The organism is Pseudomonas sp. UYIF39 (assembly GCF_029963765.1).
Lineage (GTDB): Bacteria > Pseudomonadota > Gammaproteobacteria > Pseudomonadales > Pseudomonadaceae > Aquipseudomonas.
In genome coordinates this window covers 1-56414 of record NZ_JALBYU010000019.1, presented here as the reverse complement: position 1 = coordinate 56414, position 56414 = coordinate 1, and the positions used below count along the sequence as shown (strand labels likewise).

56 protein-coding genes and 2 pseudogenes (1 of these 58 running past the window's edge) are annotated in these 56414 nt (G+C 58.0%); 20 read left to right on the top strand and 38 right to left on the bottom strand.

Features of this window, described 5'->3' with window-relative positions; translation table 11 throughout:
* From lpxD to rpsB, 11 genes are all read right to left on the bottom strand, one after another.
* On the bottom strand, window positions 1-178 hold the beginning of the coding sequence (lpxD, locus tag MO767_RS22400) for a UDP-3-O-(3-hydroxymyristoyl)glucosamine N-acyltransferase (RefSeq protein ID WP_282482279.1). Its footprint begins 878 nt before the window's first position; 178 of the gene's 1056 nt are visible here — the first part of the coding sequence; the start codon lies at window positions 176-178; its stop codon lies beyond the left edge, outside the window.
* A gap of 2 nt (window positions 179-180) precedes the next feature.
* Entirely contained in the window at window positions 181-684 is a 504-nt protein-coding gene (locus MO767_RS22395; protein WP_007949341.1) for an OmpH family outer membrane protein, read from the bottom strand.
* 45 nt (window positions 685-729) lie between these two features.
* Window positions 730-3108 (bottom strand): outer membrane protein assembly factor BamA, encoded by a 2379-nt coding sequence (gene bamA, locus MO767_RS22390; protein ID WP_282482278.1) that lies wholly within the window; start codon window positions 3106-3108, stop codon window positions 730-732.
* A 74-nt stretch (window positions 3109-3182) separates the two neighbouring features.
* Window positions 3183-4535 carry a sigma E protease regulator RseP gene (gene rseP / locus MO767_RS22385; RefSeq protein ID WP_282482277.1) on the bottom strand — a complete coding sequence of 451 codons (1353 nt, stop codon included), beginning with the start codon at window positions 4533-4535 and terminating at the stop codon, window positions 3183-3185.
* Between the two features lie 53 nt (window positions 4536-4588).
* Window positions 4589-5779, bottom strand: a complete 1191-nt coding sequence (gene ispC, locus MO767_RS22380) for a 1-deoxy-D-xylulose-5-phosphate reductoisomerase (RefSeq protein ID WP_282482276.1) — start codon at window positions 5777-5779, stop codon at window positions 4589-4591.
* Window positions 5776-6582 carry a phosphatidate cytidylyltransferase gene (locus tag MO767_RS22375; protein WP_282482275.1) on the bottom strand — a complete coding sequence of 269 codons (807 nt, stop codon included), beginning with the start codon at window positions 6580-6582 and terminating at the stop codon, window positions 5776-5778. Before MO767_RS22375 ends, ispC begins: the two co-directional genes overlap by 4 nt.
* A complete protein-coding gene (gene uppS / locus MO767_RS22370) occupies window positions 6582-7337 on the bottom strand; it encodes a polyprenyl diphosphate synthase (protein ID WP_149629931.1) in 756 nt (251 codons plus the stop codon). Before uppS ends, MO767_RS22375 begins: the two co-directional genes overlap by 1 nt.
* A 13-nt stretch (window positions 7338-7350) precedes the next feature.
* Window positions 7351-7908, bottom strand: a complete 558-nt coding sequence (gene frr / locus MO767_RS22365) for a ribosome recycling factor (RefSeq protein ID WP_033056300.1) — start codon at window positions 7906-7908, stop codon at window positions 7351-7353.
* Window positions 7905-8648: a UMP kinase gene (gene pyrH, locus MO767_RS22360; protein ID WP_003172271.1), complete on the bottom strand. Its 744-nt coding sequence runs from the start codon at window positions 8646-8648 to the stop codon at window positions 7905-7907. The genes frr and pyrH overlap by 4 nt, the downstream gene beginning before the upstream one ends.
* 209 nt (window positions 8649-8857) lie before the next feature.
* On the bottom strand, window positions 8858-9721 hold the full coding sequence (gene tsf, locus MO767_RS22355; protein WP_033056302.1) for a translation elongation factor Ts: 864 nt from the start codon (window positions 9719-9721) through the stop codon (window positions 8858-8860).
* Between the two features lie 192 nt (window positions 9722-9913).
* Window positions 9914-10651 carry a 30S ribosomal protein S2 gene (rpsB, locus tag MO767_RS22350; protein WP_003219330.1) on the bottom strand — a complete coding sequence of 246 codons (738 nt, stop codon included), beginning with the start codon at window positions 10649-10651 and terminating at the stop codon, window positions 9914-9916.
* Window positions 10652-11024: 373 nt separating this feature from the next.
* On the opposite strand from rpsB, the gene map reads away from it, so the two are divergent.
* From map to MO767_RS22330, 4 genes are all read left to right on the top strand, one after another.
* Window positions 11025-11807 carry a type I methionyl aminopeptidase gene (map, locus tag MO767_RS22345; RefSeq protein WP_282482274.1) on the top strand — a complete coding sequence of 261 codons (783 nt, stop codon included), beginning with the start codon at window positions 11025-11027 and terminating at the stop codon, window positions 11805-11807.
* Window positions 11808-11852: 45 nt separating this feature from the next.
* Window positions 11853-14555: a [protein-PII] uridylyltransferase gene (locus tag MO767_RS22340; protein ID WP_282482273.1), complete on the top strand. Its 2703-nt coding sequence runs from the start codon at window positions 11853-11855 to the stop codon at window positions 14553-14555.
* 43 nt (window positions 14556-14598) lie between these two features.
* On the top strand, window positions 14599-15798 hold the full coding sequence (gene dapC / locus MO767_RS22335; protein WP_282482272.1) for a succinyldiaminopimelate transaminase: 1200 nt from the start codon (window positions 14599-14601) through the stop codon (window positions 15796-15798).
* Between the two features lie 165 nt (window positions 15799-15963).
* Window positions 15964-16695 (top strand): M12 family metallopeptidase, encoded by a 732-nt coding sequence (locus tag MO767_RS22330; protein ID WP_282482271.1) that lies wholly within the window; start codon window positions 15964-15966, stop codon window positions 16693-16695.
* 39 nt (window positions 16696-16734) lie between these two features.
* Here the strand turns inward: MO767_RS22330 and MO767_RS22325 are convergent.
* Window positions 16735-16989, bottom strand: a pseudogene (locus MO767_RS22325) (Na+/H+ antiporter); the annotation flags it as partial.
* A 194-nt stretch (window positions 16990-17183) separates the two neighbouring features.
* On the opposite strand from MO767_RS22325, the gene MO767_RS22320 reads away from it, so the two are divergent.
* The 4 genes from MO767_RS22320 (at window position 17184) to MO767_RS22305 (ending at window position 20297) form a co-directional block, all read left to right on the top strand.
* Window positions 17184-17546 carry an ArsC family reductase gene (locus tag MO767_RS22320; RefSeq protein WP_207203057.1) on the top strand — a complete coding sequence of 121 codons (363 nt, stop codon included), beginning with the start codon at window positions 17184-17186 and terminating at the stop codon, window positions 17544-17546.
* Between the two features lie 33 nt (window positions 17547-17579).
* Window positions 17580-18614, top strand: a complete 1035-nt coding sequence (gene dapD / locus MO767_RS22315; protein WP_149629937.1) for a 2,3,4,5-tetrahydropyridine-2,6-dicarboxylate N-succinyltransferase — start codon at window positions 17580-17582, stop codon at window positions 18612-18614.
* Between the two features lie 76 nt (window positions 18615-18690).
* The gene (locus MO767_RS22310; protein ID WP_282482270.1) at window positions 18691-19896 is read left to right on the top strand and encodes a cysteine desulfurase; all 1206 of its coding nucleotides are present in this window, start codon (window positions 18691-18693) and stop codon (window positions 19894-19896) included.
* Entirely contained in the window at window positions 19893-20297 is a 405-nt protein-coding gene (locus tag MO767_RS22305; RefSeq protein ID WP_282482269.1) for a SufE family protein, read from the top strand. The genes MO767_RS22310 and MO767_RS22305 overlap by 4 nt, the downstream gene beginning before the upstream one ends.
* Window positions 20298-20336: 39 nt before the next feature.
* Here MO767_RS22305 and MO767_RS22300 read toward each other — a convergent pair whose 3' ends face one another.
* The 6 genes from MO767_RS22300 to MO767_RS22275 form a co-directional block, all read right to left on the bottom strand.
* The gene (locus tag MO767_RS22300) at window positions 20337-21863 is read right to left on the bottom strand and encodes a SulP family inorganic anion transporter (protein ID WP_282482268.1); all 1527 of its coding nucleotides are present in this window, start codon (window positions 21861-21863) and stop codon (window positions 20337-20339) included.
* 91 nt (window positions 21864-21954) lie between these two features.
* Complete coding sequence (locus MO767_RS22295) at window positions 21955-22686, bottom strand: carbonic anhydrase (protein WP_056738405.1); 732 nt, start codon at window positions 22684-22686, stop codon at window positions 21955-21957.
* 243 nt (window positions 22687-22929) lie between these two features.
* Window positions 22930-23988: a PA0069 family radical SAM protein gene (locus tag MO767_RS22290; protein ID WP_282482267.1), complete on the bottom strand. Its 1059-nt coding sequence runs from the start codon at window positions 23986-23988 to the stop codon at window positions 22930-22932.
* A gap of 70 nt (window positions 23989-24058) precedes the next feature.
* Window positions 24059-25363, bottom strand: a complete 1305-nt coding sequence (locus tag MO767_RS22285) for a cytochrome c (protein ID WP_282482266.1) — start codon at window positions 25361-25363, stop codon at window positions 24059-24061.
* A 12-nt stretch (window positions 25364-25375) separates the two neighbouring features.
* Window positions 25376-27160 (bottom strand): GMC family oxidoreductase, encoded by a 1785-nt coding sequence (locus MO767_RS22280; protein WP_282482265.1) that lies wholly within the window; start codon window positions 27158-27160, stop codon window positions 25376-25378.
* A 2-nt stretch (window positions 27161-27162) separates the two neighbouring features.
* Window positions 27163-27903 carry a gluconate 2-dehydrogenase subunit 3 family protein gene (locus tag MO767_RS22275; RefSeq protein WP_282482264.1) on the bottom strand — a complete coding sequence of 247 codons (741 nt, stop codon included), beginning with the start codon at window positions 27901-27903 and terminating at the stop codon, window positions 27163-27165.
* A gap of 298 nt (window positions 27904-28201) precedes the next feature.
* On the opposite strand from MO767_RS22275, the gene MO767_RS22270 reads away from it, so the two are divergent.
* A complete protein-coding gene (locus MO767_RS22270; RefSeq protein ID WP_282482263.1) occupies window positions 28202-28846 on the top strand; it encodes a tyrosine-protein phosphatase in 645 nt (214 codons plus the stop codon).
* Between the two features lie 9 nt (window positions 28847-28855).
* Here the strand turns inward: MO767_RS22270 and MO767_RS22265 are convergent, their stop codons facing one another.
* The 3 genes from MO767_RS22265 to prlC all read right to left on the bottom strand — a co-directional run bounded on the left by MO767_RS22265 (window position 28856) and on the right by prlC (window position 33372).
* A complete protein-coding gene (locus tag MO767_RS22265; protein ID WP_282482262.1) occupies window positions 28856-30898 on the bottom strand; it encodes a M3 family metallopeptidase in 2043 nt (680 codons plus the stop codon).
* Window positions 30899-31009: 111 nt separating this feature from the next.
* Complete coding sequence (locus MO767_RS22260; protein ID WP_282482261.1) at window positions 31010-31297, bottom strand: YheV family putative zinc ribbon protein; 288 nt, start codon at window positions 31295-31297, stop codon at window positions 31010-31012.
* Window positions 31294-33372 carry an oligopeptidase A gene (gene prlC, locus MO767_RS22255; protein ID WP_282482260.1) on the bottom strand — a complete coding sequence of 693 codons (2079 nt, stop codon included), beginning with the start codon at window positions 33370-33372 and terminating at the stop codon, window positions 31294-31296. The genes MO767_RS22260 and prlC overlap by 4 nt, the downstream gene beginning before the upstream one ends.
* 62 nt (window positions 33373-33434) lie before the next feature.
* Here prlC and MO767_RS22250 point away from each other — a divergent pair, with 62 nt between their 5' ends.
* Window positions 33435-33980, top strand: coding sequence for a gamma carbonic anhydrase family protein (locus MO767_RS22250; RefSeq protein WP_282482259.1), 546 nt, complete (start codon window positions 33435-33437; stop codon window positions 33978-33980).
* A 26-nt stretch (window positions 33981-34006) separates the two neighbouring features.
* Window positions 34007-34657, top strand: coding sequence for an HAD family hydrolase (locus MO767_RS22245; protein WP_282482258.1), 651 nt, complete (start codon window positions 34007-34009; stop codon window positions 34655-34657).
* Window positions 34658-34777: 120 nt separating this feature from the next.
* Here the strand turns inward: MO767_RS22245 and MO767_RS22240 are convergent, their stop codons facing one another.
* Window positions 34778-35854, bottom strand: a complete 1077-nt coding sequence (locus tag MO767_RS22240; RefSeq protein ID WP_282482257.1) for an aminopeptidase — start codon at window positions 35852-35854, stop codon at window positions 34778-34780.
* A 59-nt stretch (window positions 35855-35913) separates the two neighbouring features.
* Here MO767_RS22240 and MO767_RS22235 point away from each other — a divergent pair, with 59 nt between their 5' ends.
* Together MO767_RS22235 and MO767_RS22230 are read left to right on the top strand one after the other, a co-directional pair.
* The gene (locus tag MO767_RS22235; RefSeq protein ID WP_282482256.1) at window positions 35914-36336 is read left to right on the top strand and encodes a hypothetical protein; all 423 of its coding nucleotides are present in this window, start codon (window positions 35914-35916) and stop codon (window positions 36334-36336) included.
* A gap of 40 nt (window positions 36337-36376) precedes the next feature.
* Window positions 36377-36799, top strand: coding sequence for a hypothetical protein (locus MO767_RS22230; RefSeq protein WP_123367388.1), 423 nt, complete (start codon window positions 36377-36379; stop codon window positions 36797-36799).
* 6 nt (window positions 36800-36805) lie between these two features.
* Here MO767_RS22230 and MO767_RS22225 read toward each other — a convergent pair whose 3' ends face one another.
* Both MO767_RS22225 and MO767_RS22220 read right to left on the bottom strand, forming a co-directional pair.
* Window positions 36806-37039: a DUF1161 domain-containing protein gene (locus tag MO767_RS22225; protein WP_282482255.1), complete on the bottom strand. Its 234-nt coding sequence runs from the start codon at window positions 37037-37039 to the stop codon at window positions 36806-36808.
* A gap of 155 nt (window positions 37040-37194) precedes the next feature.
* Window positions 37195-37626: an OsmC family protein gene (locus MO767_RS22220; protein ID WP_008152515.1), complete on the bottom strand. Its 432-nt coding sequence runs from the start codon at window positions 37624-37626 to the stop codon at window positions 37195-37197.
* A gap of 240 nt (window positions 37627-37866) precedes the next feature.
* Between MO767_RS22220 and MO767_RS22215 the strand changes: the two genes are divergently transcribed.
* The gene (locus tag MO767_RS22215; protein ID WP_282482254.1) at window positions 37867-38868 is read left to right on the top strand and encodes an LLM class flavin-dependent oxidoreductase; all 1002 of its coding nucleotides are present in this window, start codon (window positions 37867-37869) and stop codon (window positions 38866-38868) included.
* 64 nt (window positions 38869-38932) lie between these two features.
* On the opposite strand, the gene MO767_RS22210 is transcribed toward MO767_RS22215, so the two are convergent.
* Window positions 38933-39157, bottom strand: coding sequence for a DUF1161 domain-containing protein (locus tag MO767_RS22210; RefSeq protein ID WP_056738381.1), 225 nt, complete (start codon window positions 39155-39157; stop codon window positions 38933-38935).
* A 122-nt stretch (window positions 39158-39279) separates the two neighbouring features.
* Window positions 39280-39495: a dodecin gene (locus MO767_RS22205; RefSeq protein ID WP_123367386.1), complete on the bottom strand. Its 216-nt coding sequence runs from the start codon at window positions 39493-39495 to the stop codon at window positions 39280-39282.
* Window positions 39496-39650: 155 nt separating this feature from the next.
* On the opposite strand from MO767_RS22205, the gene MO767_RS22200 reads away from it, so the two are divergent.
* Window positions 39651-39977, top strand: coding sequence for a DUF883 family protein (locus MO767_RS22200; RefSeq protein WP_054047930.1), 327 nt, complete (start codon window positions 39651-39653; stop codon window positions 39975-39977).
* Here the strand turns inward: MO767_RS22200 and MO767_RS22195 are convergent.
* Window positions 39974-40867 (bottom strand): LysR family transcriptional regulator, encoded by an 894-nt coding sequence (locus MO767_RS22195; RefSeq protein ID WP_282482253.1) that lies wholly within the window; start codon window positions 40865-40867, stop codon window positions 39974-39976. The two genes, MO767_RS22200 and MO767_RS22195, sit on opposite strands and share 4 nt — an antisense overlap.
* 126 nt (window positions 40868-40993) lie before the next feature.
* Between MO767_RS22195 and trpB the strand changes: the two genes are divergently transcribed.
* The 3 genes from trpB (at window position 40994) to MO767_RS22180 (ending at window position 43522) form a co-directional block, all read left to right on the top strand.
* Window positions 40994-42214, top strand: coding sequence for a tryptophan synthase subunit beta (gene trpB, locus MO767_RS22190; protein WP_282482252.1), 1221 nt, complete (start codon window positions 40994-40996; stop codon window positions 42212-42214).
* Entirely contained in the window at window positions 42214-43026 is an 813-nt protein-coding gene (gene trpA, locus MO767_RS22185; protein ID WP_282482251.1) for a tryptophan synthase subunit alpha, read from the top strand. Before trpB ends, trpA begins: the two co-directional genes overlap by 1 nt.
* 121 nt (window positions 43027-43147) lie before the next feature.
* The gene (locus MO767_RS22180; RefSeq protein WP_282482250.1) at window positions 43148-43522 is read left to right on the top strand and encodes an anti-virulence regulator CigR family protein; all 375 of its coding nucleotides are present in this window, start codon (window positions 43148-43150) and stop codon (window positions 43520-43522) included.
* 51 nt (window positions 43523-43573) lie between these two features.
* On the opposite strand, the gene MO767_RS22175 is transcribed toward MO767_RS22180, so the two are convergent.
* From MO767_RS22175 to MO767_RS22125, 11 genes and pseudogenes are all read right to left on the bottom strand, one after another.
* Entirely contained in the window at window positions 43574-45535 is a 1962-nt protein-coding gene (locus MO767_RS22175; protein ID WP_282482249.1) for a DUF4105 domain-containing protein, read from the bottom strand.
* Window positions 45532-45852, bottom strand: a complete 321-nt coding sequence (locus MO767_RS22170; protein ID WP_282482248.1) for a DUF2388 domain-containing protein — start codon at window positions 45850-45852, stop codon at window positions 45532-45534. The genes MO767_RS22175 and MO767_RS22170 overlap by 4 nt, the downstream gene beginning before the upstream one ends.
* Window positions 45853-45879: 27 nt before the next feature.
* Window positions 45880-46197, bottom strand: a complete 318-nt coding sequence (locus MO767_RS22165) for a DUF2388 domain-containing protein (RefSeq protein ID WP_282482247.1) — start codon at window positions 46195-46197, stop codon at window positions 45880-45882.
* A gap of 107 nt (window positions 46198-46304) precedes the next feature.
* The gene (locus MO767_RS22160; protein ID WP_282482246.1) at window positions 46305-46622 is read right to left on the bottom strand and encodes a DUF2388 domain-containing protein; all 318 of its coding nucleotides are present in this window, start codon (window positions 46620-46622) and stop codon (window positions 46305-46307) included.
* A gap of 145 nt (window positions 46623-46767) precedes the next feature.
* A pseudogene (locus MO767_RS22155) lies at window positions 46768-46977 on the bottom strand (DUF1127 domain-containing protein).
* A gap of 258 nt (window positions 46978-47235) precedes the next feature.
* Window positions 47236-47451: a DUF1127 domain-containing protein gene (locus MO767_RS22150; RefSeq protein ID WP_008154465.1), complete on the bottom strand. Its 216-nt coding sequence runs from the start codon at window positions 47449-47451 to the stop codon at window positions 47236-47238.
* A 319-nt stretch (window positions 47452-47770) separates the two neighbouring features.
* Window positions 47771-49264, bottom strand: a complete 1494-nt coding sequence (locus tag MO767_RS22145; RefSeq protein ID WP_282482245.1) for an acetyl-CoA hydrolase/transferase family protein — start codon at window positions 49262-49264, stop codon at window positions 47771-47773.
* 180 nt (window positions 49265-49444) lie between these two features.
* Complete coding sequence (locus MO767_RS22140; RefSeq protein WP_282482244.1) at window positions 49445-50896, bottom strand: NAD(P)(+) transhydrogenase (Re/Si-specific) subunit beta; 1452 nt, start codon at window positions 50894-50896, stop codon at window positions 49445-49447.
* Complete coding sequence (locus tag MO767_RS22135; RefSeq protein ID WP_017335806.1) at window positions 50896-51219, bottom strand: NAD(P) transhydrogenase subunit alpha; 324 nt, start codon at window positions 51217-51219, stop codon at window positions 50896-50898. Before MO767_RS22135 ends, MO767_RS22140 begins: the two co-directional genes overlap by 1 nt.
* 15 nt (window positions 51220-51234) lie before the next feature.
* Window positions 51235-52356 carry a Re/Si-specific NAD(P)(+) transhydrogenase subunit alpha gene (locus tag MO767_RS22130; protein WP_282482243.1) on the bottom strand — a complete coding sequence of 374 codons (1122 nt, stop codon included), beginning with the start codon at window positions 52354-52356 and terminating at the stop codon, window positions 51235-51237.
* A gap of 435 nt (window positions 52357-52791) precedes the next feature.
* A complete protein-coding gene (locus MO767_RS22125) occupies window positions 52792-53691 on the bottom strand; it encodes a LysR family transcriptional regulator (RefSeq protein WP_282482242.1) in 900 nt (299 codons plus the stop codon).
* Window positions 53692-53848: 157 nt separating this feature from the next.
* Here MO767_RS22125 and MO767_RS22120 point away from each other — a divergent pair, with 157 nt between their 5' ends.
* Together MO767_RS22120 and MO767_RS22115 are read left to right on the top strand one after the other, a co-directional pair.
* Window positions 53849-55030: an acyl-CoA dehydrogenase gene (locus MO767_RS22120; protein ID WP_201184410.1), complete on the top strand. Its 1182-nt coding sequence runs from the start codon at window positions 53849-53851 to the stop codon at window positions 55028-55030.
* Window positions 55031-55043: 13 nt separating this feature from the next.
* Window positions 55044-56264, top strand: coding sequence for a CaiB/BaiF CoA-transferase family protein (locus tag MO767_RS22115; protein WP_282482241.1), 1221 nt, complete (start codon window positions 55044-55046; stop codon window positions 56262-56264).
* Window positions 56265-56414: the final 150 nt, after the last annotated feature.

The following is a 56414-nucleotide window of genomic DNA, read 5'->3' as shown; positions in this document are numbered from 1 at the left end:
GGGCTGCGGCCCGGCTGTCAGCCAGGTATTTACGGTATTGAGGATTTGCGAGAAAGCTCAACTGAGCTGGGCCAGCCTCTTGCAAAGTGGCTAGCCCAGTAATTTCTTTCTCCGGGTCGCCACGCAGTGTGGCGCCGAGGAACTCGGCCAATTGGCCGAGCTTTATAGTCGCTGTCATGGTTACTTCAGCTGATTCATGCGCTCGATAACCTGGCGAGTGATGTCGTACTGAGGTTTGACATCAATCACTGCACCACGCTCGAAGACCAGGTCAAAAGCACCTTTCTTGATGACTTCTTCCACAGCGCTGTCCAGTTTCGGCTTGAGCTGTTTCAGCATTTCACGGTCGGCAACGGCTTTGGCTTCGTTCAGCTCCTTGGACTGGAACTGGAAGTCACGGGCCTTTTGCTTGAACTCGAGTTCCAGGCGTTCACGCTCACCTTGCTGCATCTTGTCGCCGCCGGCCATCAGACGGTCCTGGATACCTTTGGCACTGCTTTCCAGAGTCTTGAGCTTGGTCAGCTGCGGGCCGAACTTCTTCTCGGCATCAACGGCATACTTCTTGGCCGCGTCGGATTCCAGCAGAGCCATCTGATAGTTCAGAACGGCGATTTTCATGTCGGCAAAAGCCGGACCTGCTACCAGTAAGGTCGCCAGGAGAACCAATTGAGTCAACTTACGCACGATGCACTCCTACAAAATCCATTGTCGTTATCTTGGGTCAGACGCTTAGAACGTCTGGCCGAGGGAGAATTGGAACACTTGGGTCTCGGCATTGCTGTCCGGTTTTTTGACCGGCATCGCCAAGGCGAAACTCAACGGGCCAAGGGCGGTAACCCATGTCACACCGACACCTACCGAACTGGCCATATTGCTCAGGCTGACATCGTTACACTGAGTGTTGGACTTCGAACCATCGGCGTTAGTGCTCTGCTTGCAAGTCGAATCGAACACATTACCCACGTCCCAGAATACTGAAGTGCGCAAGGAACGCTGATCTTTCACGAACGGCAGAGGGAACAGAACTTCTACACCACCCTGAATCAGGACGTTACCACCAAACGGTAGTGGATCCTGATCCGGGTCAGCTGTGGTCCCAGGGTTCACGCCACGGCTCGGAGTACTACGAGGCCCCAGGGTGCTGTCCTTGAAGCCACGTACCGAGTTGAAACCACCAGCATAGTAGTTTTCATAGAACGGCAAGCCATCGGTCGAACCATAACCATCGCCATAACCCAGCTCGGTGTGGAGGCGCATGGTGTAATTTTCAGACAGCGGCTGGAACAATTGACCGCGGTAATCGAGCTTGAAGAACGACAAGTCGCTACCAGGCGTCGTGGCTTCCGCGGTAAGGCTCTGGGAGTGACCACGGGTTGCCAGTACACCTTTGTTCAAGGTGGATTCAGACCAACCGGCCGATGCCTTGAAGTTCAGGTACTGATCACCTTCCTGGTTAACAAAGTCGAAGATTTCGTCGACGGTGTACTGCCCCGTCTTGATCTTGTCTTGTTGCGCAGACAAACCAAACGTCAGACGCGAAGTCTCGCTGATCGGGTAACCGACGCTGACACCCGCACCCAGGCTGTCTACGGCGTAGCTGGCTACGTTGACATCGAGGTCTTTGTAGTCAGTGGTGCGGTAAAACGCGTTGTAACCCAGGCTCACGCCATCAGCAGTCCAGTACGGGTCGACATAACCGAAGTTATAGCGACTCTGGTATTGACTGCGGGTCAAGCCGATGCTGACTTTGTTACCTGTACCCAGGAAGTTGTTCTGGGTGATCGAACCACCGAGGATCAGACCGGCGCTCTGGGCAAAACCGACGCTGGCGGTAATCGAACCGGAGGCTTGCTCTTCAACGCTGTAGTTCACATCCACCTGGTCGTCGACACCCGGCACGGCCGGCGTTTCGACGTTGACTTCCTTGAAGAAGCCCAGACGTTCAAGACGAGTCTTGGATTGGTCGATCAGGTAGGTCGAAGCCCAGCCGCCTTCCATCTGACGCATTTCACGGCGCAGCACTTCGTCTTCGGACTTGGTGTTGCCACGGAAGTTGATGCGGTTCACGTAAGCACGCTTGCCCGGATCGACGGCGAACGTGATGTCGACGGTGTGGTCTTCATCGTGAGGCTGAGGCACGCCATTGACGTTGGCGAAGGTGTAACCCTCGTTACCCAGACGGCGGGTGATCAGTTCGGACGTGGTGGTCATCAGCTTGCGCGAGAACACCTGGCCTTTCTGGACCAGCAGCAGAGACTTGACCTGGTCTTCAGGGACTTTCAGGTCGCCGCTCAGTTTGACATCACGGACGGTGTACTTCTCGCCTTCATTGACGTTGACGGTGATATAGACGTGCTTCTTGTCCGGAGTGATGGACACCTGGGTCGAAGCGATATCCATGTTGATATAGCCACGGTCCAGGTAGTAGGAACGCAGACGCTCCAGGTCACCGGAAAGTTTTTCACGAGCATACTTGTCATCGTTCTTGAAGAACGACAGCCAGTTGGTGGTCTTGAGTTCAAACAGGTCGATCAGGTCTTCATCAGGGAAGACGGTGTTACCTACCACGTTGATGTGCTGGATAGCAGCAACGGTGCCTTCGTTGATATTGACCTTCAACGCAACGCGGTTACGCGGCTGCGGCACCACTTCAGTGTCGACGGTAGCCGAGTAGCGACCCTGAGCGACGTATTGGCGCTGCAGCTCGTTACGCACACCTTCGAGGGTGGCGCGCTGGAAGATCTCGCCTTCGGCCAGACCGGATTGTTTGAGGCCTTTCATCAGGTCTTCAGTGGAGATCGCCTTGTTACCCTCGATCTCGATACTGGCGACCGACGGACGCTCGACTACAGTGATGACAAGGACGTTACCATCTCTGCCCAGCTGGATATCTTGAAAGAAACCGGTTTTGAACAACGCACGAGTGGATTCCACCAGGCGACGATCATCCGCCTGTTCACCGACGTTCAACGGCAAAGCACCAAAGACGCTACCCGCGGAGACCCGCTGGAGGCCATTGACGCGAATATCAGAGATAGTGAAGGACTCGGCGTGAACTTCGGCGATCATCAATACGGTGAGAACCGCAGTTAGCAGCAGACGTTTCATGAAGTCCTTTCTTATTCCAACTGGCAATAAACAAACTGCCGCAAAATGCGGCAGATTCGCAATTCAGCGAAGCGTTACAGTCGACCCAGATCATTGACAAGAGCAAGCAACATCACCCCGATCACCAAACTGATACCGATCTGTATCCCCCAACCCTGCACCCGATCCGACAAGGGGCGACCACGCGCCCACTCGATCAGATAAAACAACAAATGCCCCCCATCCAGTACAGGAATGGGCAACAAATTCAGAACCCCCAAGCTAATACTCAGATAAGCAAGGAAATTCAGGAAATCAGCAACACCCGACTGGGCAGAAGCGCCCGCCACTTTAGCAATGGTTATCGGTCCACTCAAGTTTTTTACCGAGAGCTCACCGAACAACATTTTCTTGAGCGAATCGAGGGTCAGTACGCTCATGGTCCAGGTGCGTCGAGCACCCTCCCCAATCGCTGCCACAGGACCATAACTAACTTCGCGAATCATCTCTGGCGGCCAATCAACTGCCTTCACCCCAGCCCCCAGATAACCACTGGGTGCCTTCTTCTCGCCGCGAGCGGCCAGCGTCACAGGGACGTCGATTTGAGCACCATCACGCTCGACGCGCAGCATGATTTTGGTATCAGGGTGCATACGGACCGTGTCCACCACCTGCTGCCAGTCATCAAGCGACTTGCCGTCCAGAGCCAACAGTCGGTCACCGGTCTTCAGGCCAGCAGCCTGTGCCGGGCCTTTCGGGTCAAGTTCAGCCAGAACCGGTGGCAGCGCAGGACGCCAAGGGCGTAAACCCAGCGAACGAATCGGGTCCGGCTCATCGGCACCCTTGAGCCATTTATCCAGCATCAGCTCACGGGGCGAATCCACTGTGGAACCCTGATCACGGACCAGCAACTGCAGGGAACCGCTCTCCCCAAGACGACGGACCAACTGCAGGTTCACCGCGGCCCAGCCGGAAGTTGGCTCGCCATCGATGGCAATGATTTCCTGGCCCGCGCTCAAACCAGCCTTGGCGGCGATACTGCCGGACTCGACTGCACCAATGACCGGGCGCACTTGCTCGCTGCCGAGTATGGCGAGCACCCAGAAAAAAATCATCGCCAGTAAAAAGTTGGCAATCGGACCCGCCGATACGATAGCGATACGCTGGCGGACGGATTTGCGATTGAAGGATTGGTCGAGCTGATCGGCCGGCACTTCGCCTTCGCGCTCGTCGAGCATTTTCACGTAACCGCCCAGCGGGATCGCGGCGACGACGAACTCAGTGCCTTTCTTGTCGTGCCAGCGCAGCAACGGCATACCGAAGCCCACGGAGAAACGCAGCACTTTGACCCCACAGCGACGTGCGACCCAAAAATGGCCAAATTCGTGGAAGGTGACCAGCACACCCAAAGCCACCAGGGTGCCGACAATCATATAGAGCGCGCTCATCTACTTTCTCCGCAATCCTGTCCAGTGCCGCATGGGTCAACGTATTGCAGCACTTACCGCCCGTGACGACTCAACCATTGTTCGGCCAGTACTCGCGCTTTTGCGTCGGCCGTGAACACTGCCTCGAGATCATCAACCGCAACCACGGGCTCGAGATTCAATACTTCTTCGATGATACTCGCGATTTCCGGGTAGCGAACCCGCCCGTCGAGAAAGGCCGCGACCGCCACTTCATTCGCCGCATTCAGCATGGCCGGCGCGCTATTGCCGGATTCAGCCGCCTGACGCGCAAGGCGCAGACACGGGAATCGCTCTTCATCAGGCGCCTGGAAGTCCAGTCGCGCTATTGCAAACAGGTCCAGCGGCGCAACACCCGAGTCGATTCGCTCCGGCCAGGCCAGCGCGTTGGCGATCGGCGTGCGCATATCAGGGTTACCTAACTGGGCCAATACCGAACCGTCGATGTAATCGACCAGCGAATGAATCACGCTTTGAGGATGAATCACCACTTCGACCTGGGACGGCTTGGCATCAAACAGCCAGCAGGCTTCGATCAACTCCAGCCCCTTGTTCATCATGCTGGCCGAATCCACCGAAATCTTGCGCCCCATGGACCAGTTCGGGTGGGCACACGCTTGCTCAGGGGAAACATGCACCAGTTCAGCCATAGGTGTCTGTCGGAACGGGCCGCCAGAGGCCGTGAGTAAAATCCGACGCACCCCGACGGCTCCCAGCCCACGCGCGAAATCCCGTGGCATGCACTGGAAAATTGCGTTGTGCTCGCTGTCGATCGGCAGTAACACCGAGCCACTCTTGCGCACCGCCTGCATGAACAGCGCACCGGACATCACCAGTGCTTCTTTGTTGGCCAGGAGGATTTTCTTGCCGGCTTCGACCGCCGCCAGTGTCGGTCGCAAGCCCGCCGCGCCAACAATGGCAGCCATGACCGCATCGACCTCAGGATCGGAAGCAACCTGACACAGGCCCTCCTCGCCGACCAGCACGCGCGTCGGCAGACCGGCAGCGCGCAAGTCGTCCTGCAAGCCTCGGGCAGCACCCGCCTCAGGCACCACGGCGAACCGCGGCGCATGACGAACACACAGCGCCAACAGCTCGCTCAGACGGGTGAAACCGCTCAAGGCGAAAGCCTGATAGCGCTCGGGATGGCGAGCGATGACGTCAAGCGTGCTCAAACCAATCGAGCCGGTTGCCCCCAGGACGGTAATTTGCTGTGGGCGACTCACGGTGCGGCCATCCACAGCAGCACGGCAAACACTGGAATCGCTGCAGTCAGGCTGTCGATACGGTCCAGCACGCCGCCGTGACCTGGCAACAGATTGCTGCTGTCCTTGATCCCGGTCTGACGCTTGAACATGCTTTCGGTGAGGTCACCTACCACCGAGATGAACACGATGATGGCTGCACCAATCAGACCTTTGAACAGCTGGGCCACCGTCCAGTCTCGAACCAGACTGACAATGACAGTAATGACCAGACTCACCGCGAGGCCGCCGTAGACGCCCTCCCAGCTTTTGCCGGGACTGACCTGTGGCGCCAGCTTGCGCTTGCCAAAGGCCCGGCCGGAGAAGTAAGCACCGATATCAGCACCCCAGACCAGCACCATCACCGCCATGATCAGCCAGTTGCCCAAAGACTCCTGTTTGATCTGAATCAGACCTTGCCAGGCGGGCAACAGGATCAGCAGACCGATCACCAGCTTGCAAGCAGCGCTAGACCAAAGTTCGCTGGAGCGCGGATAAGTCAGTACCAGATAGGTAGCAACGCCCCACCAGAGCACGGAAGCGCCCAACACCCAAGGCGCGAGCCCTGGCACGATATGCATGATAAACAGCATAAACGCGACCACAGCTGCATAAGCAGCGCGGATCGGCTGCTCAGTGAAGCCTGCCAGGCGAGCCCACTCCCATGCACCCAGGGTCACAACCAGCCCGATGAACAGCGCAAAACCGGTACCTTCGAGCAGGAAAAACCCGCACAGGGCAATCGGCAGCAGGATCAGCGCGGTGATGATTCGTTGTTTAAGCATTAAAACCGGGCTCCAGCCTCGACCTGCTCGCTCGTTTTACCGAAGCGACGCTGCCGAGAAGCAAAATCGGCCAGCGCGGTACGCATGGCATCGTGTTTGAAGTCCGGCCAGAACAGGTCGGAGAAGTACAACTCGGCGTAAGCCAGTTGCCACAGCAGGAAGTTACTGATGCGGTGCTCGCCACCGGTACGGATGCACAAGTCCGGCAGCGGCAAATCGCCGGTAGCCAGACAGGTTTGCAACAGTTCCGGGGTAATGTCTTCCGGGCGCAGGTGCCCGGCCTGAACTTCTCGCGCCAGACGCTGTGCGGCTTGCGCGATGTCCCACTGACCGCCGTAGTTGGCTGCGATCTGCAGAACGAAGCGATTGGCGCCCGCCGTCATTGCTTCAGCTTCACGCATGGCAGCTTGAAGCTCTGGATGAAAACGCGAACGGTCGCCAATGATGCGCAAACTGATGTTGTTTTCGTTCAGGCGCTTGGCCTCGCGACGCAATGCCTTGAAGAACAGATCCATCAAGGCGCTGACCTCGTCGGCCGGGCGCTGCCAGTTCTCGCTGGAGAAGGCGAACAGGGTCAATACTTCGACCCCGGCCTCGGCGCACACCTCGATCACCGCACGAACTGCATCCACGCCCGCTTTATGACCGGCGACACCCGGCATAAAGCGCTTTTTCGCCCAGCGATTATTACCATCCATGATGATCGCGACATGGCGCGGCACCGCGGACGGCGCAGTCTGCTTGGTCTTTTCCATGAAAACGCGACCCTTATACGGCCATCAGGTCTTTTTCTTTCTGCGCCAAATTCGCGTCGATTTCAGCCACGAACTTTTTGGTCAAATCATCGATCTCGCCAGTAGCGCGGCGCTCTTCGTCTTCGCTGATTTCTTTTTCCTTGACCAGGTCCTTGAGCTGGCTGTTCGCATCACGACGGATGTTGCGCACCGCGACACGAGCATCTTCAGCGACATCGCGAGCCTGCTTGGTGAAGCCCTTACGGGTTTCTTCGGTCAGGGCCGGCATGGAGATCAGCAGCAATTCACCCAGGTTGGTCGGGTTGAGGTTCAGACCCGCGCTACCGATGGCTTTGTCGACCGCGCCCAGCATGTTGCGCTCAAAGGCGACCACTTGCAGGGTACGGGCGTCTTTGACGGTGATGTTCGCCACCTGCTTGATCGGAGTGTCGGAACCGTAATACGGCACCATCACGCCTTCAAGAATGCTTGGGTGCGCCTGGCCCGTACGAATACGGCCGAAGTTGTGCATCAGCGATTCGACGGATTTCTGCATACGCTCTTTAGCGTCTTTCTTGATTTCGTTGATCATTGTTGGCCTTCCTCGATCAGGGTCCCTTCAGCGCCGCCATGCACGATGTTCAGCAGGGCGCCGGGCTTGTTCATGTTAAATACGCGCAACGGCATCTTGTGGTCGCGGCACAGGCAAATGGCGGTCAGATCCATCACGCCCAGCTTGCGATCCAGCACTTCATCGTAAGTCAGATGATCGAACTTCTCGGCATGCGGGTCTTTGAATGGGTCAGCGGTGTAGACGCCATCGACCTTGGTCGCCTTGAGCACGACATCGGCATCGATTTCGATTGCACGCAAGCACGCTGCCGAATCCGTGGTGAAGAACGGATTGCCGGTACCGGCCGCGAAAATCACGACTTCCTTGGCGTTCAAGTGGCGCATGGCTTTGCGGCGATCATAGTGATCGGTTACGCCAACCATGGAAATGGCCGACATCACGATGGCCGAGATATTGGCACGTTCCAGCGCATCGCGCATGGCCAGGGCGTTCATCACAGTGGCCAGCATGCCCATGTGGTCGCCAGTGACCCGATCCATACCGGCCGCGCTAAGCGCTGCACCGCGGAACAGGTTACCGCCACCGATCACCAAACCGACCTGAACACCGATGCCGACCAGTTGGCCGACTTCCAGCGCCATGCGATCCAGAACTTTCGGATCGATCCCGAACTCTTCCGAGCCCATCAGGGCCTCGCCGCTAAGCTTGAGTAGAATGCGTTTATAGCGAGCCTGATAACCACTGCCCTGCTGAGCCATTGCGAATCTCTCCTGCGGCGTATTTTAAAAATTCTTTGCGAGCTGTTTACAGCTGGCGTTCACTCTAACTTGGCGCTGCTTCAGCGCCATCGGAACATGGCTTTGTAAGCCAGTTCCAAAAGGAAACCAATTAAAAATTGGTGCCCCATCTGAAAAGAGGCTGCGCGCGTGAGCGGGCAGCCTCTTCAGGGCGACAGTTAAAAACCGTCTTATTGCTTGGCGGCAGCCAGCTGGGCAGCAACTTCTTCCGCGAAGTTGTCGACCGGCTTCTCGATGCCGTCGCCTACTTTGAAGTAGGTGAAGGAAACGATTTCAGCGCCGGCTTTCTTGGCCAGTTCGCCAACCTTGATTTCAGGGTTCTTGACGAACGCCTGCTCAACCAGGCTCGCTTCAGCCAGGAACTTGCTGATACGACCTTTGACCATGTTTTCAACGATGTTTTCCGGCTTGCCGGCGATCTTGTCAGCGTTGAGGGTCAGGAACACGCCTTTCTCACGCTCGACCGCTTCAGCGGAAACTTCCGATGGCAGCAGGAATTCAGGGTTGGTCGCCGCTACGTGCATGGCGATGTCCTTGGCCAGCTCAACGCTGCCGCCTTTAAGGGCAACCACAACACCGATCTTGTTGCCGTGCAGGTAACCACCAACAACGTCACCTTCAACGCGAGCCAGGCGACGGATGTTGACGTTTTCGCCAACCTTGCCGACCAGAACCAGGCGATCGGCTTCTTGAGCTGCGATCAGCGGAGCAACGTCAGTCAGTTTGTCAGCGAACGCTTTTTCAACGCTGGAAGCGACAAATGCCTTGAAGTCGTCCTGCAGAGCCAGGAAGTCGGTCTGCGAGTTCACTTCCAGAAGAACGGCGGATTTACCGTCTTCCTTCAGAGCGATCGCGCCTTCAGCGGCAACGTTGCCAGCTTTCTTGGCAGCTTTGATGGCGCCGGAAGCACGCATGTCATCAATGGCTTTTTCGATGTCGCCGCCGGCCTTGGTCAAGGCCTTTTTGCAATCCATCATGCCTTCGCCAGTACGCTCACGCAGTTCTTTGACCAACGCTGCAGTAATCTCTGCCATTTCTAAATTCCTCTTGGATAGGTTTTCAACCATTCCACCCGATCGAACGGGCGATCAATTCTTCCCGAACCACCGATGCGGGTCGCTGCATGCTACAGACAATGCAACTGCGCTACCGACAAACGGTTTTCGAGGTGGCAAAAAGGGGGCCAAGCCCCCTTTTTGCTTACTGAGTCAACGCCAAGGCGTCAATTACTCAGCTGCTGCTACCGGAGCTTCTTCAACGAACTGCTCGGTGCCGCCAGCAACGTGGTTGCGACCGCGGATTACAGCGTCAGCCATCGAACCCATGTACAGCTGGATAGCGCGGATTGCGTCATCGTTGCCTGGGATGATGTAGTCAACGCCTTCCGGGCTGCTGTTGGTATCGACTACGCCGATAACCGGGATGCCCAGCTTGTTGGCTTCGGTGATCGCGATGCGCTCGTGATCAACGTCGATAACGAACAGAGCGTCTGGCAGACCGCCCATGTCCTTGATACCACCCAGGGAACGATCGAGCTTCTCAAGATCGCGAGTGCGCATCAGCGCTTCTTTCTTGGTCAGCTTGGCGAAAGTACCGTCTTCGGCTTGCACTTCAAGGTCACGCAGACGCTTGATGGAAGCACGGATGGTTTTGAAGTTGGTCAGCATGCCGCCCAACCAGCGGTGATCGACGTACGGCGAACCGCAACGTGCTGCTTCTTCAGCAACGATCTTGCCAGCGGAACGCTTGGTGCCGACGAACAGAATCTTGTTTTTGCCCTGGGCCAGACGCTCTACGAAAGTCAGAGCTTCGTTGAACATTGGCAGGGTTTTTTCAAGGTTGATGATGTGGATCTTGTTACGTGCGCCGAAAATGTATTTACCCATTTTCGGGTTCCAGTAACGGGTCTGGTGACCGAAGTGCACACCGGCCTTCAGCATATCGCGCATGTTGACTTGGGACATGATAGTTCCTTAATAAGTCGGGTTTGGCCTCCACGTATCCCAATGACCAACCAGCAGCATCAGCTGAAGGCACCCAGGTCATCGTGTCGACACGTGTGTGGATTTAGGCTTCTCAGGGGATCCCCGGAAAGCGGCGCATTTTATATCACAAGGCTGAAAAAAACGGAACCCGGATTGTTAAATCCTGGCGCGCGCCTTGGTTCCGCCCCTTGGAATCCTCCAAGAATGCGCCATTCTATAAGGAGAAGCGATGCACAGAGGCTCAGATTTGCGCTGCTCGTCTGTTAGAATCGCGTTTTTAAGGGCCGCGAAGATCGATCGCGCAACGCCCATTTCGTTTTAGAAGGCGCCATCGAGCGCAGAGAGAGCCTGTATGACCGTCACCCTCAAAACCCCAGAGGACATCGCAAAAATGCGCGTCGCCGGCAAACTGGCCGCCGATGTGCTGGAAATGATTGCCGAACATGTCAAGCCGGGCATTACCACTGAAGAACTGGACCGCATCTGCCACGACTTCATCGTCAACGAGCAGAAAGCCATCCCTGCCCCGCTCAACTACAAAGGCTTCCCGAAGTCGATCTGCACCTCGATCAATCACGTGGTCTGCCACGGCATTCCGAACGAGAAGGCCTTGAAGGATGGCGATACGCTGAACATCGACGTCACCGTCATCAAGGACGGCTACCACGGCGACACCAGCCGCATGTTCCACGTCGGCACCGTGCCAGTCTGGGCCGAGCGCTTGTCGCAAATCACCCAGGAATGCATGTACAAGGCCATCGAAATCGTCAAACCCGGCTGCCGCCTGGGCGACATCGGTGAAGTGATTCAGAAGCACGCTGAAAAGAACGGTTTTTCCGTGGTTCGCGAATTCTGTGGTCACGGCATCGGCAAGGTGTTCCACGAAGAGCCGCAGATCTTGCACTACGGCCGCGCCGGCACCGGCATGGAACTGAAAGCCGGCATGACGTTCACCATCGAGCCGATGATCAACCAGGGCAAAGCCGATACCAAGGTATTGGGCGACGGCTGGACCGCGATAACCAAGGACCGCAAGCTGTCGGCACAGTGGGAACACACCCTGCTGGTAACCGAGACCGGTTACGAGATCTTCACCCTGCGCGCCGACGACACCATCCCGCGCGTTTCGGCCTGATCCGGGCGCGCAGCTCCTCAGCCTTATAGACAGGAAAGCCAATCGATGCCGCAGGTGGATCCCGAACTCTTCGACCGTGGCCAGTTCCAGGCTGAACTGGCCCTGAAGGCAAGCCCGATCGCGGCCTTCAAGAAGGCGATTCGCCAGGCCCGCGAGGTGCTCGACGGGCGCTTTCGCAGCGGCCGCGACATTCGCCGGTTGATCGAGGATCGCGCCTGGTTCGTCGATAACATCCTGCAAAAGGCCTGGGAGCAGTTCAATTGGAGCGAAGACGCCGACATCGCGCTGGTCGCGGTCGGCGGCTACGGTCGCGGCGAGTTGCACCCTTATTCCGACATCGATTTGCTGATCTTGCTGGACAGCGCCGATCACGAAGTTTTCCGAGATTCCATCGAGCGTTTTCTGACGCTGTTGTGGGACATCGGCCTTGAAGTGGGCCAGAGCGTTCGCTCGGTGGACGAGTGCGTCCAGGAGGCCCGCGCTGACCTGACGGTCGTCACCAACCTGATGGAAAGCCGCACCATCTGCGGCCCCGAGCGCTTGCGCCAGCGCATGCTGGACGTCACCAGCACCGCGCACATGTGGCCGAGCAAGGACTTCTTCCTGGCCAAACGCGCCGAGCAGAAAGCCCGTCACCACAAGTACAACGATACCGAATACAACCTGGAACCCAACGTCAAAGGCTCGCCCGGCGGCCTACGGGATATTCAGACGATTCTCTGGGTGGCTCGTCGCGAGTACGGCACCTTGAACCTGCGAGCCCTGGCCGGCGAAGGTTTCCTGGTCGAGAGCGAAAACGCCCTGCTCGCCTCCTCCCAGGAATTCCTGTGGAAGGTTCGTTACGCCCTGCACATGCTCGCCGGCCGTTCCGAAGACCGCTTGCTGTTTGATCACCAGCGCACCATCGCCGGGCTGCTGGGCTTCAAAGGCGATGACGCCAAGCAAGCCATCGAAAACTTCATGCAGCAGTATTACCGCGTGGTCATGAGCATTGCCCAGCTCAGCGACCTGATCATCCAGCACTTCGAGGAAGTCATCCTCGCGCCGGAAGACGAAGCGCCGCCGCAGCCGATCAACTCGCGATTCCAGCTGCACGACGGTTACATCGAGGCGCGGAACGACAACGTATTCCGCCGTACACCGTTCGCCATGCTGGAAATCTTCGTACTAATGGCCCAGCAGCCGGAAATCAAAGGCGTGCGCGCCGACACCATTCGTTTGCTGCGAGAAAACCGTCACCTGATCGACGATGATTTCCGCAACGACATCCGCAACACCAGCCTGTTTATCGAGCTGTTCAAGTGCAAGATCGGCATCCACCGCAACCTGCGACGGATGAACCGCTACGGCATCCTCGGGCGTTACTTGCCGGAGTTCGGCTTTATTGTCGGGCAGATGCAGCACGACCTGTTTCACATTTACACGGTCGACGCTCACACCCTGAACCTGATCAAACATCTGCGTAAGTTGCAGTACACCCAGGTGTCGGAAAAATTCCCGCTGGCCAGCAAGCTCATGGGCAAACTGCCAAAACCGGAGCTGATCTACCTGGCTGGCCTGTACCACGACATCGGCAAGGGCCGACAGGGCGACCACTCGGAAATCGGCGCCGTGGATGCCGAAGCCTTTTGCCAGCGCCACCAGTTGCCGGTATGGGACAGCCGCCTGATCGTCTGGCTGGTGCAGAACCATTTGGTGATGTCGACCACCGCCCAGCGCAAGGACTTGTCCGACCCACAAGTCATCCACGATTTCGCGCAGATCGTCGGCGACGAAACCCACCTCGATTATCTGTACGTGCTGACCGTTGCCGACATCAACGCCACCAACCCGACGCTGTGGAATTCCTGGCGCGCCAGCCTGCTGCGTCAGCTCTACACCGAGACCAAGCGTGCCTTGCGCCGTGGCCTGGAGAACCCGGTCGATCGCGAAGAACAGATCCGCCAGACCCAGAGCGCAGCACTGGACATTCTGGTGCGCGGCGGCACCGATCCGGACGACGTCGAGCAGCTGTGGGCGCAATTGGGCGATGACTACTTCCTGCGCCACACCGCTGGCGACGTGGCTTGGCACAGCGACGCGATCCTCCAGCAGCCGGCCGACGGCGGGCCGCTGGTGCTGATCAAGGAAACCACCCAGCGAGAGTTCGAAGGCGGCACGCAGATCTTTATCTATGCGCCGGATCAACACGACTTCTTTGCCGTGACCGTGGCTGCAATGGACCAGCTCAACCTGAACATTCATGACGCCCGGGTCATCACCTCCAGCAGCCAGTTCACCCTCGACACCTACATCGTGCTCGACGCCGACGGCGACTCGATCGGCGATAACCCGGCGCGGGTCAAACAGATTCGTGAAGGCCTGACCGAGGCCCTGCGCAACCCGGACGATTACCCGACGATCATTCAGCGTCGGGTGCCGCGCCAGCTCAAGCATTTCGCGTTTGCGCCACAGGTGACGATCCACAACGACGCCCAGCGTCCAGTGACGGTACTGGAACTCAGCGCCCCCGATCGCCCGGGCCTTCTCGCACGCATCGGCACGATCTTCCTGGAGTTCGACCTGTCGCTGCAGAACGCCAAGATTGCGACCCTCGGCGAGCGCGTGGAAGACGTGTTCTTCATCACCGACGCGAACAACCAGCCGTTGTCCGACCCATTGCTGTGCAGCCGCTTGCAGGATGCAATCGTCGAACAGCTGAGCGTCAGTAACGAACCCGATATCAAACTGTCGCGCATCAGCATCTGATTGCGCGTCAGGATTCAGCCGCTTTGAACGAGACCCCGTACCGATGAACAACGCTCTGAACCAGTTGCAGCCCTACCCGTTCGAGAAGCTCCGCGCCCTGCTCGGCAGCGTCACACCAAATCCGGACAAGCGTGCCATAGCGCTGTCCATTGGCGAGCCGAAGCACCGTTCGCCAAGCTTTGTCGCCGAAGCGCTGGCAAGTAATCTGGATCAGATGGCCGTGTACCCGACCACTCTCGGCATTCCGGCCCTGCGTGAAGCCATCGCCGCGTGGTGCGAACGTCGTTTCAACGTTCCGAACGGCTGGCTCGACCCGGCGCGCAATGTGCTGCCGGTCAACGGCACTCGTGAAGCGCTGTTCGCCTTTACCCAGACTGTGGTCAACCGTGGCGACGATGCGCTGGTGGTCAGCCCTAACCCGTTCTATCAGATCTACGAAGGTGCAGCGTTCCTGGCCGGGGCCAAGCCGCATTACCTGCCCTGCCTGGATGAAAACGGCTTCAACCCGGATTTCGACGCTGTTTCACCGGATATCTGGAAACGCTGCCAGATCCTGTTCCTGTGCTCGCCGGGTAACCCGACCGGCGCCCTGATCCCGGTTGAAACCCTGAAGAAGCTGATTGCCCTGGCCGACGAATACGACTTCGTGATCGCCGCCGACGAGTGCTACAGCGAACTGTATTTCGACGAACAAACCCCGCCGGCCGGGCTGCTCAGCGCCTGCGTGGAACTGGGCCGCAAGGACTTCAAGCGTTGCGTGGTGTTCCACAGCTTGTCCAAGCGTTCCAACCTGCCGGGCCTGCGTTCGGGCTTCGTGGCCGGCGATGCCGATATTCTCAAAGGCTTCCTGCTGTATCGCACCTACCACGGCTGCGCGATGCCGGTTCAGACCCAATTGGCCAGCGTTGCGGCGTGGAATGACGAAGTACACGTGCGCGCCAACCGTGCGCTGTACCGCGAGAAGTACGATGCGGTGCTGGAAATCCTCAGCCCTGTGATGGACGTGCAGCGTCCGGATGGCGGTTTCTACTTATGGCCAAGCGTTGACGGTGATGATGAAGCGTTCTGCCGTGATCTTTTTACTGAAGAGCATGTGACGGTGGTGCCGGGTTCTTATCTGTCCCGTGAAGTTGACGGCGCTAATCCGGGAGCTGGTCGCGTGCGCATGGCGCTAGTCGCTCCGTTGGCCGAATGCGTAGAAGCGGCGAAGAGAATTCGCGACTTTATTACTCGTAATAATTAAGTATCCCGGCCCGCACTGTGCAACGCAGTGCGGGCCTCCCATACAGCCAGTTACACTTCAGCAAAAATTAAAGTTCACTGAACTGCAGAGCCCTCTTACTCTCATGTAGCGCATTACTGTGCGCACCCACACAATTTTTACCGAACTTCATGGAAGAAGTAGCCAATGAACAGTATTGAAGACTGCAACCTCATCCAATGGCCCGATGATCAACAATCCTACGACGCTGCTGTAAACGAGCATCCTGATAACGCAGGTTCCGCAACCGGTACTCGGCGCAAGCGCTCGCTGATCAATTATTCGAAACTCTGGGCAAACGGACGCACGCTCAAAATCGCTTTTATCGATGGCCCCGACGCGGAGCACAAACAGAAGATTATCGACGCCGCCAGCCAATGGCTGCCGTATATCAATCTCAAGTTTGAGTTCGTCGATGATTTGCAGGGCGAGATCCGGATCGCCACCAGGAACAATGACAACAGTTCAATGCTGGGTACCGACGCGTTGTTGATTCATCCCGACTGGCCGACCATGAACCTGGGGGTCAAACCCGAGCATGAAGACTTCGAGGTGATTGTGACTCACGAATTTGGTCACGCCTTGGGAGCAATGCACGAACATCAACACCCCGAAGCCAATATTCCCTGGGATAAACCGAAGGTGTATGAGCTCTACCAGAATAGAGAGATGAATCCATTGACCAAAGAGCAAATCGATAGAAATCTCTTTGAGCCCTTCAATACACTTGAAGCGATTTATACGCCGTACGACAGAAAATCCATTATGCACCACCCGGTCGCTAACACGCTGACACTGGGCAATTGGGAAATCCCTATCAACCGAAAGATAAGTAAAAAAGATAAAAAACTGATGAAGTTGCTTTATCCCAAACGTTAGCAATCAAGCTATCCATAGATTCGAGTGCGCACGGTTAGACTATTTAACTAGCCCAAGATTGGCCTCACTCAAGTCCAGCGCACCCAACACTTCTCGTAACACGTCATCACCAATCTGGTGATGACGGCTGAGCTTATACAACTACAGGCGCTGCGCTCGCAGCGTCTTCAACCGCAGACGCCGCTCCAGCAAGTCCATCTGAAACGCCAGCGCCTGGGCTTGCGCCGAATCGTTGAACACTTCCAGTTGATGAAGATACTCGGACATGATCCTTGCCTTGAGTTCGGCGGCCAGGTTCCCAGACAATCGACAGCATTGAAGTGCCATATTAGCCGCTTAAACTACCGACTGACCGTTGCACCAATGTCGCACAGGACCGCTGATAACCAAGACAAAAAGACAAACCCGACCACGACCGACGCGAAACCGTCCGGTCATGGCATAATCCGTCACCTTTTATTTGCAGCACCTGCAAAGGGGGCAATTCCTTGACCGTTTCAAGCAAAACGTTGCACCTTTTCGGCATCAAAGCCTGCGACACCATGAAAAAGGCGCGCACCTGGCTCGATGAACACGCTGTCAGCTATGACTTTCATGATTACAAGACGGTCGGCATCGACCGTGAACACCTGACCCAATGGTGCGACGAGCACGGCTGGCAAGTGGTGTTGAACCGTGCAGGCACGACCTTTCGCAAGCTCGACGACGAACGCAAAGCCGATCTCGATCAGCCGAAAGCCATCGAACTGATGCTCGCACAACCCTCGATGATCAAGCGCCCGGTGCTCGATCTCGGTGACCGAACCCTGATTGGCTTCAAGCCAGATATCTACGCGGCAGCGCTCAAGTAAAGCAGCCCGTTCCATTTTGTTAGAGGTATCAACATGTCCACTACCCTGTTCAGCCTGGCCTTTGGTGTCGGCACTCAAAATCGTCAAGGCGCATGGCTGGAAGTGTTTTACGCGCAGCCACTGCTCAACCCGTCGGCCGAACTGATCGCGGCCATCGCGCCTGTTCTGGGCTACACCGAAGGCAACCAGGCCATCGCCTTCACCACCGCTCAGGCGTCGCAACTGGCTGAAGCCCTGAAAAGCGTTGACGCTGCCCAGGCTGCCTTGCTGACCCGTCTGGCCGAGAGTCACAAGCCGCTGGTCGCGACCATTCTGGCCGAAGACGCTCAATTGACCTCCACCCCTGAGGCTTACCTCAAGCTGCACCTGCTGTCCCATCGCCTGGTCAAGCCGCACGGCCTGAACCTGGCCGGTGTGTTCCCGCTGCTGCCGAACGTGGCATGGACCAGCCAGGGCGCGATCGACCTGACCGAACTGGCCGAGCATCAACTGGAAGCCCGTCTGCGTGGCGAGTTGCTGGAAGTGTTCTCGGTGGACAAATTCCCGAAAATGACCGACTACGTGGTTCCGGCCGGCGTGCGTATCGCTGACGCGGCACGTATTCGTCTGGGCGCCTATGTCGGCGAAGGCACCACCGTGATGCACGAAGGTTTCGTCAACTTCAACGCCGGCACCGAAGGCCCGGGCATGATCGAAGGCCGCGTTTCCGCTGGCGTATTCGTCGGCAAGGGTTCGGACCTGGGCGGCGGTTGCTCGACCATGGGCACCCTGTCGGGCGGCGGTAACATCGTGATCAAGGTTGGCGAAGGCTGCCTGATCGGCGCGAATGCCGGTATCGGCATTCCATTGGGCGATCGCAACACCGTTGAGTCGGGCCTGTACGTAACCGCTGGTACTAAAGTGGCGCTGCTGGACGAAAACAACAAACTGGTCAAAGTCGTGAAGGCGCGCGAACTGGCCGGTCAACCTGACCTGCTGTTCCGTCGCAATTCGGAGACCGGTGCCGTGGAATGCAAAACCCACAAATCGGCTATCGAACTGAACGAAGCGCTGCACGCTCACAACTAAGCAGCGACTCGATGTTAGTAGAGCGGCCAGGCGCGTATCATCAGCGCCCGGCCTGCTCAAACGAGTCTTGACCACCATGCTTGTGCCCTCTCCCTGGCGCGCCGATTTTCCGGCCATCGCCGCATTGCAACGGCAAGACCAGACGTATCTGGACAACGCCGCCACCACGCAAAAACCTCAAGCCCTGCTGGATGCGCTGACGCATTACTATGTCAACGGCGCGGCCAACGTGCATCGGGCGCAACACCTGCCCGGCGCCCACGCCACCCAGGCGTTCGAGGCCAGCCGCAGCAAAGTCGCCCACTGGCTCAATGCCGGCGATTGCGGGCAGATCATCTTTACCCACGGCGCAACGTCTGCGCTGAACCTCCTGGCTTACGGCCTGGAACATCTTTTCAATCCGGGCGATGAAGTTGTCATCAGCGCCCTGGAGCATCACGCCAATCTGTTGCCGTGGCAGCAACTGGCCCACCGTCGCGACCTGAAGTTGGTGATCCTGCCACTGGACGCCGACGGTTTGATCGACCTTGATGCCGCCGCGCAGTTGATCGGTCCGCGAACCCGCTTGCTGGCGGTCAGTCAGCTGTCCAACGTTCTCGGCGCCTGGCAGCCGTTGCCCGCCCTCTTGACGATGGCCAAGGCGCATAACGCGCTGACCGTGGTCGATGGCGCCCAAGGCGTGGTTCATGGCCGGCACGACGTGCAGGCGCTGGGTTGCGACTTCTATGTGTTTTCCAGCCACAAACTGTATGGCCCCGATGGCTTGGGCGTGCTGTTCGGGCGCAACGAAGCGCTCAAGCAATTGCGCCACTGGCAATTCGGCGGAGAAATGGTGCTGGATGCGGATTACCACAGCGCACGGTTCCGCCCGGCGCCACTGGGTTTTGAGGCTGGTACGCCGCCGATTGCCGGTGTGATTGGTTTGGGGGCGACGCTGGATTATCTGGCCGGGCTTGATCAGGACGCCGTGTCCGCCCACGAAGCAGCGCTGCATGACTATTTGCTCAAAGGCCTTGAAGCACGGAATGGCATTCGGTTGTTGGGCAAGCCGCAACTGGCGCTGGCCAGTTTTGTCGTCGAGGGTGTGCATAACTCTGATTTGGCGCATTTGCTGACCGAACAGGGGATCGCGGTGCGCGCCGGTCATCATTGCGCCATGCCGTTGCTGAAAAGCTTTGAATTGGCCGGAGCGATTCGGGTGTCCTTGGCGCTGTACAACGATTCCGAAGACCTGGAGCGGTTCTTTGAAGCGCTGGATCAGGCGCTGGAGCTGTTGCGATGAACTTGCCTGCCGATGCGGCTACGGCGCTGGAGACTTTTCAGAATGCTGCCGGCTGGGAACAACGGGCGCGGCTGTTGATGCAGTGGGGCGACCGTCTGCCTGGGTTGAGCGATGAGGATAAGAGTGACGCCAACCGTGTGCATGGCTGTGAAAGCCAGGTGTGGCTGGTGGGCGAGTTGCAGGATGGTCACTGGCAGTTTGCCGCGAGCAGCGATGCGCGGTTGATTCGCGGGTTGGTGGCGTTGCTGCTGGCGCGGGTTAACGGGTTGTCGGCGGTTGAGTTGCAGCAGGTGGACTTGCCGGAGTGGTTTAACCAGCTTGGACTGAGCAGACAGTTATCTCCGTCGCGCAGTAATGGCCTCAATGCCGTGTTGCAGCGCATGAATGAGTTGGCTGGTTAATCGCCATCGCGAGCAAGCTCGCTCCCACATTGTTTACCTCTATGCCGTAGAACCGACTCCGGATGTGGTTCGTAAACGCCCCTCCAACCTGCGTTTCAACCCCCGCGCTTCAATCAACAGTTTGGATCCCTTGGCCGCATTGGCCCGACCCCATTCCTCCAGCAACTCCAGACACGAGTGATCGATGTAGCTCAAGTTATTGAGCGGCACATGCACTGTCGCGCCTGCTGGAATGGTCCCCAGCAAATGGGTCAGCGCCGGCACCTTGAGAAAAGTCGCTGCGCCTATCAATCGCAGCTCCATTTCGCCGTCCTTGGGTAAATCGATCAGGCTGATTTTCAGCCGCGAAGCCTTCCAGGCCAGTTTGGCCAAGGTCAGGCCGAAGCCGATCAGCACGCCGGTCAGCAGGTCGGTGAAGATGATCGCCAGGGCGGTTGCCGCGTAGGTGAACATCGGCATCCGCCCATAACGGCCCAGACCGCGAAAGGCTTTGAGGTCGACTAGTTTGAAACCGGTGTAAACCAGCACGCCCGCCAGGCTCGCCACCGGGATGCTTTGCAGCACGCTGGACAGCAGCAACACGAAAGCCAGCAACCACAGACCATGGAAGATCGCCGACAGTCGCGTAGTGGCGCCGGCCTGGACGTTGGCCGAACTGCGCACGATCACGCCGGTCATCGGTAGCGCGCCAAGTAAACCGCAAAGCATGTTGCCTATGCCTTGAGCCGACAATTCCCGGTCGAAGTCTGAGCGCTGGCCGCTGTGCATGCGGTCCACCGCGGCGGCCGAGAGCAGGGTTTCGGCGCTGGCGATAAACGCCACGGTAAAGGCGGCAATGAGCAGTGTCGGATCAGCCAGGTTGAGTAAATCTGCGGGTTTCAGCCACTCGATGGCTTCCGCCAGGTTGGCCGGGACTTCCACTCGTTTGACCTGCAAGGCGAGCACCAGGCGGGCGATGGTCGCCAGGCCTACACCCAGCAGCGCGCCGGGAATGAAGCGCAGAGAATGGGGGCGGAATTTCTCCCACAACCACATCACCGCAATCGTCGACAGCCCGAGCAACCCGGCTTGCCAACCCAAGGACGGCAAGGCCTGGACGACGGCAGCCGGGAAGGCTGCCAGGTTATCCAGCCCGGAAGGCTTGGGCACGGCATCGAGCATCACATGCACTTGGGACAACACGATCAATACACCAATCCCGGCGAGCATGCCGTAGACCACGGCCGGAGCCGTCACCCGAAACCAACAGCCGAGTTTCAAACGCCCAGCCACCAGTTGTAGAAAACCGGCCAGCAGCAGGATAGGTCCGAGCATGGCGATACCGTGCTGGCGCACCAGTTCGAACACCAGAACCGCCAAGCCAGCCGCCGGGCCGCTGACTTGCAGTGGCGAACCGGCAATCCAGCCCACCACCAGGCCACCGATGATCCCGGTGATCAAGCCTTTGGACGGCGGCAGCCCCGAGGCGATGGCGATGCCCATGCACAAGGGCAGGGCGACGAGAAACACAACCACGGACGCCAGCAGCTCCCGTGGCAGAACAGCTTTAAGTTGAGCAGCACGCATGGTGACTCTCCCGAAGTTTTCTTCAGGCATGGCAAAGCCAGGCTGCCTGATCGGCAGCCTCGGCTAAAACCACACAATGATTTAGGAGGATTTAGAAGCGCGCTTTAGGCGTCGCCACCGGAATCGGATGGCTGCCATCGAGCGGCAGGAAACAACCCTTGTCCGCGTCGTAAGCTCTGATTTCGCTGGTTTCGATGTTGTAGATCCAACCATGGATAAACAGCTGACCATTGGCCATGCGCGAGGCTACCGACGGGTGCGTGCGCAAATGTTGCAGCTGAGCGATCACATTTTCCTCGGTGAGGACGTGCATGCTTTCGTTTTCGTCAGCGCAATGGCAGTTTTCCTGGACCATGGTTTTTGCCACTTCGGCATGACGCAACCAGGCTTTGACCGTCGGCATTTTTTCCAGGCTTTGCGGGTTGAGTACCGCGCGCATTGCGCCACAGTCGGAGTGCCCGCAAATGATGATGTGCTGCACGCCGAGGGCCAGTACAGCGTATTCAATTGCCGTGGAAACACCGCCGTTCATTTGCCCATAAGGCGGCACAACGTTGCCGACGTTACGGGTTACGAACAGGTCGCCAGGGGAGCTTTGGGTGATCAGCTCAGGAACGATGCGCGAATCAGCGCAGGCGATGAACATCGCTCTGGGGCTCTGGGCCGTGGCGAGTTTTTTGAAGAGTTCTTCCTGCTGTGGAAAAACCTCGTGATGAAAATGCAAAAAACCGTCAACGATATGCTGCAGCGCTGCATCGGCGGTTTCCGCCTCCGGTTGGGCTGAAGCCGACGCAGCCAACGGCTGTTTATCCTTGTCACTCATGATTCATCCTCTTTGGCGGAGTCAGGGGATTTTCCCGTTTTGTCCGGTGTGAAGCCAGTGGCTGTTTAAAAAACATCCAGGTCAAGAATCTCGACCCGTCAGTCACTCGATGAACAAGGTAGCGGCCGAAACTTAACTCAAACTGAATAAAACGCTCTAGAACGTGTGTTCCAGGTCACAGAAAACGTGACCGGCGTAGTGGCAAAGTGTATTTCACCTTACTCAACCATAGGCCAATTGTCCTCAAATCAACGACATCTGGCGACCCGGCGGACAGAAGGCTTCGCAGTCCAGATTAAAACCTTCCCGACGATTGAGCCCCAGACGTTTGATGGTTTTGGCAAAGCGTTGCGCCAGCAGATCGGCAAACGGCCCTTCGCCACGCATCCTGGCACCGAAGCGACTGTCGTAGAGTTCGCCACCACGGCTCTGACGAATCAGGCTCAACACATGAGCGGCACGCTGAGGATAGTGGGCCGCCAGCCATTCTTCGAACAGCGGTGCAACTTCCAGTGGCAGGCGCAGCATCATGTAGGCCGCACTTTGCGCCCCTGCGGCATGTGCCTCGGCGAGCAGGCTTTCGAGTTCGCTGTCGTTGATCATCGGAATCATCGGCGAGCACAGAACGCCCACCGGAATTCCCGCTTCACGCATCACGCGGATCGCCCGCAACCGAGCCTTGGGTGCAGCGGCGCGCGGCTCGAGGATGCGTTTGAGCTCGTCGTCCAGGGTGGTGAGGCTGATCATCACCGCCACCAGCCTTTGCTCGGCGAGTTCGGCCAGCAGGTCCAAATCCCGAAGAATCAGCGAGCCCTTGGTAATGATGGTCACCGGGTGACGATAACGCAGCAGGACTTGGAGGGTTTTGCGGGTGATTTTGTGTTCGCGTTCAATCGGCTGATAAGGGTCCGTGTTGGAGCCCAGATTGATCGGCGCGCATTGATAGCCGCGCTTGGACAGTTGTTCTTCCAGCACATCGGCGGCGTTGGTCTTGGCGATCAGTTTGGTTTCGAAATCCAGCCCTGGCGACATGTCCCAATAAGCGTGGCTGGGCCGCGCGTAGCAATAGATGCAGCCGTGCTCGCAGCCGCGATAGGGATTGATCGAACGATCGAAGGGCAAGTCCGGCGAGTTGTTGCGGGTGATGATGGTTTTCGCCGTTTCGATGCGCACCTCGGTGCCTTGGGTGATCGGCGCTTCCTGATACCAGCCGTCATCCTCGGCCACCGAGCGATTCGGCGCGAAGCGGTTGTGCGGGTTGGTTGCGGTGCCGCGGCCGCGCGGGGGAAGAGGGGTGGACATGAAAACGCCTCTGTACTGTTTTTATATACAGTATAGAGGCGTTATTCATCTGGCTAGTGCCGCTGGGCAGTCAGTTCTTCTGGGTGACTTGCCCCAGATCGTCGCCCGACGTGGTCTTCATATCATCCGTGCGCAGGTTCGCCACGTCGCTCGCCTTGACCGACGAGCCGCCGTTGCCCCAGCTGCTGCGGATGAAACTCACCACATCCGCCACTTCCTGATCCGACAGGCGCCAGGCGAATCCCGGCATGGTAAAGGTCGAAGGCGCCGTGTGAGTCGCCGGCAGCGTACCGCCCTTGAGCACGAAGTGAATCAGCGACGTCGGATCCTCCGACTGCAACACTGGGTTGCCTGCCAGCGCCGGGAATACTTTGGTGTAGCCATGGCCATCGGTACGGTGACAGGCCGCGCAGTTGTCGATGTACACCGAAGCGCCAGGCTTGCTGTCGTCCCCGTTCCACAGCGCCTGTGCGACTTGTTTGTCGTACTGGTGCGGCTGGTCGTCGGGATCATTCGCCGGCAAGGACTTGAGGTAACGGGCAATCGCGGTCAGATCGTTGTCGGTCATGTACTGCATGCTGTGTGTCACCACATCACTCATGCCACCAAACACTGCGCTGCGATCACTGCGACCGGTCTTGAGGAACTGCACCAGTTGTTCTTCGCTCCAGCTGCCGAGGCCGTCTTTGTGATCGCCGCGCAGACTTTTCGCGATCCAGCCTTCAAGCGGCGCACTGCCTGACAGAAATGCGCTGCCTTCGCCTGCATTCAGGGCTTTTTCCTGCATGGTCAGGGCACGCGGCGTATGGCACGCGCCGCAATGTCCGAGGCCTTCCACCAGATAAGCCCCACGACTGACCACGGCATCTTCGCCGGGTGCCGCTTTGTAGTCCGCCACAGCCGGGGCAAACATCCAGCGCCAGCCCGCAAGCGGCCAGCGCATGCTCAAAGGCCAAGGAATATCGCTGGGCTTGTTCTCCTGAGTGACAGACGCGACACCATGCATGAAGTAGGCGTACAGGGCTTTCATGTCGGTTTCGTTGACGCTGGCGTAGGACGGATAAGGCATCGCCGGGTACAAGGTACTACCGTTCTTGGCGACACCATGTCGGACGGCTTTGTCGAAGTCCTCGAAGTTGTAGTCGCCCAGGCCGGTTTTATCCGGCGTGATATTGGTGGAATAGATCGTCCCGATCGGCGTTTCCATCGGCAGGCCACCGGCGAACGGCTTGCCGTCCTTGGCGGTATGGCAAGCCACGCAGTCACCCGCGCGGGCGAGGTACTCGCCTTGTTTGATCAGGTTTTGATCAATTTCTGCGGCGTTGATCGAACCACAACCGAGCAGCGCCAGGGTCGCGATAACAAGTGCTTTCATGGTCATCGCTCCTTAAGCCTGAACCAGCGGGCCGGGGTTTTTCAGGTACTGTTCGCGGATCGCCCGGGCCGACCAGTAGGTCAAGGCTGCCACCAGGCCGGTAGGGTTGTAGCCCAGGCCTTGTGGGAAAGCTGATGCACCAGGGACGAAAACGTTATGCACATCCCAGCTCTGCAAGTAACGGTTCAGGGCGCTGGTTTTCGGATCGGTGCCCATGATCGCGCCACCGTTGAGGTGGGTGGTCTGGTAAGACGCGGTGTTGAAGTGATCGCCAACCTTCTTGCCCAGCACGGCGATGGCCTTGGGGCTCATCGCTTCGGCGATCTTGCCCATTTTCTCGACCATGAAGCGGTTCATCTTGATGTCGTTTTCCTGCCAGTCGAAGGTCATCCGCAATAGCGGCAAGCCGTAGGCATCGCGGTACTCCGGGTCTAGATCGAGGTAATTGCCACGGTAGGATTGATGCGCGCCGTGGGCATCCATCGACACTTGATGGGTGTAGTAATCGGCGGTGGCACGTTTCCAGGCACTGCCCCAGGCCGGGGTACCCGGCGGGTTGGATGTGCCTGCGATCGGTCGGCTGCCAGCCTGGTTGACCCACATCGGCGAGCCGCCGACGAAGCCATGGGGCCCGTGATCGAAGTTGTCGGCGTTGAAGTCGTCCACCGCCACGCCGTTTCCGCCGGCACCAATAAAGTTATTGGTGTGGGTGTCTTTGTCGAAGTAGGCCTTGATGGTGGCCATGTTCTGGTACGCGAAGTTCTTGCCGACCACGCCTTCGCCGCTGATCGGGTCATACGGCTTGCCGATACCCGAAAGCAACATCAGCCGAACGTTGTGGAACTGGAAGGCACCGAGGATCACCAGATCTGCCGGCTGCTCGATTTCCCGGCCCTGACCGTCGATGTAGGTCACGCCTGTCGCCTTGCTCTTGGTGCTGTCGAGATTGACCCGCAGTACGTGGGAGTTGGGCCGCAGCTCGAAATTGGGCAGCGGTTTGAGCGCCGGCAGAATGTTTACGTTCGGCGATGCCTTGGAATACATGTAGCAGACATAGCCGCTGCAAAAACCGCAGAAGTTGCACGGGCCCATCTGTGCGCCGTAGGGGTTGGTGTAGGGGCCTGACGTATTGGCAGAGGGCAGGTTGTAGGGTTTGTAACCCACTGCGGTGGCCGCTTTCTGAAACAGCTGTGCGGAAACAGTGTTCTTCTGCGATTCCAGCGGGAAATGATTCGAACGATCCGGCGCGTACGGGTTGCCGCCCTTGCCTTCGCCGACCAACTGACCCTTCACCGTCCAGGCTTGACCCGACGTACCGAAGACCTTCTCGGCATAATCGAAAAACGGCTCCAGCTCTTCATAGCTGACGCCGAAGTCCTGGATGGTCATGTGCTTGGGGATGAAGCTTTTGCCGTAGCGTTCTTCGTAGTGGCTGCGCATGCGCAACTCGATCGGGGCGACCCGAAAGTGCACGCCGGACCAGTGCAAACCCGCGCCGCCGACACCATTGCCGGGCAGGAAGGCGCCCAGTTGGCGGTTCGGCAGCGCGATGTCATTCACGCTATGGCGAATGGTTACGGTCTCTTTGGAAATGTCCTGGAAGAGTTTTTTACGCACGCTGTAGGTGAGTTCGTCGATCACCTGTGGGTAGTTGCCGTCGGGGTAAGTGTCCTGCATCGGCCCGCGCTCCAGCGCCAGCACATTCAGGCCGGCTTCTGTCAGCTCCTTGGCCATGATCGCGCCCGTCCAGCCAAAACCGACGATCACTGCGTCGACCTTCTTCATTACCGTTGCCATGCTTACGCCCTCTCGCCGCGAATCGAAACTGCCGGGAAGGGGTATTGCTCGTTGCGTTCCACCCAATCCATGAAATCGGCGCGGGCGCCGGGGAAGCCGATCATGGTCCAGCCGACCATGCCTTTATTGCCGCCATGAATCGGGTCGCAGAAGAACCCTTCTTTGGTGTTTTGCAGCAGCAGGTTGAAGAAAATCTTCGCTGGAACGCTGTCGAACTGAGGTTTTCCGGCCTCGAGTTGCTTGAGCAAATCGTCTCGGGTAGCGCTGTCTTGTTCAGCAAATACTTTACCGTTGAACGTTTTCGACCAAGCATCCGTCGCGGCGATGCCCAAGCGATAAATCTCTTTGGGTACCAGTTTGCTCTGCCAGCCCATTTCTGGAGCGGCGTCTGCGTTGAACGGTCCCTGCATGAACCACAGCGCGCCGGCCGCGTAAGGCGTGTTCATCTGGCGGTCGATGTACACGGGCACGCCGGCTTCCAGGGCGCCTGGCCCTTGGGCATCGTTGGGAATCAGCTGGGCGACAGCCGCCTTGATGAACGTCCATTCTTCGGCGGTGAAGTAGCTTGGTTCATAGGTGCTGGTGCTGACCGGCGCTTTGCCGGAACGGGCCGGTGCTGCTTCGGGCGCGGCCATCAGGACCGTGCTGCCCAGACCGGTGCTGGCAACGGTGACCACCGGAATCAAGGTCAGGGATTTGCGCAAAAACTCACGCCGCGGGTTGTCTCGATCTTGATCGGACATAGGAGGGCACCTCATCAGGCAGTGGCGATTTTTCAGCCGTCTCGCAGGACGACTTTTCGTTTTGACACCGATGCAGAACGCCAGCAAGCGGGGAGCAATAGGGCGCATCGGTAATATGGAGAAACAAATGGTAGCAGGCTAAGCATAAAGATGAATCGATTCAGCTAAAAAACCTCGGTTTTGCGACGAAAGTGATTGGCTGATTCACGATTCTTTGACAGACGGCTCACAGGCCTTTGACCGCTCGGGGGTGAAGCTGAGCGTCATCTTCCCGACTCTCCTGAACGGTCACCCGAACATGTCTCTATCGCGTTGCATCCCAGCGATCTGCCTGTCGCTGGCCGCACTTTTGAACCTGACGCTGGCCCTTGCCGACGACAGTGCGTTGCCCCGACCTGCGGAGTGGGCTCAATCGGTCGAGGTGCAATACAACCTCTTCAAAATGTCCCCGACGCTCTATCGCAGTGCATTGCCCGATAGAGGCGCCGTGCCGTTACTGGAAAAACTCAAGGTCGGGACCGTTATCAATTTCCTGCCCGAGTCGGATTCAAGCTGGTTGTCGACCCCAGGTATCGCACAGGTACAGCTGCCCTATCGCACCAACCATGTGGATGATGCGGATGTACTCAAAGCCCTTCGCGCGATCCAGACTGCCGAAGCCAAGGGCCCGGTGCTGATGCACTGCAAGCATGGTTCGGACCGCACTGGCCTGATGGCGGCCATGTACCGGGTCGTGATACAGGGCTGGAGCAAGGAAGATGCCCTGAGCGAAATGACCCAGGGCGGCTTTGGTGACAGCACTCATTTCAAGGACGGCGTCCGTTACATGATGCAGGCCGATGTCGACAAGCTCCGCACCGCGTTGGCCAACGGCGATTGCAGCACGAGTCCGTTCGCCAGTTGTTCGATGAAGAGCTGGTTCAAATCGGCCCACGTCGAGTAAAGCGTTACGTCAGCTGGCAACGGCCTCTGACGAAAACGCGAAAAAATCTTCGGCGATCGGCCGTTCAAGAAACGCTTCCAGGGCGGTCAGCAAGGAGCGCGAATCGCCCGGAGAAAAAAACGCCTCGCGAAAGGCTCGTCCTGTTTGTGCATTGAAGACCCAATCCTGACGGAATCGCTTGAAGGCTTCGATGGCCAGTACGCCTGACCACGTGTAGGCGTAAACGGAGGCTGCGTAACCGGTCACCATATAGTCAAAGCTGTTTGCAAATCGGCAATAAGACGGCAGTTGCACATGGGGAACCTCCCGCTGAACGTCTTCGAATACTTGCTGGATGCTACGACCATCGCCTTGGCTGAGGTGCACTTCGAAATCGAACATTGCACCGGTCAGCATGAGTGCGGCTTGTCGGCTGACCTGGGTTTCGAGGGCTGCCAGTGCCGCGTCTACCCGCGCCTCGGTCAAGCGTTCACCGCTTTGGTGGTGGGCACCCAGCCATAATAGAAACTCCCGTGACAGGCACCACTGCTCGAATACTTGCCCTGCGAACTCCACCGTATCGCGCCCCAGTTGGGAAATGCCGGAAAGGTTGTGATGCGGCGAACTCGTCAGCACGTGTTGCAGACAATGACCGAATTCATGAAAAAGCATCCGCAGATCCTTGTGCTCAAGCAGGCACGGATGGCCGTCGACCCCAGGCGTTAAGTTGCAGTGAAGATCGGCAATCAGTAGCGCTACGCGGCCTTCGGCGTTTATTCGTCGGTTTCGCAGTGTGCCGGTCCAGGCGTAATCCGGAGCTTCTTTGCGGTGATACGGGTCAAGATAAATATGCCCGATGGTCTGACCATGCTCGCTGATTTCAAACAGGCGCACGTCGTTATGCCAGCGACTGAATTCAGCCTGCTCGAGGATCCGGATCCCGAACAGGCGTTCGCAGAACAGGCAGAGTCGTCGCAAGGTGCCGTCCAGGGGAAAATAGTCGCGCAGATTCTTCAGGGCTTCAGGGAAACGATGGTGGCGCAGTTGTTCAGCGAGAAATTCGTGGTCCCAGGCGTGTACTTCAGAGATGCCCCGTTCGAGCGCAAACTCTTGTAGCTCCTTTGAGTCCCGTGCAAGGGGCGGTGCGTTCAATGTCACTTGCCGCCGCAGGAAACTACGAACTTGATCGGTGGACTCGGCCGCCGCGGTGGCCAGACGCAGTTGCGCGAAATTATCGAACCCGAGCAGTTGGGCTTTCTGGTGACGCAGCGAAAGCAGTAACGTCAGTACAGGCTCATTATCGAACTCGTCGGCATGCGGGCCTTGATCGGACGCGCGCGTGGAGTACGCCACGAAATATTCTTCTCGCAATGCCCGATTCTCGGCGTACCTCATGATTTGCTGGTAGGTGTTTTCATCCAGGGGAATCAGCCAGCCTTCATGTCCTGATACTTTGGCCAGGTGTCTCAGACGATTTTTTACGGTGGGGTATAAACCTTCCAGTACCGCAACGTCATCGACGTGCTTGGTCCATGCCGCGTTGGCGCTGTTCAGATGGATGAGAAACAGCTCTTCGAGCCGATCGATGTCGAGGTTCAATCGGGCCCGCTTTTCCCGTTGCGTCTGGGGCAAGTCGATTCCCGACAATTGAAACTTGCGCAGAATTTTGGCTAGCGCTGCCTTGCGCGGTTTATCGAAGTTGAGGGCGATCGAACTGTTCGCCAACCGCCGGTATGCATCAAACAACGGACGATTGCTCATTCTTTCGGATCGGTACTGCGCCCCAGCATCGCTGCATACAGCAGCTGCCGTGTTCCAGGCGGTATCGTTGTGTTTCGTCATCGACAGGATCTGGATGATGCCCAAAGCCTCGTCCAGGCGCGCATCGATTTCATCGATGGCCAGAACCAGGTCATCCCAATTGGGGAATACGGATTGGCTGGTGATGGTTTCGGCAATGACCTGCCGGTTGTCGGTAATGATGGCTGTGATTGCCGGCACGAGGTGTTCGGTGCGGACCTCCGACCAGGGCGGCAGGTTCCAGGCCTGTAAAAGCGGATTGGTGTCGGGCATGACGGCTTCCTTGAGTAGAGGCTGAATTCGGTCAGCCTATAAAGGAAGCGCAGGGGAAAGGTGGTAGATAGTTACCACCTCCACACCGTCAGGTGTGGAGGTGGCAGTGACTCAGGGTTGCTCGTCAGGCTTTTTCTTCAGCTTCGGGTTCGGGAAGAACTGCACGGCCTGAACCTTGGCGTCCGGCACCTTCAGCGCCGAGGTATTGACCCGCGTGCCCAATTCCTTGGGCACGGACAGCCCTTGTTCATTCAGCGTGTCCGAGTAACCGCAGGCCACGCACTCACGATGCGGGACTTCGTCTTCGTTCCACATCATCAACTTGTCCGGCTCGCTGCAGGCCGGGCAGACTGCCCCGGCGATAAAGCGCTTTTTCGTGATCACAGGACCCTCACTCATGCTGCCGCGACCTCACTCAGGCCGCTGTGGCGCAAGAGTGCGTCAATCGACGGCGGACGTCCGCGGAAGTCGACGAACAGCACCATCGGTTCCTGGGAGCCACCGCGAGCCAGGATCGCTTCGCGGAACGCACGACCGGTCTCGGCGTTGAGCACGCCGTCTTCTTCGAATTTCGAGAAGGCATCGGCCGACAGCACTTCAGCCCATTTGTAGCTGTAGTAGCCCGCCGCATAACCGCCGGCGAAGATGTGCGCAAAGCTATTCGGGAAACGGTTGTAGGCCGGAGGACGCATCACCGAGACCTCGTCGCGCACACCTTCAAGTACCTGCGCCACGCTACGGCCGTCACCGTGGGTGGCGTGCAGGTCGAAGTCGAACAGCGAGAACTCCAGTTGGCGGACCATCATCAGGCCGGACTGGAAGTTCTTCGCCGCGAGCATTTTCTCCAGCAGGTCCTGAGGCAGCGGTTCGCCGGTTTCGTAGTGACCGGAGATCAGCGCCAGACCTTCCGGCTCCCAGCACCAGTTCTCCATGAACTGGCTTGGCAGCTCGACCGCATCCCAGGCCACGCCATTGATGCCGGATACGCCGGCGTGTTCAACGCGGGTCAACAGGTGATGCAGGCCGTGACCGAATTCGTGGAACAGGGTGGTCACTTCATCGTGGGTCAGCAGGGCTGGCTTGCCGCTGTCGGCCGGGGTGAAGTTGCACACCAGGTTCGCCACCGGGCTCTGCAATACGCCGCTGATCGTGCGGCGACGGTCACGGGCGCCGTCCATCCAGGCACCGCCGCGTTTGTTGGCGCGGGCGTAGAGGTCGAAGAAGAAGCGGCCGATGTGCTGGCCGTTTTCCTTGATTTCGAACAGGCGAACATCCGGGTGCCAGGTGTCGAAGCCTTTCAGTTCGGCGATTTCGATGCCGTACAGACGCTGAACGATAGCGAACAGACCGCCCAGCACTTTGTCGATCGGGAAGTAAGCGCGAAGGGCTTCCTGGGCGACGCTGTAGCGCTGTTCGCGAAGCTTTTCACCGTAGAAACCGCTGTCCCAGCTTTGCAGGTCCGGGCAGCCTTGTTCGGCGGCGTACGCCTTGAGCTGTTCCAGATCCTGGGCGGCGAACGGCTTGCTGCGTTTGGCCAAATCGCGCAGGAAACTCAGCACCTGATCGCTGGATTCGGCCATTTTGGTGGCCAGGCTCAGCTCCGAGAAGCTGGTGAAGCCCAAAAGTTTTGCAAGCTCCTGACGCAGGTCGAGGATTTCTTCCATGACCGGGCTGTTATCGTTCTGACCGGCATTCGGGCCTTGGTCCGACGCACGGGTGCAGTAGGCGGCGTAGACTTCTTCGCGCAGGGCGCGGTCGTGGGCGTAGGTCATCACCGCGTAGTAGCTCGGGAATTCGAGGGTGATCAGGAAGCCTTCCAGACCTTTGGCCTGTGCCGCCGCGGCCATTTGCGCCTTGGCCGAATCGGTCAGGCCGGCGAGGGTGGCTTCATCGGTGACGTGCTTGGTCCAGGCCTGAGTGGCATCGAGCAGTTGGTTGGAGAAGCGGCTGCCCAGCTCCGACAATTTGCTCTGCACTTCGGCGTAACGCTTTTGTTCAGGCGCAGGCAAGTCGATACCCGACAAACGGAAGTCACGCAGGGAGTGTTCCAGGATAGTTTTCTGCGCCACCTCGAAACCGACAGCTTCGGGACTGTTAGCCAGCGCTTCGAACGCCTCGAACAACTCGCGGTTCTGGCCCAATTCGGTGGAGTAGGCGCTCAAGGCCGGCAGGCAGGACTCGTAGGCTTCGCGCAATTCGGCGCTATTGCACACGGCATTCAGGTGGCTGACCGGGCTCCAGGCCGCGCCCAGTCGATCATTGAGCTCGTCCATCGCCAGCACCAGGCCGGCCCAGGTTGGTTGTTTGCTCTGGGTTTTGAGGATCTCGATAATGGCGGCGCGGTTGTCAGCCAGGATCTGGTCAATGGCCGGTTGCACGTGTTCGGCACGGATCGCCGAGAACGGCGGCAGGTCGTAGGACTGCAAAAGAGGGTTGTTCACGCTCACGGTTGGCACCTTGGCTGGAAGAAACATTGCGCCATCTTAATTACAATCGACGCTCACCGCAGCTATCAGCAAAAGAGAGAGAGCCTATCGTGACCCTTCGCAAGTATCAGAACCACACGCCGCTACTGGGCAAAGGCGCCTTTGTCGACGGTTCGGCGGTGGTGATCGGCGACGTTGAAATCGGCGAAGACAGCTCCGTCTGGCCGCTGACGGTGATTCGTGGCGACATGCACCGCATCCGTATCGGCGCGCGCACCAGCGTGCAGGATGGCTGTGTGCTGCACATCACCCACGCCGGGCCGTTCAATCCCGATGGCTTTCCGTTGCTGATTGGCGACGATGTGACCATCGCGCATAAAGTCATGCTCCACGGCTGCACCGTGGGCAATCGGATTCTGATCGGCATGGGCAGCATCGTGATGGACGGTGCGGTGGTCGAGGACGACGTGATTATCGGTGCTGGCAGCCTGGTGCCCCCGGGCAAACGCCTGGAAAGCGGTTTTCTTTATGTCGGTAGCCCGGTGAAACAGGTCCGGCCGCTGACTGAGAAGGAAAAAGCATTTTTCACCTACAGCGCGGCGAACTACGTGAAGCTCAAGAATTTGCATCTGGCCGAAGGCTACGACCAGCTCTGACCCTGCGCCCTTATTCAGGATTCAACATGCATTACCAAACCGTATTATTCGACCTCGATGGCACCTTGACCGATCCACGCGAGGGCATCACCCGTTCGATCCAGTTCGCCTTGAGCAAACTGGGCATCGATGAACCTGACCTGAGCAAACTTGAACACTTCATTGGCCCGCCACTGTTGCAGGCGTTCATGCAGTTCTACGACTTCGACGAGCCCAAGGCCTGGGAAGCGGTGAACTTCTATCGCGAACGCTTCAAGGTCACCGGTCTGTACGAGAACCGCGTATTCGACGGCGTCACACCATTGTTGGAAACCCTCGGGGGGCAAGGGCGACAGCTGTACATCGCGACGTCAAAACCGTGGGTTTTTGCCCGGGAAATTGCCCGGCACTTCGACTTCGCCAAACACTTCAAAGTGATCTATGGCAGCGAACTGGATGGAACCCGGACCAACAAAGTCGAGCTGATTGCCCACTTGATGGCTGAAGAAGGCCTGGACCCGGCCAACACCCTGATGATCGGCGACCGTAAACACGACTTGATCGGTGCGCGCAGCAACGGTCTGGATGCGGCGGCGGTGGGGTACGGGTTTGGCAGTCGGGAAGAATTGAGCGCTGAAGCGCCCGTTTATCACTTCGAGACGCTGGAAGATATGCATCAGGCGTTTTTGCAGCGCTAATTGAACCGCCATCGCGAGCAAGCTCGCTCCCACATTAGATTTGTAAACACTGGTCCACTGTGGGAGCGAGCTTGCTCCGGGCGGCGTTCCGACGATGAGGCCCGTTCAGGCACTGAAATTTTATGATCCCGCCAAAGCCTTCAACGCCGCCTTGCGCTCACCCACCGACAACGCACCGAGCTGCTCGACTGCCGCATAAAATTTCACCCAATCCCCAGCCACCTGCTTGAACAACGCCGCAAACGCCGGCACCCATTGGTCGTACAGCCCAAATGGCAACAGCCGGGCATTGTTCATTGGCGCATTGATCCACGCGTCATAGCGTTTGTCCCCGGCCCATTGGCTGTCGCGCAGTTGCCGGTATTCACCCCGCAATCGTTCGAACTCGTCGGCTTTGCGCTGGCGCATCTGGTCGGAGGGCAGGGGCAGGGTGTACAGCCGTTCGAGTCGCGTGCGGGTATCCAGAACCAATTGAATGAACTGGTCCCGTTGCTGCACCTGCGCGCCGCTGTCTGGCGGCAGGCCGCGAAATGCACGCCATTGGCGGGTACCTTCCTGTTCGACGAAGGTGGCGAAAGACTCATTGAACTCGGTGTCGTCCTTCACATAAAAACGTTGATGCGCCAGTTCATGGAAGATCAGCGTGGCCAATCGTTCGTCACCCCAGGCCATCATCGAGCTGATAATCGGGTCGCTGAACCAGCCGAGCGTCGAATATGCCTCGACGCCGCCGATCGACACGTCCATACCTTGCAATCGTTGCAAAGCAGCTTCACCGCGGGCCGCGCTCTGACTGTAATAACCGCGATAGGCGACGCAACCGGCGATCGGGAAGCAATGGTTCTGTGGTGTCAGGGAAAATTCCGGCGTGGCAAACACATTCCAGACTACAAACGGCCGGCCAATGTCGGCGTACAAACGGTAACTCTGGTTATCTGGCAGCTGGAGTTGTTGGCTGGCGAACGTGCGGGCCTTTTGCGATTGAGTCAGGTGCGCACGCAATCGTTGATCGCGACCGGGATCGGCAATGACGGAGGAAATCGGCTCTCGCGCCTGCAGCAATTGCAGCTGACCACTGGCCAATTGGCCGTAATAGCTGATGCTGGCGCAGCCGTTGAGCAACAAAAACAACACGCCCGGAAACAAAATGCGTAAAACGCGATCAAGTAACCCAAGGCTTGGAAGCGGCCTGATCAAAATGAATCATCCCTGGAGAGTCTGCCCGCAAGACTATCCCGCCTGACTGGAGCTCCGCTATGCGCACGTTGATGCTGACAGGAAGCCTGCTGATGCTGGCAGGTTGTGCTGGATTCGGATTACCCCGCCACGACCCGGCTCAAGCGTGGATCGACCTGGAATCACAGCAAGAAGACACCGCGCTGCAAGCGCTGGAAGTCGATGACAAGGCCGCCACCGACAAGCGCTATTTCCAGGTTCAGCCTGGTAGACATGAGCTCACCGTTCGTTACCAATTCCCGGTCGCACCAACCAACATCGGCCCAGACGCCGAGCCACTATGGCGTGACTGCCACCTAAACGTGAAATTCAACGACTTCAACGCTGGCGAGCGGTATCAGTTGAAAGCAGGAAATATCGGCTTTCGGCCGTGGGCAAAACTCTACGATCAACAGCGTAAAGTCATTGGCCAGGGTACACCTGCAGGCTGCCAACGCACCTGATCGGCGTTATGCTGAATGACCAATCCTCGGGACATTCATCATGCGCAGGTTGATGTTGTTGCTGGCTGCAAGCGTTGTTGCTGGCTGCCAGAGCCCGTTGCCGGCGGTCAATCCGCAGATGGCGTGGGTCGAATTTTCTACGCCATTCCCCAATGACAAATTGTTGATGGCTGAACGACTGGACAAGCAGCGATTGCGCGATGGGCGTTTTTTCCAGGTCACTCCCGGTAGCCATGAGCTGATCGTTCGATTCGACTTCGAAGTGCCCGGTGGTGGCGGCTTAGGTGTGATGGACGGTCCCTCGGAACGGCTGTGCTACCTGACCATCAACTACGATCATTTCGAAGCCGGCCAACGTTATGTGCTGGTAGGCCAGTCGATAGCGTTTACTCCCGGCGCCCGGCTTTACAACGCCAAGCGTGAAATCGTCGCTGAAGATCGAGAGTCCTATTGCCTCATGTGAGGTGAATCAGCGGTCGTTCTTCTGGTAGATGATTTTCTTCGTGCCGCCGTCGCATGTGCCAACGACCATATTCTGATCGTGTACTTCGTCGTTGGTGACGATTTCCAGTGTGTAGGACGAGACGTTATTGGCCTGGATCTTGGCTTCAATTTCGACCTTGAGTTCTTCACAGGATTTCGCTGCCGCCAGGGCCGATGAGGCCAGCGCGCAACAGATAACCGCCAAGGCAATACGTTTCATGGTTGAAGCTCCTTTGAGGCAGCGCGCACGAAGATGCGTTTTAGCTGCTGTCATTTATTCGACCACAATCTCGCTAGCCAGGTTTTGTTTCAGCGCAAAAAAGATCGCAGCCTGCTGAGGCTGCAATCTTTTATCGGGATAGCGATAACCCGCTATCAGCTGACCAATGTTGCATCCAGACTGATTTTCGCATTCAGCACTTTGGAAACCGGGCAGCCTTCTTTGGCTTTATTGCTCAATTCCTCAAATTGAGCCTGAGTCGCCCCAGGAATCTTTGCTTTGAGGATCAATTTCACTGCCGTGATCGCGAAACCGCCGTCCACCTGGTCCAGGGTGACTTCGGCATTGGTATCGATGCTGTCAGCCTTGAGACCGGCATCGCCGAGGATCATCGAAAACGCCATGGAGAAGCAGCCCGCGTGCGCTGCGCCGATCAACTCTTCCGGATTGGTGCCCTTGCCGCCTTCGAAACGGGCCTTGAAGCCGTAGGGCGCTTCTCTGAGGACACCGGTTTCCGTGGAAATCGAGCCGATGCCGGTTTTCAGGTCACCTTCCCAATGAGCTGATGCTTTCTTTGTAATAGCCATGTCTGCCTCCTCAAGATCCGGCGCGAAGCGTCGCGCCTTTGTGTTTTCGGTTGCTAGGGTTCTGAGGATAGACCGTGGTGCAAAGTTCACCTGATCTGATCGGTCCTCTTATTTCGTAGGAATTTTGGCTCTGCCATTGAAACTCGGGTATATGCCCTCATTGCATGAATCACGCTTATAGATTCGGCAGGTTTTCGTTTGTAAGAAAAAACCTGCGCCCTCAATTGGAGAAGCAGGCTTATGAAACGATTGTCCGATATCAAGTTCTCGACCCTCGATCTGGTGCCCGTGCGGGAGAACGGCAGCGCGGCCCAGTCGCTGCGCAACTCCCTGGACCTGGCGCAGCACGTCGAAAAATTCGGCTACAACCGTTTCTGGGTTGCCGAACACCACAACATGGATGGCATTGCGAGTTCGGCGACTTCGGTACTGCTTGGCTACCTGGCTGGCGGCACCTCGACCATTCGTGTTGGCTCGGGTGGTGTGATGCTGCCAAACCACGCGCCGCTGGTGATCGCCGAGCAGTTCGGCACGCTCGAAAGTCTGTACCCGGGCCGGATCGACCTGGGCCTGGGCCGTGCACCCGGTTCCGACCAGATGACCGCCCGCGCTTTGCGTCGTGAACGCTCCGGCAGCGCCGACGATTTCCCGGAAGATGTTACCGAACTGATGCGTTACCTCGGTCCACGTACTCCGGACCAACGGATCATCGCAATGCCTGGCACCGGCACTAATGTCCCGGTCTGGCTGCTGGGCTCAAGCTTGTTCAGTGCACAACTGGCGGGTGAACGCGGTTTGCCCTACGCCTTCGCCTCACATTTCGCACCGCGCTTCATGCATGAGGCCATTCGCGTCTATCGCAACCACTTCAAGCCTTCAGCAATATTGGATAAGCCCTACGTAATGCTCGGTGTGCCCTTGGTGGCTGCTGACACCGACGAGCAGGCCGATTATCTGGCGACCTCGGTCTATCAGCGGATTCTCGCCCTGATGCGTGGCCAGAGCCTGGTGCAACGTCCTCCGGTAAAAACCATGGACGGCCTGTGGCTGCCTCATGAAAAAGAAGCCGTCGGCGATTTCCTTGGCCTGGCCATGGTGGGCAGTCCGCAGAAAATCCGCGCCAAACTGGAAGTGCTGATCGAGCAGACCCACGCGGACGAGCTGATTTTTACCTGCGACCTGTACGAACATGCCGATCGCGTGCACTCCTACGAGCTGCTGGCCCAGGTCATGAAGGACTGACGCACAAATAGCGAGCACAAAAAAGCCGACGTCATTGCGTCGGCTTTTTCAATTTCGAGGGAGCTCAGCCCTGCTTGTAGACGATTTGCTTGGAACCTTTTTCACAGGTGCCGACGACTTTCCCGCCGGCAGCAGTGCCTTTATCGATGATTTCCAGTGAATAATTAGAAATGCCCTTGGCATCAAGTTTCGCTGCGATTTCGGCTTTCAGCTCTTCGCACGACTTGCCCTGAGCCAGGGCTGTTCCCGCAAAAATCAACAAACCTACCGCTAAAATAAAATTCTTCATCGGTCGCATTCCCTGGTCGGATCAATAGGGGCACCCAGCAATCAGCCGGATGTAAATATGTAGCGCTTTGCCATTCCCTATGGCGCTCGGCCAGCGCGCAGGCTCAGAAGACTAGCTCAAACTCAGCTACTGGCAATCCGGAACCCGACTTTGAGCGTCACCTGAAAGTGCGCTGCCTTACCGTCCTTGATGTGCCCGCGGGTTTCGGTCACTTCAAACCATTCCATATATTTGATGCTTTTGCTGGCCTCGGCCAGTGCGTTGTTGATGGCGTCTTCAATGCTGCTGGTGGACGAGCCGACGAGTTCGACTTTCTTGTAAGTGTGATGGTCAGTCATGGCGTTCTCCTCAGGGTGTGAAATACAGCCTAGCAGTGATTTTTCGTATTACTTCTGTCGGTCAATGCGAAGTGGAAGTTCAGATTTACTGCACTTTCTCGAACCCCTGAAGTCCCAACCAACACACGCAACTCAATCAATGCAGGAGAGCCACCATGGCCAACACCTCTTTACGTAAAGCCTCATTGCAAAGCATGGAAGCCGAGATCGAGAGTCTGCTGAAATCTTTGGAAAACCTGAAGGACGACGCCTCGGACGAGTCGCGTAAAACCCTTAAAGCCTTGAAAAGCAACGCCGAGAACGCGCTGAAGCATTCGCGCCATCTGCTCAGCGATGCGTACGAAGAAGTCAAAGTCAAAACCCGTGAAACCGGGATTGCCACGCGGGACTACGCCCAGGAACACCCTTGGACGACAGCGGGTGTGGCTGTCGGTGCATTGGGTCTGCTCGCGGCTTATCTGCTGTGCAAACGCGGTGACTAATCCGTCTGGCGCAGCTCGTTTTTGAGCCACTGCGCCAGTTGCCGAGCGCGGCCGTCCGCGGCGCGCTTGGGTAGCCACAACGCCAGTTGCGCCGGGGTTTCACTGAAGCCCCATGGCGCAACCAGGCGCCCGGCCTTCAAGTCCTCGGCCACCAGCGGCTCAGGCGCAATCGCCACACCCAGGCCGGCCACTGCGGCCTCCAGCAGATAATACAAATGCTCGAAACCCTGTCCGTACTTCAACGCTTTGGCGTCGAGGTCGCTTTGCTGTGCCCAGCTTGGCCAGGCCTGAGGGCGTGAGGTGGTGTGCAGTAATGGCTCGCTCAGCAGCGCTGCGGGCGGTGCGTTTTGCAGTCGTTCGTAGCCCGCGAATCTCGGGCTCAGGACCGGGCCGATTCGTTCACTCGCCAACTCGTAGACTTGCATGTCCGCTGGCCACGGTGGCTCGGCAAACACCAGCAAGGCGTCCAGTCCCGGGCGACGTGGATCGAGATCACCCTCGCCAGCCGACAGGTGCAGGCGCAGGTCAGGCAGGTCGGCATTCAATCGTCCCAACCTGGGAATAAACCAGCGTGCCAGCAAGCTGCCCGAGCAACCCAGTACGAACGGTGCATCGGCGGTGCTTTGGGTCAGCTCTGCACAAACAGTCCGTAATCGCTCGAACGCTTCGCCGCTGACATCGCGCAAACGAATGCCGGCATCTGTGAGTTTCAGGCCGCGTCCATCCTTGATGAACAGGCTCACGCCGAGGTGTTCTTCCAAAGCCTTGAGCTGTCGGCTGACCGCGCCATGGGTGACATGCAGCTGTTCGGCCGCCTTGCTGACGCTGTTCAGGCGGGCAGTCGCTTCGAATGCCCGAAGGGCGTTCAACGGAGGAAGGTCATGGCTCATGAGATCTGTGAGTTTTCCTGACGGGTTGCAGCGATCTTATCGGTTTTCAGCCTGAGGCGTCAGGGGTAGAGTTAAGCCCACTCTCTCTTCAAAAGCATCATCCCACCCATTCAACTGGAGCGACCCATGACCCAGACTAATCTGCGCAACGGCCCCGACGCCAACGGCCTGTTTGGCTCGTTCGGCGGCCGTTACGTCGCTGAAACCCTGATGCCGTTGATCCTCGATCTGGCCCGTGAATACGAATTGGCCAAGGATGATCCTGCATTCAAAGAAGAATTGGCCTACTTCCAGCGCGACTACGTAGGTCGTCCAAGCCCACTGTACTTTGCCGAACGTCTGACAGAGTTCTGCGGCGGCGCGAAGATTTACCTCAAGCGCGAAGAGCTGAACCACACCGGCGCGCACAAGATCAACAACTGCATCGGCCAGATCCTGCTGGCGCGGCGCATGGGCAAGAAACGCATCATCGCCGAGACCGGTGCTGGCATGCACGGCGTGGCGACCGCCACCGTGGCTGCACGTTTTGGCCTCGATTGCGTCATCTACATGGGCACAACTGACATCGAACGCCAGCAGGCCAACGTATTTCGCATGAAGCTGCTGGGCGCCGAAGTGATCCCGGTCGTGGCCGGTACCGGCACCCTGAAAGATGCGATGAACGAAGCCCTGCGTGACTGGGTGACCAACGTCGACAGCACCTTCTACCTGATCGGCACTGTGGCCGGTCCGCACCCCTACCCTGCGATGGTTCGCGACTTCCAGTCCGTTATCGGCAAAGAAACCCGTACTCAACTGCAAGACCAGGAAGGCCGTCTGCCGGACAGCCTGGTGGCGTGCATCGGTGGTGGCTCCAACGCCATGGGCCTGTTTCACCCGTTCCTCGACGACAAGAGCGTCGAGATCATCGGCGTTGAAGCGGCCGGCTACGGCATCGAAACCGGTAAACATGCAGCCAGCCTGAACGGCGGCGTACCGGGCGTACTGCATGGCAACCGGACCTTCCTGCTGCAGGACGACGATGGCCAGATCATCGACGCTCACTCGATCTCTGCCGGCCTCGACTATCCAGGCATTGGCCCGGAACACGCCTGGTTGCATGATATCGGCCGCGTCCAGTACACCTCGGTAACCGACGACGAAGCCCTCGACGCGTTCCACAAATGCTGCCGCCTGGAAGGGATTATTCCTGCACTGGAAAGCGCTCATGCCTTGGCCGAAGTGTTCAAGCGCGCACCGACCCTGCCAAAAGATCACCTGATGGTGGTCAACCTGTCCGGTCGTGGCGACAAAGACATGCAAACCGTGATGCACCATATGGAACAATCGAAGCAGGAGAAACACTGATGAGCCGCCTGCAAACGCGTTTTGCCGAACTCAAGGAACAGAATCGTGCCGCCCTGGTGACCTTCGTGACCGCTGGCGACCCGAGCTATGACACCTCGCTGGCGATCCTCAAAGGCTTGCCCGGCGCGGGTGCCGACGTGATCGAGTTGGGCATGCCCTTCACTGATCCAATGGCCGACGGCCCGGCAATTCAGTTGGCCAATATCCGCGCCCTCGGCGCCAAGCAGAACCTGGCGAAAACCCTGCAAATGGTTCGCGAGTTCCGTGAAGGCAATACCGAGACGCCGCTGGTGCTGATGGGTTACTTCAACCCGATCCACATGTATGGCGTGCCGCGTTTCATCGCGGATGCAAAAGAGGCGGGTGTTGATGGCCTGATCGTGGTCGACCTGCCGCCCGAGCATAACGGCGAGCTGTGCGACCCGGCCCAGGCAGCGGGTCTGGACTTTATCCGACTGACCACCCCGACGACTGATGATGTACGCCTGCCGACCGTCCTGAACGGCAGCTCCGGCTTCGTCTATTACGTGTCTGTTGCCGGTGTGACCGGTGCGGGCGCGGCGACGCTTGAGCATGTTGAAGAAGCGGTTGCCCGTCTGCGTCGCCACACCGATCTGCCGATCAGCATCGGTTTCGGTATTCGTACACCGGAGCAAGCGGCGTCCATCGCGCGTCTGGCTGATGGCGTGGTGGTGGGTTCAGCGTTGATCGATCACATCGCAAATGCCTCGACGCCGGATCAAGCCATTGATGGCGTGTTGAGCCTTTGCTCGGCGCTGGCAGACGGCGTGCGTAAAGCCCGCGTCAGCTGAAGGTAAAGTTCCTGATACAGAGGAATTAGAGCCTCGCGGTACAGACTAAACAGCAAGACCGAGGGCTTCAGGACTACGTTCTGAAGCCCTTTTTGCTGTACGTGCAGCGAGGAAAGACCCGATGAAAATGCCAAAACGTCTGATTGCCAGTCTGGGTGTGCTGATGCTAAGTGCCACCCCGTTGCTGAATGCGAGTGCTGATCAGCGCGACGATCACGACCGCGGCGGCCCTCCGCCACGGGACTTCGGCCCGGTGCGCCAGACTATCCACGATAACCATGGCTATTTCGTGCGCGGTGCTCCGCCACCTCCGGGTACTCATCTGGTGCGTGGCCGACCGCTGCCTCACGGCTATTACGGCGAACGCCTCGATAACCGAGCGTTGGGCCGGCTGCCGTATTACCCAGGGTACGAATGGCGCCGTGCGGGCGGCGACATTGTGTTGATCGCCGTAGGAACCGGGATCGTTTATGAAATTCTCGAAGGGGTGCTTTGAATAGCAGGTAGGCGTTGAAGGCTTCGCGGATTTAGCCGCGAAGCCTTTTGTTTACGGCAACTCCAACCCGCCCGCAGCCTTGTGCAACTTCCTCAGATGCTCGCCAATCTGCTTCAGGTTGGCTTCATTGGCGGCCATCTCGGCTGCACGGCTCGGTTCGAGCAGCGCTCTCACCTCTTTGTCCAGATCGCCGGTGAGCGCCTGAAGCTGTTTCTGCCGCAAGCTGCTTTCCGATTCCAGTCGCTGCCATTCACTCGGCTGCGGTAATCCATAACCACCGGTGCCGAGCAGCTCCGCCGGACGGCTGAGGAAGCCGCTGTTGGCAAGAATTTGCTGCAAAGTCGCGTTGGCCTTGTCCATGCCGCCGTTCTTCAATTCCCGAGCGCCCAGATAGCGCTGCTTTACTTCGTCCTGGGCCAGCACCAATTGTTGGCGGAAGGCTGCCTGCTCCAGTAACAGTAATGCTGCGCTGGTGCGCAAATCGGCTTGGTCGATCCATTGCCGGCGCTCTTCAGCTTTCAGGGAGAGCCAGTCTTCGACCTTTTCCTGCTTGATCGGCAAGTGCTTCTTCAGTACTTCGAACATCGCTTGATAACGATCGCGGAAGGAGTCGAATCGATAGCCCAGGCGCAGCGCTTCACGGGGATCATCCAGCACGCTGGTGTCCGCCAGTCCGCGGCCCTTGAGCACTTCCAGCAAACCGTTGGGCATGATGCTGTCCAACCCGACCAGTTTTGTATTGTTGGTACTACTACGCAATAACTTCAGGCCCTCTACAGCGCAGTTATTGGACAGGAAGAAGTAGTTGCCGTCGTAACTCCAGTGCATTTCGGCGGCGTGTTCCACCACGTCTTCGATCTCGCTGCGCGACAGGTTCAGCGGCACCGAAGCCAGGCTGCGCAGTTCGGTCTTGGTGTATTCGTCGATCACCTGCGCCAGCGGCAGGACAAACAGGCGCGACGGGTATTTGCCCACCAGTCCGTCCCAACTCGACAGCTGTACGTCACCGACGAAGGCGCGGTAGGACAACACCAGATGCTGATCCAGATCCAGCCGACAATCCGGGCCGCGGGGGCGGCCGGGTGCGCAGATCACCAAACGCAACATGCTGTGACCCCAGCGGCTGACCCAGTTCTGGTTGGCTTCTGCCAGCAGATAGTCGACGGCGTAGACCCGTTCCGGATCGACCTGGCCCAGTGGTGTTTTGGCGAAATCGTTGCCGGCATTGAGGAAGGAGAAGGTTTTGCCGCAGGTGTCTTTAGCGGCGGGCGCCCAGCCGAAATGTTCTTTGTAGTAGCGGTACAACGCAGGACGGCGACAGGCGTAGGCCGGGTCGAGAAGGAAATATTCCATGTTGACCGCGACGAACTCCTTGGGGCTGCTTATCTCGTAAATGTCCGGGCTGCGAGCGATTTGTCGATTTTGCTGTTCGCGCTCGCCACGGCGGCCAACGTACTGCGGCCAGCCAGCGAGGTCGAGCAGGCGCGGGTCATCACTGAGGGTAAAGCGCCGGGCTGATTGCCCGCGGCATTGATCCGGGATACCCACCAGTCCCGAGCTACTGCTGCGCCGGGTACAGCGCTGAATCAGCGTGCGCTCTGCGTTTGGCCACAGGCGCGAGCGGTCATAGATGTGGGTGAGTTCGTGCAACACCGTGGCAAGCATTTCGCGGCGCACGGTGCCATGGGGGCGATAAGTCTTTTTGGTCGCGGCGCTGCCGTCAGTGAGGCTGGCAAGCAGGTTGCGGTTCAGATCGAGCTCGGACACCAGCGACGCCTGGCCGTAAGCGTTGCTTGGCATGTCATCGGTCCAGCCGACGTCGATGCGTCGGTCGAGCTGCTCGATGAACCGCGGCGGCAGCGCCTGCATGGCTTCATCGAGCAGCGCCTGACTGGCCTGCTGTTGAGCGGGGCTGAGGCCTTCGGTTTTAAGCCTTAATTGCAAGTCAGCCTGGGCCGTGTTGCCGAGCAGCAACATGACCCCGGCCAACAGCCAGGCGCCTGGCGACCTCACAGTGCGAGGATGGCTTCGGCGAGAACCTGATCACTGGCGTCGCGGGCTTCCGGCACGCGGGTGCGCAATGTGTTGAAGGCCGCTTCCAGGTGCGCGCCACGAATGTCGCCATCGCTGGCAACGAAACTGGCGGCATCGTCGTGGGCTTCACGAACGATCTTCGAGTCACGGATGGACGTCGTGGTATCGGATGTGAAATCAAGGGTGCGCCGGGTGGCGTTGATGAGGATGTTACTGGTGGCAACCAGGGTGTGCGCCTGGGCTACATCGGCTAATAACAGCAGGCCAAGGGCGGCGGCAATCAGGGGGCTACGCATGGAACGACTCCGCAAGAACAAGGATAACTATTGGACGAGAATTGCTTGCGCCAGTTCAAGGTCGCTGGCATGAAGATTTGGCTGGGTCCGGCGCAGATAAATCAGGGCAGACTCCAGTTGTGCTCCTCGCAGTTGGCCGTCACTGGCGATGAACGCCGCAGCGTCATCATGGGCCGCGATTAGCAGCTTACGGTCGAAGGGGGCGGAGGTCACCATGCTTGTGGCGTAGCCAGTAGCCACGAGGCCTTGTGTAGACAGGTTGAAGGCGTCAAAGGCATGGGCCGAGCCCGCCCAGCTGGCTGCGATGAAAAGCGGAGAGATCAGCAGATTTGAAAGAAAACGCATGAGACTCGATAGTTGAAGGCGAGTCGCAAGGCTAGCGCAACACCCGGTCTAGAGCCAGCGCCGAAACATGGGGACACGCTGGGCGTGCCCCACGTCAGTGGTGACGCTTAGATAGTCAGTATGGCTTGTGCCAGTTGTGCATCAGTCGCGTTCAGCTGAGGTGCCTGGTGGCGAATATGGTCGAGTGCACTTTCCAGTTTCACGCCGCGAATGGCGCCTTCGCTGGCCACGAAGCTGGCGGCGTCGTCGCGGGCGGCACGTACGATTTTGTCATCGCGAAAGGAAGAAGTGACATCGGAGGTCGCATCGGACGTGGCCTTGAGCGCGCCGACGACGGCATCGGTGGTCACGATAAAGCTGGTGGCGTGGGAACTGGCGGCCACGGCAAGCAGGGCTGCAGCGCTGAGCAGACGAAGACGGGACATGGTGAAACTCCTTTGGGAAAACTGATTGAGAGGTGGCGCAGTGTCTGTTGAGTCAGACGCCAATCATGCAGCGTTCGCCACGTTTCATCCGGATATTAGGCCTATGAGTGTCGGTTCGAACAGTCCCGTCTGTTCAAGCAGGCAGCTAGCGCCAGAACGGTTTATCCAATTCGTTGAGACGATCTGCGTGGCTGATGTTCAAGTCTGAGAGCTGCCGGTCATTGAGTTGGCCCAACAAACGCCGGGTTCGAGCCCTTTCCAGGCTATTGGCGAGGCCCCTCAGCAATCTACGAACCCAGTGGGAGCGAGGTGTTGATTAAGACGTGGAAACGGAAACATCCAGTAAGTGATTCATGGCGCAGTCCTTTTGCGGGCAGTTCGGGATTTCATGGTGATCCCGTCCTCTCCTCCACAACAGACACACTGCGCTTAAATTGTACTGGTTCATTTGTTGGAATATAAAAACTGTCCCTGTTAAGCGAGGGCTTTACTGTATGACCCATGTAGAGGGTCAAAAACGACAAAGCCCGTCGTGGTTTCCCACGACGGGCTTTGTTTTTTCAATTTGGAGTGCTGGCGGTGGACCCGGTGGGTCAGAGCCAGCGACGCTAACTTAGCGCCAGAACGGCTTGCTCAGCTCTTCGTAGCGTTGTGCTTCGCTAATCCCTGCGTCAGCCAGCAGACGCGAATCCAGACGAGCCAGTTGATGGCGGCTGGAGATGCGGCGCTGCCACAGCATCAGGTTGGCGAGAACGCGAAGAGGCGTGGAAGCCTGAGTTTTTACAGCGTTGTCTTCGAAAAACAGCTCGGAACTGAGTGTACGTTCCATGGTTGACATCCTTCCGCTTATGGCGGGATTAGGTAGTGGTTTAACTGATGCCAATGATCCTCTCGTTTGGCCAGTCTCTCTAGATACAGTTCACCTGTATTGTGAGGGACCAGTTAACTGTTAAAGGGTGGTGTACTGGTCGAAATTGAGGCAACTGTACCTGTCCGCACTGATATGGTGCATTTTTGATTGATTGACTCGGAAGTGTAGGCAATTACGGTAGGAAAAGACCGGTACAGCAGTACAGTTTTATTCAGGATTTGGTCTGGCAACAGCAAGCTGACGAAACTGTGTTTGCGTCAGCTGCTATCTGTACCAATTACTCCGCGAGCATCCGCCCGGTTTCTTCCAGGTTGATGTGCCAGCTCAGGGCATCGCGCAGGATGTGTGGCGTGTGCCCGCCGAGTGCACAAGCGGCCGTGAAGTAGTCATCCAGGGCTTGGCGATAGTCCGGGTGCACGCAGTTGTCGATGATGACTCGAGCGCGTTCTCGCGGCGCCAGGCCGCGCAAGTCCGCCAGACCGATCTCGGTGACGAGGATGTCGACGTCATGCTCAGTGTGATCAACGTGGCTGACCATCGGCACCACGCTGGAGATCGCGCCGCCCTTGGCGATTGACTTGGTCACGAAGATCGCCAAATGCGCGTTGCGCGCAAAGTCGCCCGAGCCGCCGATGCCGTTCATCATCCGCGTGCCGCAGATGTGGGTGGAGTTGACGTTGCCGTACAAGTCGAACTCAAGCGCCGTGTTGATGCCGATGATGCCGAGCCGGCGCACCACTTCCGGGTGGTTGGAAATTTCTTGCGGGCGCAGGACCAGTTTGTCCTTGTAGCGCTCAAGGTTGCCAAAAACATCGGTATTGCGCCGACTCGACAAGGTGATTGAACTGCCTGAAGCAAAGCTCAGCTTGCCGGCGTCGATCAGGTCGAAGGTCGAGTCCTGAAGCACTTCGGAGTACATCGTCAGGTCTTCGAACGGCGAGTCGATCAGCCCGCACATCACCGAGTTGGCGATGTTGCCAATCCCGGCTTGCAGCGGGCCGAGCTTGTTGGTCATGCGCCCGGCTGCCACTTCCTGCTTGAAGAAGTCGATCAGGTGGTCGGCAATGGCCTGGGTATCAACGTCCGGCGGCAATACGGTGGACGGCGAGTCGGACTGATTGGTGATCACGATAGCGACGATCTTTTCCGGCGGAATCGGGATGGCAGTGCTGCCAATGCGATCGTCGACCTTTACCAGCGGGATCGGCGTGCGGGTCGGCCGATAGGTCGGGATATAGATGTCGTGCAGACCTTCGAGATTCGGGTTGTGCGCCAGGTTGATCTCGACGATCACCTGTTTGGCGAAAATCGCGAAGCTGGCCGAGTTACCCACCGACGTGGTCGGCACGATATGGCCCTGCTCGGTGATCGCCACGGCTTCAATCACCGCGATGTCCGGCAGTTTGAGCTGCTGATTGCGCAGTAGCTCCACGGTTTCCGAAAGGTGCTGGTCAATGAACATCACTTCGCCGGCATTAATTGCCTTGCGCAGGGTGCTGTCGACTTGGAAGGGCATGCGTCGTGACAATACGCCGGCTTCGGTTAGCTGTTTATCGAGGTCGTTGCCCAGGCTGGCGCCGGTCATCAGGGTGATTTTCAGCGGGGTGATTTTGGCGCGTTCGGCCAATGCGTGGGGCACGGCTTTGGCTTCGCCGGCGCGGGTGAAACCGCTCATGCCGACGGTCATGCCGTCCTCAATCAGAGCAGCAGCGTCAGCGGCGCTCATCACTTTATCCAACAACGAAGGCAAGCGAATACGATCACGGTACATGGATTGTTATCTCGGGCAACGAAAGCAAGGTGTGCAGTTTAGTGATTTCAGAAAAAATCCTCCCGCTACCATGGTCGAATGCAGAGCCCTGATTTAGAGCCTTTGGTCGGGTTTTGGCAGGCAATAAAAAACCCCAGCCTACTAAAGGCTGAGGTTTTGGGTATTGCGCTGGAGCAGGTTTTACTCGACGGCTTTGACCATGTCTTCGATGACTTTCTTGGCGTCGCCGAAGACCATCATGGTTTTGTCGAGGTAGAACAGCTCGTTGTCCAGGCCGGCATAGCCGCTGGCCATCGAGCGCTTGTTGACGATCACAGTCTTGGCTTTATAGGCCTCGAGGATCGGCATGCCGGCAATCGGCGATTTCGGATCGTTCTTCGCTGCCGGGTTGACCACGTCGTTGGCGCCGAGCACCAGCACCACGTCGGTCTGACCGAACTCGGAGTTGATGTCATCCATCTCGAATACCTGCTCGTAAGGCACTTCTGCCTCGGCCAGCAGGACGTTCATATGGCCAGGCATCCGACCGGCGACCGGGTGGATCGCAAACTTCACGGTGACTCCCCGGTGAGTCAGCTTCTCCGCCAGTTCCATCAGTGAGTGTTGTGCGCGTGCCACCGCCAGACCATAACCTGGAACGATGATCACGGTGTCGGCGTTGGTCAGCAGGAAGGTCGCATCGTCAGCCGAGCCGGATTTCACCGGGCGAGCTTCTTTCGAGCCCGCCGGGCCAGCCGCATCCGCCGTGTTGCCGAAGCCGCCGAGCAGGACGTTGAAGAACGAACGGTTCATCGCTTTGCACATGATGTACGAGAGGATCGCACCGGACGAACCCACCAGCGAACCGGCGATAATCAGCATCGAGTTGTTCAGCGAGAAGCCGATACCTGCCGCCGCCCAGCCCGAGTAGCTGTTGAGCATCGACACCACCACCGGCATGTCCGCGCCGCCGATCGGGATGATGATCAGCACGCCCATCACGAAAGCCAGGGCCAGCATGACGGCGAAAGTACCGAGGTTGCCAGTCATCATGAAAGTGATGCCCAGGCCGAGCGTGGCCAAGCCCAGCAGCAGGTTCAGCTTGTGCTGGCCGCCGAACTGTACGGGTGCGCCCTGGAACAGGCGGAACTTGTACTTGCCCGACAGCTTGCCGAACGCGATTACCGAGCCGGAGAAGGTGATTGCACCGATGGCCGCGCCGAGGAACAGCTCCAGGCGGTTACCGGCAGGAATGGAGTCACCCAGTTGCTTGACGATGCCCAGCGATTGCGGTTCAACAACAGCAGCGATGGCAATGAACACCGCGGCCATACCGATCATGCTGTGCATGAAGGCGACCAGTTCCGGCATTTTGGTCATTTCAACGCGCTTGGCCATGATCGACCCGGCGGTACCGCCGACCAACAGACCTACGATGACGTAACCGATACCGGCGGTGGCCCCGCCTTGCGCGAAAGAGAGCGCGCTGAGCTTATAGATGAGGCCTATGGTGGTGAGGATCGCCAGCGCCATGCCGAGCATGCCGTATACGTTGCCGCGCCGCGACGTGGTCGGGTGCGACAGGCCTTTGAGGGCCTGGATGAAGCAGATCGACGCGATCAAGTAGAGCGTCGTGACGAGATTCATGCTCATTACTTGGACGCCTCTTCTTTTACTGCTTTCGGGGCTTTTTTCTTGAACATCTCAAGCATCCTGCGGGTAACCAGGAAGCCACCAAATACGTTCACCGCTGCCAGAGCTACCGCCAGGGTGCCCATGGTTTTGCCCAGTGGCGTCACGGTCAGCGCCGCTGCCAGCATGGCGCCGACGATCACGATCGCCGAGATCGCGTTGGTCACCGCCATCAAAGGCGTGTGCAGTGCAGGTGTAACGTTCCAGACCACGTGATAACCGACATAAATCGCCAGCACGAAGATGATCAGGTTGTAGATACCGGGGGAGATAAGCTCTTCCATCGTCTGAATCCCTGCTTAGGCGTTTTTGCGGATGACTTGGCCGTCGCGGCACATCAGGCACGCGGCGACGATGTCGTCTTCGAGGTTGATCTCGAACTGGCCTTCTTTGTTAAAGACCAGCTTCAGGAAGTCCAGCAGGTTGCGCGCGTAAAGCGCCGAGGCGTCTGCCGCGACTGCGCCGGCCAGGTTGGTCGGGCCGCAAATGGTCACGCCATTCTCGACGACGACCTGGTCAGCCACGGTCAGCGGGCAGTTGCCGCCCTGGGCTGCGGCTAGGTCGATGACCACCGAGCCCGGCTTCATCTGCGCAACGGTTTCCGCGCTCAACAACGTCGGCGCCTTGCGGCCCGGGATCAGTGCCGTGGTGATGACAATGTCAGCCTGTTTGGCGCGTTCGTGCACAGCCAGGGCCTGCCGTTGCATCCAGCTGGCGGGCATTGGACGCGCGTAACCGCCGACACCGACGGCGCATTCGCGCTCTTCATCGGTTTCGTAAGGTACGTCGACGAACTTGGCGCCGAGGGATTCGATCTGCTCTTTTACCGCAGGACGTACATCAGACGCTTCGATCACTGCACCCAAACGTTTCGCCGTAGCGATCGCCTGCAAACCAGCCACGCCAGCGCCGAGAATCAGCACGCGCGCCGCTTTCACGGTACCCGCAGCAGTCATCAGCATCGGCATGAAGCGAGGATAGTGGTGAGCGGCCAGCAACACGGCTTTATAGCCGGCTATGTTGGCTTGGGAGGACAGCACATCCAGGCTCTGAGCGCGGGAGGTGCGCGGCGCGGCCTCCAGTGCGAAAGCGGTAATGCCGCACTCAGCCAGCTTGGCAATGGTTTCATTACTGAACGGGTTGAGCATGCCCACCACAACGGTGCCGCTTTTTATCAGCGGCAGTTCGCTGTCGCTGGGGGCGACCACCTTGAGAATCAGCTCGGCACCAAACGCATCGTTGGCGCTGCCAATAATCGCGCCTGCCGTTTCATAGGCACTGTCGACAACGCTGGCGTTAATACCGGCGCCGCTTTGCACAGTGACCTTATGACCCTGGCCGATCAGCTTCTTGATGGTTTCCGGGGTTGCAGCAACCCGTGTTTCACCCGTCTGGGTTTCGAGAGGAACACCAATGTGCACGTCAAATCTCCTGCGTGATCTTATTGAGTAAACCCAGGCACTTCGGATGGTGCGGCTGGGGCGGCCGATCAGCACGATCCCGCCAAATCAGGGCGGGGCGCGGCATTTTGCAGGCGAACTTAGTGCCCTTCAAGGGTTTATGACGGGTGACGGAAAATTAACTACAAGTCACCCCGTGACCGAATGTCGCAACTGACCGGTTCAATCCCTTGCAGGCCGTGACTTGTAAGGATTCTTGTAAAAATTGAAGAATTTGCGCATCGGTCAGGTGAATGAGTTGTTATTGCTCCGCAATAGAGGCTCAAGGCCACGTTTTCAGGCTCTTGTGGGACGTTTGTACTGCTTGTCGGTACAGTCTTCGAATATGCGACAAATACTTATATCTGTAGTGCTTTGATTTTGCTGACTACGGGGTCAGCTAATAACGTGGAGCCTTTATCCTTCTAGGCTGTAGCTCTGTGCCTGATTGACCAGCCAATCGCGAAACGCCCTTAAAGAGGCCGATTCGACCTTCCGCTCGGGAATCATCAAGTAATACGCCTTGATGCTTGATAACGCCTGGGCGTTGGCAATGACCAGGCGCTTCTCGGCCAGTTCACGTTGAATCAGGAACGGTGGAATCAACGCTATCCCCATATCGTGCATGGCGGCTTGGGCAAGCATGGAGAATAGCTCGTAGCGCGGCCCTGTCATGTCTCGCGGGATATTTAGGTTTTGAGAGTTGAACCACTGGCGCCACGCATAAGGGCGGGTGGTCTGCTGCAACAGGGGTAATTCGGCGATGTCGCCGGGAGACAGGGTTGTCTTTTTCCCCACGAGATTGGGGCTGCACACTGGCATCGGATTTTCGCCCATTAGCCTGTGGGATTCGGTCCCCGACCAGTCCGCGTCGCCAAAATAGATCGCGGCATCGAAGTCGGTGTCGGCAAACAAGAAGGGCCGCGTCCGGTTGGTGAGGTTGACCGTCACCTCCGGGTGTTTTTGCTGGAAATCCTTGAGTCGTGGCAACAGCCATTGAGTGCCGAAGGTTGGAACCACCGCCAGCTCGATCACGTTGGCACCTTGCTGGCCCATCACCGACAAGGTGTCCCGTTCAACGGCATCGAGTTGGGTGGCCACCCGACGGCTGTAGGAAAGACCTGCTTCCGTCAGCTTGACTCCGCGTCGGGAGCGTCGGAACAGTTCTACGCTGAGGAACTCCTCAAGGCTGGCGATCTGTCGGCAAATGGCGCCTTGAGTGAGCGAAAGCTCCTGAGCCGCCTTGGTAAAACTTTCGTGGCGAGCTGCCGCTTCAAAGCTGATCAGGGCTGTTGTGCTGGGGATTTTCCTGCGCATGTACGTCAACCTCACTAATACTTCGCATAAAAGCTAATTTTCGATGTGTCGGAGTGAGAAATTAGCACAACAGTATGCAAAATCCTCGTTTGCCGTAACGCCGAACCCGGCCTAGGATCAGCCCACGTTATTTGACCCGATTCGAGAGGACACACTCATGGGCGGTAAAGCTAGCTTCAACTGGATCGATCCCCTGCTGCTGGATCAACAGCTCACCGAAGAAGAACGCATGATCCGCGACACCGCTGAGCAATTCGCTCAGCAGAAGCTCGCGCCGCGTGTTCTCGAAGCTTTCCGTCATGAAAAGACCGACCCGGCGATCTTCCGCGAGATGGGCGAAATAGGTCTGTTGGGCGCGACTATCCCTGAGCAGTATGGAGGCAGCGGCCTGAACTACGTCAGTTACGGCCTGATTGCCCGTGAAGTCGAGCGCGTCGACTCCGGCTACCGCTCGATGATGAGCGTGCAGTCCTCGCTGGTCATGGTGCCGATCAATGAATTCGGTACCGAAGCCCAGAAGCAGAAGTACCTGCCGAAACTGGCTTCAGGCGAATGGATTGGTTGCTTCGGTCTGACCGAACCTAACCACGGTTCCGACCCGGGCGCGATGATTACTCGTGCGCGCAAAGTGGAGGGCGGCTACAGCCTGACCGGCAACAAAATGTGGATCACCAACAGCCCGATCGCTGATGTGTTCGTGGTCTGGGGCAAGGACGACGCCGGCGACATCCGCGGTTTCGTTCTGGAGAAAGGCTGGAAGGGCCTGAGTGCTCCTGCGATTCATGGCAAGGTTGGCCTGCGTGCATCCATCACCGGCGAGATCGTTATGGACAACGTGTTTGTCCCTGAAGAGAACATCTTCCCGGATGTCCGTGGCTTGAAAGGCCCTTTTACTTGCCTCAACTCGGCACGTTACGGCATTTCCTGGGGTGCGCTGGGCGCGGCTGAGTTTTGCTGGCACACCGCTCGCCAATACACCCTGGATCGTCAGCAGTTCGGCCGCCCACTGGCCGCCACTCAGCTGATCCAGAAGAAGCTGGCTGACATGCAGACAGAAATCACCATGGCGCTGCAAGGCTGCTTGCGTCTGGGTCGTATGAAGGATGAAGGTACTGCGGCGGTCGAGATCACTTCGATGATGAAGCGCAACTCCTGTGGCAAGTCCCTGGACATTGCTCGCATGGCGCGCGACATGTTGGGTGGTAACGGTATTTCCGATGAGTTCGGTGTTGCTCGCCACTTGGTCAACCTGGAAGTGGTGAATACCTATGAAGGTACGCATGACGTCCATGCACTGATCCTCGGTCGTGCACAGACTGGCATCCAGGCGTTCTATTAATAGGAGAACGGCCATGGGCGCGCTTTCGCATCTACGGGTACTGGATTTATCGCGAGTGCTGGCCGGGCCGTGGGCCGGACAGATTCTTGCTGACCTCGGCGCCGAAGTGATCAAGGTCGAGCGCCCTGGTAATGGCGATGACACGCGCGCCTGGGGGCCTCCCTTCCTTAAAGACGCTTATGGCGAGAACACTAGCGAGGCCGCCTATTACTTGTCGGCCAATCGCAACAAGCAATCGGTCACCATCGATTTCACCCGGCCTGAAGGGCAGAAGCTGGTACGTGATCTGGCAGCGAAGTCGGACATCCTGATCGAGAACTTCAAGGTCGGTGGGCTGGCGGCATATGGTTTGGACTATGAGTCTCTAAAGGCGATCAATCCGGATCTGATCTATTGCTCGATTACGGGGTTCGGCCAGACGGGCCCTTACGCCAAGCGCGCAGGTTATGACTTCATGATCCAGGGACTGGGCGGCCTGATGAGTCTGACGGGGCGACCCGAAGGGGATGAGGGTGCCGGGCCGGTGAAGGTCGGCGTGGCCCTGACGGACATTTTGACCGGTCTCTATTCGACCGTGGCGATCCTTGCAGCGCTTGCGCATCGGGATCATGACGGTGGCGGTCAGCATATTGATATGGCGCTGTTGGATGTTCAGGTGGCTTGTCTGGCTAACCAGGCAATGAATTACCTGACTACGGGCAATGCTCCGAAGCGCCTGGGTAATGCTCATCCGAATATCGTGCCTTATCAGGACTTTCCTACGGCGGATGGAGACTTCATCCTCACCGTGGGTAATGACGGGCAGTTTCGCAAGTTTGCTGAAGTGGCTGGACAGCCGCAGTGGGCAGATGATCCGCGCTTTACGACCAATAAGTTGCGGGTGGCGAATCGTGCGGTGTTGATTCCGCTTATCCGCCAGGCGACGGTGTTCAAAACGACTGCGGAGTGGGTGCTGCAGCTGGAGCAAGCAGGTGTGCCGTGCGGGCCGATCAATGATCTGGCTCAGATGTTTGCGGATCCTCAGGTTAAGGCGCGCGGGTTGGCGATCGAGCTGCCCCATGTGCTGGCCGGGATGGTGCCGCAAGTGGCGAGTCCGATTCGTCTGTCCGAAACACCTGTGGAGTATCGCAATGCGCCTCCTCTATTAGGGGAGCATACGCTGGAGGTTCTGCAGCGGGTGTTGGGTCTGGATGCTGGTGCTGTGGCGGCATTCAAAGAGGCTGGGGTGCTCTGAGGATTTCTTCTATTTAGGGGGGAGTGTTTTTACTCTCCTATATAGAGAGGAAGCCGGCTGTTTCCGGCTTTCTGCAAGTGTTTGATAGAAAAGCATAATTAAGTGTTGACGGCAGATTCTGGAAGTCTATAATTCGGCCCACTTCCGGCG

What these genes read in the sequence shown, in the direction of transcription:
- bamA (WP_282482278.1), bottom strand. Translation starts at nt 3,108, where the DNA reads ATGAAACGTCTGCTGCTAACTGCGGTTCTCACCGTATTGATGATCGCC.
- rseP (WP_282482277.1), bottom strand. Translation starts at nt 4,535, where the DNA reads ATGAGCGCGCTCTATATGATTGTCGGCACCCTGGTGGCTTTGGGTGTG.
- MO767_RS22375 (WP_282482275.1), bottom strand. Translation starts at nt 6,582, where the DNA reads ATGCTTAAACAACGAATCATCACCGCGCTGATCCTGCTGCCGATTGCC.
- uppS (WP_149629931.1), bottom strand. Translation starts at nt 7,337, where the DNA reads ATGGAAAAGACCAAGCAGACTGCGCCGTCCGCGGTGCCGCGCCATGTC.
- frr (WP_033056300.1), bottom strand. Translation starts at nt 7,908, where the DNA reads ATGATCAACGAAATCAAGAAAGACGCTAAAGAGCGTATGCAGAAATCC.
- pyrH (WP_003172271.1), bottom strand. Translation starts at nt 8,648, where the DNA reads ATGGCTCAGCAGGGCAGTGGTTATCAGGCTCGCTATAAACGCATTCTA.
- tsf (WP_033056302.1), bottom strand. Translation starts at nt 9,721, where the DNA reads ATGGCAGAGATTACTGCAGCGTTGGTCAAAGAACTGCGTGAGCGTACT.
- rpsB (WP_003219330.1), bottom strand. Translation starts at nt 10,651, where the DNA reads ATGTCCCAAGTCAACATGCGCGATATGCTGAAGGCCGGTGTGCACTTC.
- map (WP_282482274.1), top strand. Translation starts at nt 11,025, where the DNA reads ATGACCGTCACCCTCAAAACCCCAGAGGACATCGCAAAAATGCGCGTC.
- MO767_RS22340 (WP_282482273.1), top strand. Translation starts at nt 11,853, where the DNA reads ATGCCGCAGGTGGATCCCGAACTCTTCGACCGTGGCCAGTTCCAGGCT.
- dapC (WP_282482272.1), top strand. Translation starts at nt 14,599, where the DNA reads ATGAACAACGCTCTGAACCAGTTGCAGCCCTACCCGTTCGAGAAGCTC.
- MO767_RS22330 (WP_282482271.1), top strand. Translation starts at nt 15,964, where the DNA reads ATGAACAGTATTGAAGACTGCAACCTCATCCAATGGCCCGATGATCAA.
- dapD (WP_149629937.1), top strand. Translation starts at nt 17,580, where the DNA reads ATGTCCACTACCCTGTTCAGCCTGGCCTTTGGTGTCGGCACTCAAAAT.
- MO767_RS22310 (WP_282482270.1), top strand. Translation starts at nt 18,691, where the DNA reads ATGCTTGTGCCCTCTCCCTGGCGCGCCGATTTTCCGGCCATCGCCGCA.
- MO767_RS22305 (WP_282482269.1), top strand. Translation starts at nt 19,893, where the DNA reads ATGAACTTGCCTGCCGATGCGGCTACGGCGCTGGAGACTTTTCAGAAT.
- MO767_RS22300 (WP_282482268.1), bottom strand. Translation starts at nt 21,863, where the DNA reads ATGCGTGCTGCTCAACTTAAAGCTGTTCTGCCACGGGAGCTGCTGGCG.
- MO767_RS22295 (WP_056738405.1), bottom strand. Translation starts at nt 22,686, where the DNA reads ATGAGTGACAAGGATAAACAGCCGTTGGCTGCGTCGGCTTCAGCCCAA.
- MO767_RS22290 (WP_282482267.1), bottom strand. Translation starts at nt 23,988, where the DNA reads ATGTCCACCCCTCTTCCCCCGCGCGGCCGCGGCACCGCAACCAACCCG.
- MO767_RS22285 (WP_282482266.1), bottom strand. Translation starts at nt 25,363, where the DNA reads ATGAAAGCACTTGTTATCGCGACCCTGGCGCTGCTCGGTTGTGGTTCG.
- MO767_RS22280 (WP_282482265.1), bottom strand. Translation starts at nt 27,160, where the DNA reads ATGGCAACGGTAATGAAGAAGGTCGACGCAGTGATCGTCGGTTTTGGC.
- MO767_RS22275 (WP_282482264.1), bottom strand. Translation starts at nt 27,903, where the DNA reads ATGTCCGATCAAGATCGAGACAACCCGCGGCGTGAGTTTTTGCGCAAA.
- MO767_RS22270 (WP_282482263.1), top strand. Translation starts at nt 28,202, where the DNA reads ATGTCTCTATCGCGTTGCATCCCAGCGATCTGCCTGTCGCTGGCCGCA.
- MO767_RS22265 (WP_282482262.1), bottom strand. Translation starts at nt 30,898, where the DNA reads ATGCCCGACACCAATCCGCTTTTACAGGCCTGGAACCTGCCGCCCTGG.
- MO767_RS22260 (WP_282482261.1), bottom strand. Translation starts at nt 31,297, where the DNA reads ATGAGTGAGGGTCCTGTGATCACGAAAAAGCGCTTTATCGCCGGGGCA.
- prlC (WP_282482260.1), bottom strand. Translation starts at nt 33,372, where the DNA reads ATGTTTCTTCCAGCCAAGGTGCCAACCGTGAGCGTGAACAACCCTCTT.
- MO767_RS22245 (WP_282482258.1), top strand. Translation starts at nt 34,007, where the DNA reads ATGCATTACCAAACCGTATTATTCGACCTCGATGGCACCTTGACCGAT.
- MO767_RS22235 (WP_282482256.1), top strand. Translation starts at nt 35,914, where the DNA reads ATGCGCACGTTGATGCTGACAGGAAGCCTGCTGATGCTGGCAGGTTGT.
- MO767_RS22230 (WP_123367388.1), top strand. Translation starts at nt 36,377, where the DNA reads ATGCGCAGGTTGATGTTGTTGCTGGCTGCAAGCGTTGTTGCTGGCTGC.
- MO767_RS22225 (WP_282482255.1), bottom strand. Translation starts at nt 37,039, where the DNA reads ATGAAACGTATTGCCTTGGCGGTTATCTGTTGCGCGCTGGCCTCATCG.
- MO767_RS22220 (WP_008152515.1), bottom strand. Translation starts at nt 37,626, where the DNA reads ATGGCTATTACAAAGAAAGCATCAGCTCATTGGGAAGGTGACCTGAAA.
- MO767_RS22215 (WP_282482254.1), top strand. Translation starts at nt 37,867, where the DNA reads ATGAAACGATTGTCCGATATCAAGTTCTCGACCCTCGATCTGGTGCCC.
- MO767_RS22210 (WP_056738381.1), bottom strand. Translation starts at nt 39,157, where the DNA reads ATGAAGAATTTTATTTTAGCGGTAGGTTTGTTGATTTTTGCGGGAACA.
- MO767_RS22205 (WP_123367386.1), bottom strand. Translation starts at nt 39,495, where the DNA reads ATGACTGACCATCACACTTACAAGAAAGTCGAACTCGTCGGCTCGTCC.
- MO767_RS22200 (WP_054047930.1), top strand. Translation starts at nt 39,651, where the DNA reads ATGGCCAACACCTCTTTACGTAAAGCCTCATTGCAAAGCATGGAAGCC.
- MO767_RS22195 (WP_282482253.1), bottom strand. Translation starts at nt 40,867, where the DNA reads ATGAGCCATGACCTTCCTCCGTTGAACGCCCTTCGGGCATTCGAAGCG.
- trpB (WP_282482252.1), top strand. Translation starts at nt 40,994, where the DNA reads ATGACCCAGACTAATCTGCGCAACGGCCCCGACGCCAACGGCCTGTTT.
- trpA (WP_282482251.1), top strand. Translation starts at nt 42,214, where the DNA reads ATGAGCCGCCTGCAAACGCGTTTTGCCGAACTCAAGGAACAGAATCGT.
- MO767_RS22180 (WP_282482250.1), top strand. Translation starts at nt 43,148, where the DNA reads ATGAAAATGCCAAAACGTCTGATTGCCAGTCTGGGTGTGCTGATGCTA.
- MO767_RS22170 (WP_282482248.1), bottom strand. Translation starts at nt 45,852, where the DNA reads ATGCGTAGCCCCCTGATTGCCGCCGCCCTTGGCCTGCTGTTATTAGCC.
- MO767_RS22165 (WP_282482247.1), bottom strand. Translation starts at nt 46,197, where the DNA reads ATGCGTTTTCTTTCAAATCTGCTGATCTCTCCGCTTTTCATCGCAGCC.
- MO767_RS22160 (WP_282482246.1), bottom strand. Translation starts at nt 46,622, where the DNA reads ATGTCCCGTCTTCGTCTGCTCAGCGCTGCAGCCCTGCTTGCCGTGGCC.
- MO767_RS22150 (WP_008154465.1), bottom strand. Translation starts at nt 47,451, where the DNA reads ATGGAACGTACACTCAGTTCCGAGCTGTTTTTCGAAGACAACGCTGTA.
- MO767_RS22145 (WP_282482245.1), bottom strand. Translation starts at nt 49,264, where the DNA reads ATGTACCGTGATCGTATTCGCTTGCCTTCGTTGTTGGATAAAGTGATG.
- MO767_RS22140 (WP_282482244.1), bottom strand. Translation starts at nt 50,896, where the DNA reads ATGAGCATGAATCTCGTCACGACGCTCTACTTGATCGCGTCGATCTGC.
- MO767_RS22135 (WP_017335806.1), bottom strand. Translation starts at nt 51,219, where the DNA reads ATGGAAGAGCTTATCTCCCCCGGTATCTACAACCTGATCATCTTCGTG.
- MO767_RS22125 (WP_282482242.1), bottom strand. Translation starts at nt 53,691, where the DNA reads ATGCGCAGGAAAATCCCCAGCACAACAGCCCTGATCAGCTTTGAAGCG.
- MO767_RS22120 (WP_201184410.1), top strand. Translation starts at nt 53,849, where the DNA reads ATGGGCGGTAAAGCTAGCTTCAACTGGATCGATCCCCTGCTGCTGGAT.
- MO767_RS22115 (WP_282482241.1), top strand. Translation starts at nt 55,044, where the DNA reads ATGGGCGCGCTTTCGCATCTACGGGTACTGGATTTATCGCGAGTGCTG.